Here is a 57,671-nt window from a genome sequence, read left to right on the forward strand (position 1 = left end):
TGGTGCCGGCTAATCAGGAGGTTTTGTTTATGGCTCACCGCTTGGAGGATCCGAGTCAGGTACATTTCCGATACAAGTTGGAAGCTGCTGCGGGCCTTGAGTTTAATGTTGAAGCCTACATGGGCGGTTGGAGCGAGTTGGTGGATCTACCGACGGATGTTCTGGGCGAATGGAGGTCTGCGGTAGCCCCGAACGAGTATTTGGAGGAATGGGGGTGGAAGCTGAAGGCTGGAAGCGAAGAGTGTGTGGTGTACTTAGATGCTCTTTCCACGGAGGAAGGTTTCCGTATCGTCAAAAGTGGCTGGGGAGCTGAGGTGACGGTGGAGCCGGTGCGTGAGCTGTATCAGGTAGGAGAGTACGTCACGGTCGCGGCGGTTCCAGACGACGATGGACTGGAGTTCTTGTATTGGGATGGATGGTTTCAGGACCTTGGAGCTGAGTGGTCTGGCGTGTTTACAGAGGGGGGAGAGCCGATCCCGTTTCTAGAAGCTGTGGCGGGGCGTCGTTTCGACTTTGGGGAGGTGCAGGCCTATCTTCCGGTTAAGACGCTGCTCGGGACTGAAATTTCAACGGATGGAGCGTTGCAGGGGGTGTCTGTGGCGTTTGTTGAGCCGCATGCTTCGGGAAAGATATTCTGGGATATTGAAGGACCCGGTCGGCTTCGCTTCGAATATGGGGGAGAGTTAAAGAGCGTTTATTTTGGACCAGGACATTACCGGCACTCCATTGAGATTTCAGAGGAAGGGGATCTTCGAGAGGTTTCCTTCGAGAAGGGGTATCGGATCCAAGTGAACACTATGGGGATGGGAGCTGTTGCGGGCGACTTCGCTTCGGGGGGAGTCGCTGGGATAGGGGACTTGCTGGAGTTGAGAGCGATCCCGGAAGACGGCTGGGAGTTTTTGGGCTGGAAAGGCATCGTCGAATCTAGCGAAGAGGAGATCGAGTTTGTAGTCCGATCGGCAGGAGAGTTGGTTGCTGAGTTTGGCAAGGTGGTAGAGTCACCGGTGTTGGAAGCCTTCCAGGTGGGGTCGCCAGATTGGGTGGTTAGTGGTTCTGGCGATGATGCGGTGATCGCAGCGAAAGGAAGCGTTGGTTCTGAGGAGAAGAGTGCGTTGGCGTGGAGAGTGAAGGGACCGGGCGTCTTTTCGTTTGATGCGAAATCGATGGCTGACTCGCTTCGCGTCTACGTGAACGGCAAGGACTTGAAGCATATCGAGAATTCGGATGCTCCGAAAAGCTATGCCTTCGAGCTGGACGGTTCGGCTCGTCTGATTGAGATATGGAATGACTATGCGAGGGAGATTGATATCGAGCTGAGCAATCTATCTTGGGAACCCGGATGGGAACTCAACGTGAGAGAGCCGTCCGGTGGCAGGATCGATGGATACGCGGTCGGGACACATCGTGTCCAGCAGGGCGAGAAGGTGAGTCTAACGGCTGTTCCAGAAGATGGATACGAATTTTTGCGTTGGGAGGGGGATGTCTCGGGGAATTCGAGAGAGTTGTCCTTTACGATGTACAGAGAGATGGAGGTTAAAGCTGTCTTTTCTAAGGACTTTTCCGGGCATTCCTTGGTCAGCCGGCAGGGCGGTGTAGGAGATTGGACGATCGAAGAGGGGATCGTTAAGTCTCCTGCGAGTCTTGAACCCGGCGAGAAGAGTTACCTCTTTGGCAGCGTGGTCGGGCCGGCTCGGATCCGTGTGATCGAACCAGCCCCGACAAATGGCAGAGCAACTTTTCGGGTTATCAACTCTGATATCGACTTGGCTCGGTCGCTTCCTCTTTCGGGCGGGGCAAACGCTTACATCCCAATTCCTGAGGGAACTCACGAGTTTCAGATCTCTATCGAACGTGCCATAGACGACTACTATTATCCGATGCAGTTTGAGCTACTCGCTGACTATCAGGTCAGGCTGAGCGCGTTGAATGGCTCTGTGAGCACGGAACCGGAGTTGGTGGCCGACGAGCCCTGGAACTCAAACAGCTTTCCGTATGTGCCTCACGGTACGGAGTTGAGCGTCACGGCTGTTGGGATTGAGGGAACTGTGTTCGACAAGTGGACGGGAACACTCAGTGGCGCAGGGGCAAGTGAGAGTATCGTTGTCGAATCGGCAGTCGTCTCGGAGGCGGCTTTCTTACCTAGTCAACTAGAGGTGGGCGGGATTCTCTGGACGATCGATAAGCCGGAGTCCGTCTATGTTGGGCCGAACTTCACGGATGCGATCGGGTTTAACAACGCTAACCCGGAAGTTGAGTTAAGCGCTGAGGTGGTGGGACCGGGAATTTTGTCGATTTCCAAACAGCATTTGCTTGGTTTAGAATACCGGCTTGGCGACTCGGGGCCGTTTGAGGTTTGGCCTGGGCATATCGATATCCTGGAGGGAGCTCATACGGTCACATTGCGTGCTCAAGTACCTGAATATGCAATCGTCGAGCTCGATCGTCATTGGCCTTGGAGTGGATTGTATCCAGTTCGCTACTATAGTGGGTACCCTGTGGTGCAGCTTAACTCCTCGCCCTACGGAGGAGATGTTAACTTGGAACCAAGCGGCTTTATCCATGAAGCGGGGACGGAGGTTGCTGTTTCTGTATTAGTTGACGAAGGGAATGTATTCAAAGGTTGGAGACCGCCGCACGATGCGAAAGGCAGTGCTTTCAACATAACGGTAGACGGCCCTTATGAGTTTGATCCGATCTTCGAAGCGGAACGTGAACAGGGGGGACTGACCTGGTTGTATGAAGGGCCTGTGCCAACGGCGGGAAAATGGGGATCTAATCCGTTTGAAGGCGTGTTTTTCTGGAACACGGATACCTTCGCAGAAGGCGAAGTGGCAAGAGCGACGACTAGCGTTGTTGGTCCTGGAGTCTTGTGGCTTGATGTCGATCCCGTGTATGGGGATATTGTTCTGGCGAGCGACTTTTTTGTGGATGGGGCGAAGGTTGAACTTGTCGAAACCTTAGGCCCACGTGATAAGGCAATGGGCGTTGTGCTGGAGGAGGGAGTCCATCAAGTCGCTCTTGAGGTGACGCCAGATGAGTCGTCGGGTTCTTCGATCAAGAGAGTGTACGTGCCAAACTTTCAGACCGAGTTTAGTGTGCAGGCTAGTTCCTACTCAGCTACGATCACAGGCGGAAACGGTACGGGGCTGTACGGGTTTGGCGAGATCGCGGAGTTTGAGGCTCCGGAAACCGATGATAACGGTCGGAGCTTTTACCGCTGGCGGACTCGAGATTATCCTGCGGTAATTGTATCCGAAGACCGGATGCTGAGACTTGAGGTCGAGCGGGAAGTGTCTCTGATCGCGGAGTACACTGACGAGGTGATTGAGCGGTTTGATGTGGGAACGCTTATTGGAGTCGGCGAAGGCGTGTCCCAAGTGAACTTGAAGGCTGGGCCTGATGGGGGGCGCGTTTATGAAATCGCGGATCAATCTTGGTTGCAGCTTACGGTTAGCGAGGATACTGTTGTGACGTTCAATGCGTTGTTCGAGGAGGGGAGCCCCGGAACGTTGTCGTATGGTGTTGGATACGGAGATCGAGTGCTCTTGGAAGACGAGTTGGGCTGGGTTCGTTGTAGCTTGTTTGTAGAGGGTGGCCGCACCTTGACGTTGAAGTCCTCTAGAAATTCTGTGGGTGGGTATATTTCGGATGTGAATGTCGCACCTGGATGGGGACCGTCGTATGCTGTGCCCCTTGCGCATGAAATGTCGTCCGAGCAACAGGGGGATGGAGGCGTCGAGCTGGAGATTGATCTTCAATCAGAGCCTTTGTTTTCTATGTGGACGATCGATGGTGAGCTGGTATCGGGAGACGCCACTCTCGCGGTTGCGCAGGGCTTCAACAAGGTGGTTCGTCCGACATTCCGCAGAGTTTTGGAAAGTGAGTTGGGGCGGATCATATTGAATCACGAGCGAGCTTGGAATCAAAGCTCGGATCTAGGGATCGACGAGGTGGACGAAGTGCTCGGCACGATCGTGCATCATTTCAGGTGGTCGGCCCGTCGGGTTGAAGGGGGACCTCTTGAGTCTGCGCTCACTCTGGAGGTTGAGGGACCCAAATTTATGGTCTTTGGGCGCGGTGTTCGAGAAGAGATTTTTTCGGTGTTTGTGGACGGCGAGCCTGCGCTTATTGTTGATCGTCCGTTGGAGAATTGGAAGGTCGGCGTACAGATACCGGAAGGGGCGAGCGAGGTGACGCTGCATGTTGATTGGTCGGGTGAAAATAAATACGGCGGATGGATCGATGGCTTCGAGTTTTTCGACGATGTTTTTGTGGCTGAAACCTCTAGTGAGTTTGGTCGCAGCATTCCTCAGCGAGGGGTGGGTTGGTACGATTTGGGTGAAGTGACCGAGTTTATTCCAATACCAAATGTTGGATACGTGTTTTCAGGTTGGCTACCTCCGTATGAGAACGAATCGATCGAGTTAAGTATCCGAGCTGGTATCGATCCTGAACCTATAGCCGTCTTCAGTGGCGATGGGATTTCTGAATACGAGGTCGATGGTAGAGTTTGGAGAGGTGCTGACATCGAGTACACAAAAGGCGCGATTGAGGACGGGGATGAAGCGAGCTATCGTCATACTTTCGAGTATGTGGGATCGGGCACGGGATCTATTTCGACCGGGATTGAGGGGCCGGCGGTTCTTTGGCTGGACGAGGAAGCTCTTGAGAATTTCTCCAAGTTCAGGTTGGACGGGAAGACCCTTTTAGAGTCGCTCACGATCGTAAAGGCGAGTAGCGGCGATGGTGTGCTGGTTGGCATTCCGTCCGGGAAGCACGTTTTCGAGATCGCGCTCAACAATTATTACAAGCGATTCGTCTTTGACGGAAGTCTTGAAGTCATTCCTGGGTACTTGCTCGAGGCTAAGGGTGTGGGCGGCGAGGTCGCTGTGACTCCGGATCGATCCATTTTTGCGCTAGGTGAAACCGTGCGTGTAGAAGGCGTCATCGAGGAGTGGCTTGGAGTGCCGGAGGGCGCGACGATGCTTGACGACGGCTATTCCTTAGAGGTCGATGACCATCTTTCGATTCGAGGTCTCGTTTGGGAGGAGCAAACGCTTTTCGGATTCCCATTCCAGAAAGCAAGCAATGGGGCTTGGATGTGGAAAGGCACCTACTATGAGTCGCCCTTATTTAATCAGAGCGGAGATGTGTACTTGAAACTAAGCGGGCTGGAGAACGGCTTGTTCGAGTACCAGTTTGATTTTTGGAGAAATTCGATTCCGGAGACGCTGGCCCCTCGAGTTTTGCTCAATGGAAATTCGATCCCGTATGTCCTAGATTGGTGGGGGAATGGTCGCTATCTGGAGGGAGCCCTTCCAATTTCCGGAGAATCGGATGAGGTGATATTCGAGATCGTAGATAATCGAATTTGGTCTCAATACGACTTGCAGGTCTACCTGCGTTCGCTGGTTCATAAGAGCGAGGAGGTGCCTGGATACCTCGAGGACTGGATACGTCGTGTCGGGTTTGTGCCGAACAAGTATTCAGTTTTCGATACGGTTAGAGATTACGATTTGGACGGAATTCCTAATTTTGTGGAGTACGATTTGGGATTTGATCCGCAGATTGTGACGTCGCCTCTTTCGATTGGGCCGCGATCTGATGGTGGGTTGTACGTATCTTTGGCGGGGCTGACTGAAGAGCAAAAGAGCAAGTATGTTCTACGTGCTATGCAAGGTGGTGTCGACGTAGACCCTGACACGGTCCTCGAGCCGATCGTTGTTTTCGAAAACTCTGAATACAGGAAGGTTCGTGAGTCTGTGGCGCGTGACGGTTCGCTAATGTTCTATTACGAGTACTTGGGTGAAATCCCGGATTTCGAAGCCTTGCTCGAGGAGATTGCTGAGTAGCTGACTCGGGCTGTCCTACTTGAAGAGATTTTTCAACGACTGAAGATCCGCTTGGGTAGGACGGTCGGGACTGCTGGTGGCTGGTGGCGTTTTAGGGCTGGATTTGGCAATGGGGGGAGCGCTTGCGGTGCGGCTCGCCGGGCCGTCGAGCCCTACCTCTGAGAAGGCTTTATCGAGTTTTTTGGGAGAAATGGGATAGGCGGTTCCGAGGTGTTGGGCGAAGAGGGAGACGGCGAACTCCTCGATCATGAATTTGAGGGATGTGTGGGTGTCCGTTGGGACAGCGGACGCTACCTGTTTTAGGCGTTGATGGTAGTGGTCGAGTTGGGCTTGGCGTTGGGCGTCGCGGCTTGGGTTTTGGGCGCGAGTCTCGGCTCGGCGTTGGAGAGCGTCGAGGTAGACTGGGATGCGAGGGAGAATGTGATTGGGCGTGTGACGTAGGAAGTCGGGAGGAAGAATGCGGTCGATATCTTCGCTGAAGTGTTTGGCGATGGTTGATTGGACGACGAGGGCTTGCCTCTTTTCGAGGATGGTTTTGAGCTGGTCGACTACTTTATAGAGAATGCCTTTGGAGCGTTCGTGGGCCTTTTCTCGGGCTGCAAGAATGGCTTCGGGATCGAGTGTCGTGAGATCGTGGGTACGGAGGGATTGGCGGATGTGTTCGTAGACGTCGTCCTTGAGGTCGGCTATGGGCCGGAAGGCGACTCCTGCGGGACCGACACGTTGGACGTCCTTTAGGTCAGACTTGATCCAGGCGAGTTCACGGCGGAGCTCGTGTTCGAGGAGGGCGGCGATGCCGGAGTCGTTAGCAGCTGTGGCGTCGGATGGGCTGGGGAAAAGGGAGAGGTGGAGGGTTGGCGGGGAAGATCTTAATGCTGGGTAGGCGAAGAGCGGGACGCCGTTGGGTTGTCCGATCTGGATGCGGGAGGATTCTGCATTGCGGTCCGCCCGGCGGTCGGACCCTACCCGTAGATCCGAAATTGAGGTGATTTCGCGTTCGTGTTTTTCGCGAGCGCGTTTCCAGAGTCCGCTAGTGTCGTTGGCTTTTTTCGCGCTTAGCTCGGCCTGCTTCTCTTCGATGCGTGTGTGGAGCGTTTTTGCGTCGCGGGCTTCGGCGATCTGTCGACCTTTCTTGTCATGGACTTCGACGCGGGCTCGAAGGTGGTCGGGGATGGCAGATTCGTCCCAGTCGCTGTTGTAGGTTTCGATCGAATACGAAACTTTGAGGTGATTTTGCAGTGAGGTGGTGAGGGCGTCGCCGGTTGGTCGAATCTCGGACGCTATTTTCTTGGCGGTTTCCGCTAGGGGGATCAGGCGTTGGCGTATTTGCTTGGGGAGAGCTTTGAGGAGGGCGTGGATTTTGGGCTCGAGGTGACCAGGGATCAGCCAGTCGAGTAATGCGTTGTTTATTGATTTGGCTTTGCTGTAGGGAAGCTTGAGGGTGACGCCGTCTTTCTTGTGCCCGTGCTTGTATTGGTATTCGATCGGGAGAGCGGAGTTGCCGAGCTGGACGGTTTCGGGGAAAAGGGAGAGGTCGACGGTTGATGCTTCGGATGCGGTGAGGTCGGACTCGCTCATGGCGAGGGAGGGTGGGGAGGATCCTGCAGTGCGGTCCGCCGGGCCGTCGGACCCTACCTTGGTAGTCCCGCCTTTTAGGAAGCGGTTTAGGTCGTGGATGGAAGCTACCTTGGTGAGGTGTTTTTGGTAGAATTGGAAGGCGGCTTCTTCGACTCCCATCCAGTGGGCTACTGAGATGACCGTCTGGGCGTTTTGGATACGGGAAATGAGTTTTCGGTTTTCTTCGAGGAAGGTCCAGTTGGCGGGGGCTTCGTAGTCCTCGTTGAGCAGGGCCTCGCGGATGAAGATTTCGGTTGCCTTGTCGGAATCGACTTTGAGGTAGCTGACTTGCTTGTTTTGGATCTCCAAACCGTGGATACGTGTGGATTCGCGGGCGACGACGCGGCCTTGGTCGGGAAGAAATTGAGGTTCGCTGTAGGATTGGGTGACTATGTGTCGGCCGGCTTGTAGGATCCAATCGGGATCGATCGCGGCGACGGTGCGGAGATAGAGTCGGTTGGTTTCGACGACTTCGCCGCAGAGGGTCCACTCGGGGGATTTTTTGCGTTTGGCTCCGGCCTCGGTGCCGGGCGTTTTTCTTTTGCCTGTTTTCTTGTCGCGAGGCTGGCGGATGAAGAGGGCTGAGCCCGGGAAAATGAGGGGCTTGCGATTGGCTGAGCAGCGGTAGAGGTTGGTATCTTCGCGTCGGCCAACATTGGTCAGTAGTCCGGTCAGGAGGCAGGCGTGAATCGAGTGATAGGCGACGCTGTCTCGTTCGAGGTCGGTGATGGGGGCGGTTGAGTAGCCTTTGGTTTTGCCGTCTTTCGACTTTGGTAGCGAACGCTCGAGTTGCTGATAGATGTCTCGCCACTCGCGGATGCGGAGGTAGTTGAGGAAGTGCTTTTTGCAGAATTTCCGGAGGCGGGATTGGGAGAGTTTTTCGAAATCGTCGTGGAGGGATTCCCAGATGTTGAGGAGGGTGAGGAAGTCGGATTGCTTGTGCTCGAATTGGGCGTGGGCTTGGCGGGCGGCGGCCTCTTTGTCCATGGGTCGCTCGCGTGGGTCCTGGATAGAGAGGGCTGCGGCGATGACGAGGATCTCGTGGGTGACGTGATGTCGATCTGCTTCGAGCAGCATGCGGCCGACCGTGGGGTCTGAGGGGAGGCGGGAGAGCTGGCGGCCGAGGTTTGTGAGGGTACGTGTGGATTGGGGGCGGTGTCCGCTGGGGACAGCGGACGCTACCTTTAGGGCGCCGAGTTCTTCGAGGAGCTGATAGCCGGCGGTGATGGCGGCGGGGGTGGGGGGATCGATGAAGGGGAAGGTTTCGACATCGCCGAGTTTGGAGGAGAGCATTCGGAGAATGACGTCGGCGAGGTTGGAACGTTGGATTTCTGGGATGGAATAGACGGGGCGGGATTGGTAATCTTTTTCCGAATACAGGCGGATGCAAATACCGTCGGCAACACGACCACAACGTCCGGAGCGCTGGTTGGCGGAGGACTGGGAGACTTTTACGATGGGGAGGCGTTTGGTGCGTCCGCGGGGATTGTAGCGGGAAATGCGTGCGAGGCCGGTGTCGATGACGAACCGGATCCCGGGGATGGTGAGCGACGTTTCGGCAATGTTGGTTGCGAGGATGAGTTTTCGCTTGGTGGAGGGAAGGAAGATACGTTGTTGGTCGGCGTTTGAGAGACGGCCGAAACAGGGGATGATTTCCATGCGTCTGCCGAACCGGGACTCGAGCAGGTCCATGGCATCGCGGATGTCTTTTTCGGTCGGGAGGAAGGCAAGGATGTCGCCTAGGCCGAATTCGTCTTGTATCCGTTGGGTGGATTCGGCGATACCTTCGAGGTAGGTGTAATCGCCTGTGTCCTCGAGTAGTTCGTCGAGGGGCGCGTAGATGATGTCGACGGGATAGACGCGGCCGGAGACTTCGATAATGGGGGCGTTGTCGAAGGCGGCGGAGAATTTGTCGGTATCGATGGTGGCCGACGTGATGATGATTTTGAGGTCGGGCCGACGGATTCGGAGTTGGTTGAGGTGGCCGAGAAGGAAATCGATATTGAGGGAGCGCTCGTGAGCCTCGTCGATGATGACTGCCTCGTAGTCGCTCATGAGGGGATCGGCGTGGATCTCGGTGAGCAGCATGCCGTCGGTCATGAATTTGACGCGGGTCTGCTTGCTGGTCTGGTCTGTGAAGCGAATCTTGGCTCCGACTTCGCGGCCGAAATCGACGTCGAGCTCTTCGGCGACGCGTTTGGCTACGGAGAGGGCGGCGACGCGGCGAGGCTGGGTGCAGGCGATGCGTTTGCCTTTGCGACCGAGTCCCGCATCGAGGCACATCTTGGGGATCTGGGTGGTTTTGCCGGATCCGGTCTCGCCGGTGAGGACGATGGTTTGGTGTGCTCGGATTGCGGATACGATCTCGTCTCGCCGCTGGGAAATTGGGAGTTCCGGCGGGTACTGGATGTTTGAGAAGGGATCGGGTTGTGTTGGTTTTTGGCCCACGAATGGTGAAGAGGGACGGGTGATCGGGTAGTGCTGTGTTTTGCCCGCGAATGTTTGATGCAGAAGAATCGCCAATGGCGATTCAGGGTGGGAAGCGTCTGAGGACGCTTAGGGTGATTGGGTTGTGCTTTTTTTGGCCCGCAGACTATTCAGATGGTCGTGGTTGGATTAGAGGGATGGATGGTGATTTTGGGATTTGGGATGGGTAGGTGGGGGAGGTGTAGTGGGGGGATGGTTTGTCGGGGGAGAGAATGAGGGTTTTTGATTTTGGATACGGATTGTCGCTTTGTTCGATGAAGTAGGTGCGTGAGCGGCTGAATTCTGATTGGAAGAAGCTGTTGGCGGCTCGGCGGATGGCGGTGGAGTGGAGTCGGCCTTGGGGGAGGTTGATCAGGATTACGGCTGGATGTTTCTGGGCGAAGGCGAGGGTGAGGAGGCGTTGGGCGTCGGGTAGCTCTTCTTTTTCGTGTACGATTAGGACGAGTGTGGCGGGGGATTGCAGCTGGTCGGCCAGTCGGGTTGGGGTATCGTCCAGGGAGGTTAAGGGCGTGGCGGAAAGGGATGAGCTAAAGAGGGTGAGATATGAGAGGGCGAGGAGGCGGAGCATGTTAGTGGTGCAAGCGTTTGGTTCGCTTACTTGACGCCTTTGAAGTCGAAGCCGAGGGAAGCTATCTTTTCCGCGATTTGGGCTTCCTGGTAGGAGTCTGTTTGGATGGTGGCGGAGCTGCTGTTCTTGTCGACGGATAGGACTTCGATTCCGTCCAGCGAGGAGAGTCCGTTGCGCACGGAGTTTTCGCAGCGGCTGCAATTCATGCCTTCGATGGAGAGAGTGACGGTATTCATTTGGTTTTTTTCTGAATTTGCTTGGGAGTTGCAGCAATCGGAGTCGCAGCAGCTCTGGGTCTGTTTGGAAGCGAATTTCTGGCGAAGGTGCGGAAAGACGAGCAAGAAGATGAGAATGATGCCTCCGAGGTGCTTCCACCAGTCGAGGTGTTCGTGGTGGGAGTGGGCGGAGGTTCCGAGGGTTCCGTCGTCCAAGAAGAAATGATAGAAGGCGGCGGCGATCCAGGTGGTGATGATGACTCCGGCGACGTAGATGAGGGTTGAGCGGCCGCCGAGGACTTTTCGCATGGTGGTGATGGTGGCGATGTTGGTGGCGGGGCCGGCGATGAGGAGGACGAGGGCGGCGCTAATGGGGAGGCCGCTGTGGACGAGGGCGAGGGCGAGCGGGATGGAGCCGGTGGAGCAGATGTAGAAGGGGACTGAGATGAGCGTGGCGAGGAGGATGGCGGAGATGGCGCCGCCGGGGAGGTTGGCCAGGAGGTCGGCTGGGGCGAGCGCGCTGATGATTCCGGCGAGGATGAAGCCGATGAGTAGGGCGGAGGCGAGGTCGCCTGGCATGGTGTAGAAACCGTACTTGAGGGAGTCGGAGAGGTTGGGGTTGGTAGGTGTTGAGGATTTGGGATTGGGGTTGGGGCTAAGATTAGGAGTAGGATCAGGATTAGGATTAGGATTAGGATTTTTTGGGGTGGTGGGGGTGAGGCGGTCGGTGGTGAGGCCGACGAGGATGCCGGAGAGGAAGGCGACGATGATTTTGTAGAGGGCGAAGACAGGGCCGAGCATGCCGTAGGTGGCGAGGAAGGAGTCGATCCCGGTCTGGGGGGTGGAGGTGAGGAAGGAGACGGTGGCTCCTTTGCTGGCTCCTTTTGAGTGGAGGCTCATGGTGACGGGGATGACGCCGCAGGAGCAGAGAGGCATGGGGACGCCGACCACGCTGCCCCAGATGACGGAGGAGAGGCTTTTTCGTCCCATGAGGCCCTCGATCCAGGTGGGCTTGAGGAATCGATGCAAGAGGGCGGAGATGGCGAGGCCGAGGATGAGGTAGACTCCCATCTCGGCGACCATGGCCCAGGTGTGGCTAGCGATTTTTGTGATCAGTCCCATTTGTTGCAGTGTCAGTAGGTGCTACGATTGAGGGCGGGGAATGGCGATGCGTTTTTTTTAGGTGGTGTTTAGGGGGGAGAGGGCTAAGGGGGTGGGGGGTGAAGTTTTGGGATAAGCTTTTTAGCGTGGATGTTCCGATGCGGCCTGGCTCGGTGGGGGTTCACTACGGCTGGGTGATCGCGGTGGCGGGGACTTTGGGGATGGTGGCGAGTGTGCCGGGGCAGACGATCGGGGTGAATGTGTTTAACGAGAAGCTGATCGAGGCTTTGGGGTTGTCGCGCACGGGGGTGAGTTCGGCGTACTTCGTGGGGACGGCGGCGAGCGGATTGCTGTTGCCGTATGCGGGCCAGCTCTTTGATCGCTGGGGGGCGCGGAAGATGATTGTGCTGGCGAGTTTGGCTTTGGCGATTTCGCTCGGATACATGAGTTGGGTGGATGGAGCGGCGGGGGCACTGGAGTCGGCGGCCTTTTCCGGCTATCCGGTTTTTTGGATACGGATCTCTTGCTTGGTTTTCGGTTTTTTCTTGATCCGCTTTTTTGGCCAGGGGCTTGTGATGATGACCTCTCGCAATATGATCGGGAAGTGGTGGGTGTCCCACCGGGGCAAGGTGTTTTCGATCGGTGGTATTGCGGTGACGGTTTGTTTCTCCCTCGCTCCGAAGGTGTTCGATGTGATGATCGAGTCGTGGGGATGGCGGGAGGCGTGGCAGATCATGGCTCTCTTGCTCGCTCCTGGTTTCTGTTTGGTGGCGTGGCTTTTGTATCGAGATAATCCTGACGAGTGCGGGGTGTCGGCTGACGGTGGACTGGAGGTGGATGATCGGAGGTCGGAGGATCCGGAATTTCGTATCGTGAAGGAGTTTACTCGGGAGGAGGCGGTGCGGAGCTATTCGTTTTGGGCGTTTAGCTCAGTGTTTGCTTTGCAGGCGTGCTACTTTACTGGATACGCTTTCCATGTCGTGGATGTGGCGGCTGATTTGGGGATGACGAAGGATGCGGTGCTGAACTTGTTTGTGCCGACCGCTTTTCTGAATGCTGTGGTGAGTCTGGTGGTGGGCTGGCTGAGCGACCGATGTCGTTTAAAGCATCTGCTGGTGGTGATGGCGGCGGGGAACGCGCTGGCGGCTCTTGGTTTGGCTTATTTGGGCGGACAGGCGTTGGTGCTGGCGATCGTGATCGGCTTCGGGGTGAGCGGTGGCTGTTTCGGGGCGATCAGCGGGGTGTTTATGCCGCGGTTTTTTGGGCTGAAGCACTTGGGCGCTATCAGTGGTTTGTTCGCTTCGATTCTAGTGGTGGGCAGCTCGGTGGGGCCGTTGCTGTTTAGTTTGGCGAAGCGTTTTACCGAGGGCTATGGCCCGGTGCATTGGCTTTCGGGCGTCGTGGCGTTGGCGCTTTTGCTGGGCGCGTTCAAGGCGGACAATCCGCAGAGAGCCCTGATGCGCTGAGGGTAGGCCTTTAGGCGTGCTCGGCGTCGTGGCTGGCGAGCGCGACGGGGAGTCGAGCTCGGGCGATGAGCCCTTTGGGGTAGGTTGGGGTGAGGTCGAGTTGGCCGCCTTTGAGGGCGAGTTTCGTCCGTATGTGAAAGAGGCCGATTTTGTTGAGTGGGGTCGAAATGGATACGAGGTTGCTCTCGAGGCCGATGCCGTCGTCTTCGACTTGCAGCACCCAGTCGTCTTCGTCTCGGAAGAGGGCGATGATGCACTCGCTGGCGTGGGCGTGTTTGACGACGTTGGTGAGGAGCTCGCGGAGTATTTCGAAGATGAGGTCCTTGTCTTGCTCTGCCTCGATGGCGCTGTCGTTGTCGTGGCTGAGGGTTACCGAGAGGTTGTGGGCTTTTTGGGTAATCTCGACCAAGCGTTCGGCGGCTCCTATGAAGCCGTCCTGCTGAAGGCTGGGCTCGGCGTAGTCGGATTTGTTTTCATCGGAGAAGTCGAAGGGGAAGGCGTCGTCGTTTGGTTCGGCTGGCTGGCGCTTGATGGACTTGAGCATCTTTTCCATGGTCTTGGACTTGTCGATGCCGAGGTTGTGTTCGGGGGCTGGCGTTGCTGCTGGCTTTCGCGCGGGAGCTGGCGGCGGTGGGGGCGCGGCGTTTTCTAGAGGTTCCTGTGTTGTTTGAGCAGGATCGGAACGTTTGGGCTTTTTCTGTTCTACGGGACGCGCGGGGGGCGGTGGCGTCGCGAGCAGAGGCGATGGCCCTTCGCTTTGGCCCACTTTTTTCATGAGGGCGTCCAGTTCCTTGCTTGCGGCTTCGATAGCTTCGTCCCTCAGGGTAAGCGCTTTTTGGATGGCCTGGTTCGCGGTGGCGATCTGGGCTTGGAGATCTTCCGCGCTTTGGCGTTGGTGTTTTATGAAGCCGTAGAGGCTAGGGTTGGCTCGTGGTCCGCCAGGTCGGTATTTGGCGGAGATGGAGACTGTGTGACCAGATTCGTTGCTGAAGTTGAGGCGGACGTTGTCGGCGAGTTCGCTTTGGTCTTCGATGGCCTCGTTGATCTGGCGCTTGAAGTGGTCTTGGTCGGCGGGATGCAGGAGTTCGATGAGGTCGTCTACGTGCGGGCAGCTTTGAGCGGTGTCGAGGCCGAGCTGCTGCAAGGCCCCTTCGCTGAGGGCGATGCGACCGGTCTCGGTGTCGAGCGACCAGGATCCGAGCTCGCCGAGATTGACGGCGAAGTTGAGCTCTTGGGCGAGGCGGAGCTTTTCTGCCTTGTCTCGTTTTCTCTCGAGGGTGCTTAGGGCGAGGTTCGCGACTAAAGTGGGGGAGAGGTCTTCCAGGCGACAGTGGGTGTCGATGCCCTTTGGCATCTGGAAACCTTCGGATTGGAGGAGGCGGCCGGAGACGAGACCGACGAGCGGGAGCTCTGGTGAGCTTTGGAGCAAGTGCTCGATAGCGGTGGCCGGGTCCTGAAAGTCGTCGATGCGGACGAAGGCGAGGTCGAATCCGCAGACTTGTAGCAAGTGGAGGGCGTCGTCCAGGTGGGCGCAGCGTTGGAGCTTGTAATCTTCTAGGGTGGAGCGCTTGAGATCCGCTCGCAAGGCAGCCGCGTCATCTTCGTCTCGAGATATGGAGAGAAGGAAGAGTGTCTCCGCTGCGGGCTGCGCGGCGGAGGATCGAGAATCGAATGACTGACTTGCTGACTTGCTTGGGTGGAGCGGCATTAAATTACGATACGGTCACTGAGTGGTGCAGTGCGTGAGCGCTTCGTGTGGCGTGCCCGGGTGGAGATTTTGTTTAGTTTGCTGGATAGGAGAAATTGTATTGTGTAGCTCAAAGGGAGGTGGGGAACCTCAGCAGGAGGGAATTTGTGGATATGGAGGCGGGCGTCTCGGTGTCCTTCCTGCGAATAGCAGCCGAGAGAGCCCGTTCCCAGAGGGAAACTGTAAAGTTATTCACAAGTTGTTTACAGGCCAAAGGTCAATCACCTTCTTTGTTTTGGGGCGACTTTTTGCGCGTTTGGGCGGGACCTGTATTCGAGGTTCACTGGCGCGGCGCGGGGGCGCATTTTGGGCAATTGGGCGGAGGGGTGAAAAAGCGGGGAAATGGCCCTTTGAATAAGGGAGTCTTTTGGAGCTCATCTGATTGACTGCTAGGCGGGGAGGGGCTTATTGCTGCTTTTCGTCAAATGCCTGAAGATTCATCTACTCAAAAAGCAGTTCGCGAGGAGCACATTCGCGATGCAGTCATCCGTCTCGCGGGAAATTCCCAGGACGGCATCCAATCCATTGGCGGGTTCTTGGCTCGTCTAGCTGGGAGAAGCGCTCAGGAGGTCATGACTTACATGACGATTCCGGCCACAATTTCTGGAGGTCCTTCGATTTTTCAGGTCCGTATGGGAACGGGTGAGGTGTTGTCGGCTGGGGACGAGGCGGATTTTCTCTTGGCCTTCTACCAGCATAGCTACGAGAACCACATCGGCTTTCTGAAGGAAGGCGGTGTCTTGCTTTACGATTCCGACCACGTGGAACCGGACGAGAACGATAATCGTTTCGTGAAGGTGGGGGTGCCGATTTCGGCCCTGACGGTTGAGGCTTTGGGGGGCTCGAGCCGGGAGAAGGGGAAGAACCTTTTCGCTCTTGGGCTGCTTGCCCGGATCTTCAAGCTCGATGTGGCGAAGCTGCGGGAGATTTTCAAGGAGCGCTTTGGCTCGAAGGCTGAGGACGTGTTGCGCAATGTGAACTTGGCTTTCGATGCGGGCTTCTCGTATCCGATCGATAACGTTTTGGATCGCTACTATAATTTCCAGCAGGAGGGCGAGTACGAGGGGCCGCAGCAGGTGACGATGGACGGCAACACGGCGCTCACGCTTGGCTTGATCGCAGGTGGGGTGCGGCATGGCGCGGGGTATCCGATCACGCCATGGTCGACGATCATGGAGATGCTTCGCCAACAGTTGCCGAAGTACAACGGCGTTTTCGTCCAGGCGGAGGACGAGCTCGCGGCGGCGGCGATGGCGATTGGTTTCAGCTATGCTGGACATCTCGCGGTGACGGGAAGTTCGGGGCCGGGAATTTCTTTGAAGATGGAGTCTCTCGGTTGGGCGACGATGGCGGAGATCCCGCTGGTGGTGGTGAACATCCAGCGTGGCGGCCCTAGCACGGGTCTGCCTACGAACGTGGAGCAGAGCGATTTGCTGCAGGCGATATATGGAAGCCATGGGGATTGCCCGCGTGTCGTGATTGCAGCTCAGAATGTGGAGGACTGTTTCTACTCGGCTCGCGAAGCCTGCGAGATCGCTCGCAAGTATAGCGTGCCTGTATTCGTTTTGTCTGACATGTCTTTGGCTTCTCGGATCGAGGCTTTTGACGAGCCGGATCTTGAGGCGTTGATGATCGAGCCGACGTTGGACACGGAGGATCGCTCGGCGGACTTTAAGCCGTATGATTTGGAGCGGATCACTCGACATGCTCCTCCGGGAGCTTGGATCGAGGGAGGCGTTTTCCCTCAGGTGACTGGCCTTGAGCACGACGAGTCGGGGCACCCGTCGGCAAATCCGCAGATGCACGCGAAGATGATGCGGAAGCGTCGCGAGAAGATCCAGAAACTGGCAGACGAGTTGCCTGCGTCTCAAATTTATGGTGACGAGGAAGGCGAAGTGCTAGTGGTAGGTTGGGGCTCAACTTGGGGGCCGATACGCGAGACGGTGATTCGCGAGCGCGATCGTGGCCGGCGCGTAGGGCATTTGCAAATACGTCATTTGAACCCGTTGCCGAACGATCTGGGCGAGATCTTTGCTCGTTTCGAAAAGATCCTGGTCGTGGAAATGAACGACGAGGGGCTCTATGGACAGGGGCAGTTAGCTACTTTGTTGCGGGCGCGCTATTGCAACCCGGCGATCCAGAGCCTCTGCAAGACCGATGGCCTGACCTTTAAGATCAAGGAGATCATGCGCGGCGTCGAGGCGGTGAGCCCGAGCCATGCGCCAAGCAAGTAATTTTAGGGAGACTCGATTGATATGAGCACAACTTCTACACCAGTAAAAGCAGAGCGTGGCGTGTTGACCAAGAAGGGATTGCAAGCGGATCATCCGACTTGGTGCCCTGGTTGCGGCGATTTCGCGGTTTTGGCCGCCTACTATAAAACGCTAGAGAAACTCGACTTGCCGCAGCAGAACATCGTGACCTTGGCGGGGATCGGTTGTTCGTCGCGTTTTCCTTATTTTGTGAATACACATGGGGGGCACTTCATCCATGGCCGTTCGCTACCGTTCGCTTCGGGGGTGAGCCTTGGTCGCGACGATTTGCATGTCTTCGTATTTGGCGGTGACGGCGACGGTTTTTCCATTGGCGGGAATCACCTCGATCACGCGGGCCGAAAGAACTTCAACCTCACTTACGTCATCATGGACAATTTCGTCTATGGTTTGACCAAGAAACAGACCTCGCCGACGTCGCCGCAGGGCTTTAAGTCGAAGACGGATCCTTGGGGCGCGTTTGACCGCCCGACCAATCCGATGCGTAAGATCCTCTCGAGCGGCGCGACGTTTGTAGCGCGCACGCATGCGACTCAGATCAAGCACATGATGGAGATGTACGAGCGGGCGGCGAAGCACGAAGGTTTTTCGGTGATCGAAGTGCTCAGCGAGTGCGTGGAGTTCAACAAGGGGAGTTTTGACGAGGCGATCCCGCGCAAGGGCGGTAAGTTCGAGATCATCGACGAGACCGAGCATGACGTGAGCGATATGCCTGCGGCGCTCGCTTTGGCGGAAGAGCAATGGCCGGGGCGTTTCGGTGTTTACTACGAGGCAAAGAACGAACCGACCAAGAACAAGCTGGAGCGGGACTTGATCGAAGCGTCACGCGAGAAGGTGGGCCACAAGTCCGACAAGGCGTTGCTGGCGCAGACTTTCGCCTCGATGCGTTAGCATTTATTGGGAGCGCTCTGTCTCGGGAAGGGGCGGGTCAGCTTCCGCAATCTTTGAAAACAAAAGGGCGCTCGAACATAGGTTCGAGCGCCTTTTGTAGTTAACCAACCAACTAAGATTCTAAAAATTGTTTTGTGGTGGGGTTGGATGTGCGGGCTTTTCGTCTTGGTGCCTCTTTATTCGGCGCGAAATGGGGATTCCCTAATCGCTAAATGCTCTAAAATGAGTGAATTACCGGGTTTTTGACACTTTGCCCTAGCTAAAACGAAGTAGGCCGGTCCTCCCGGACCGGCCACTAACATCAACTATAGGAAATTTGGAACTAACGATGTGCGGAATTTCTTCCCTGCGAGCCGTTCATCACGCGGCTTACAGTTTTTTTACACGTCTGGAGGTTTGTAGATTCGTTGTGTGGAGACAAGGGCAAAGCGTCCCGAGAGGTGGCTCCGGTATTGCCTTAGGGTGGAATTGCGAGGCGGCGGCAGAGGCGCGTTGACAAGAGCTTCAGGATGACGGTGAAATGAGATTTGTGACTAGGGGATTGAGGGTAATTCGGATTCGTTGGATCGGTGGCTGGGCAGGTGTGCTCGTTGCTGGAGTCTTCGTATTGTCGGGAGTGTTGAGGGTCGAGGCGCAGGAAGAGGCTCCCGAGGTGGATAAGGCTCTGGAAGCGGCGGCTGAGGCTGCTTTGGCTCGCGTGGAGGCGGATGCGGAAAAGCGTGGCGTGAGGGAGCGTCGCTCAGTGGCGGGGATGAAGGTTCGCGGGCGTCATAAGGTGGGGACTGAGGATCCGGTTTATCGCAGCGGAGTCCCGTATTTCGAGGAGTGGACGATTCGGGCGGGGGCGATGAAGTTGCGGGTGCCCGCTTATCTTGGTTGGCAGGCGGTAAAGCCGAACTCGGACTTCTATCTTGCTCAATCGAAGACGGGGCGGCAGGGGGAGTTGCTGGTGCTGCCGCTCATGTTTTCCGATTTCGTGCGGGCGACGCGTTCGAAGTACGTCAATTATTTCGGGTTGCTTTGGGTGCCGCAGGAAACGGCTTTTCAATCTTTGGGAAACAGCAGCTTTGCGGGGTTCAAAGCGGAGTTGCAGAACGACATGGTGGTGGATCGCAAGCGTTTGGTGGGGCGGGACGATTTTTGGGATTTCGAGGACTACATGGCGTTTCGAAAGGGGCGGGACGAGGATTTGGAGGAGTCTTTGGATGGCTACTGGCTGAAGGCTTTGGACGAGCCGGATCTGGTTTCGTACTTTGCGACTTCCGAGTTTGTTTTCGTATCCTCGCGAGGCGAGCAGAGGCAGCCGATGATCCAGACGATGACCTATGCTCTGGTGAGGGGGAAGCTGCTGCGTTTCGACTTTAAGCGGCTGCACTTCAGCGACGAGGATGCGGTGGAGCTGATCAAGTTCACCAAGGATTTCGTGGAGGACATGCGGATCGTGAACGGTTTGAGCGAGCGGAAGATTCGCTAGGTGCGTGTCTTTGGGCGACGATACGGGCTTGTTCAAGGATTTGGTTTGCCAGGGAGGTGGGCGGGCTGCACCGGTATTGGCATGAGCCTGAATCGCTACGAGCAACTGTTGCACGACTACATCGACTCTCTCCCTGAGGAGCGTCGTTTCTGGCAAGATCGGGTGCTTGAGATCGAGCGGGGCAACTCGCGGAGGGAAGCGGCTGCCTTGGCTTTGAATGCGGAGTTGTGGGAGTATTTCGAGGAGCGCTCGCGTCATGAGTCGGAATTTACGGATGTGGTGTCCGTGGGCGGCGGAAAGTTGAGCATGCTTAACTTGTCGGAATACCTGTTGCGGATGTGGGGGCCGGTTAAGCCGGCTAAGAAGGCAAAGCCTTCGGTTTAAGCGGGTTTCCTAGGTGATCCGGCCGTAAATGTGTCAGCGCGCGGCCTACAAATCCCTCAGCAAATTTGACGATTTGTACGAGTGGCGTTTGTTTGCTGGCCATCTCTGGACGATGTTGGTCGAATCGAGGTTTCCGCTCTCTCATTCATGTTACCCGAATCCCTAGAATCTCCTCTCGATAGAATGTACGATCATTGGGCCCGTATTGGTCTCAACGGACGTGTTTGCTCCTGTTCGGATCAGCTCCGTCGGCGAGTGTTAGCGGCTGGTGAGGATCTCGGTTCGCTGCAGGCCCGAGAGCTGTTTGGCTTGGGCGAGCAAGAGGGGGAGCTTTTTTATGCGGCTTGGGTGGCGGCGTTGCGGGGCAAGGCAAGCGTGTTGAGCTTGAGCCTGGCAACTCGGCAGGCTGAGAAGGCTAGCGTAAGCCTGATGCCGCAGTTTGATGAAGAAGGATTGGTCGCGGGAGTGGTTTTGGGAATCGAGTGCGAGGGAGGGCGAATGGCTGTTGGGCTCCGTCAGCCTTTGGAGTACAGCGAGCGTGGTGAGGACGCGTTGAGGGAATTGAGCCAATTGCGAGAGGATCTGGCGATGGCTCGAGAGCGCATGCAGGCATTGGAGGCGGAGAGCGGCGCGAAGTCCGAGTTTCTGGCAAGCGTGTCTCATGAGATCAGGACGCCGCTGAACGCCGTGCTCGGTTTTTGCGATTTGTTGGGCAAGACTGCGCTCGACGAAAAGCAGGAGGAGTTCGTGACGGCGATGAGCAAAAGCGGCCGGCACCTGATCGAATTGATCGGTCAAACTCTCGAGTTTTCCAGGATCGAGTCAGGAAACTTGGATCTCGAGAAGAAGCCATTGCGCCTGGACTCCGTGTTGGCGGAAGCGCAGGCGATGTTGGGGGATAAGGCGCTGGAGAACTCGATAGCGTTTTCTGTAGATTTAAGCGGTTTGGCTGATGAGATCGTTTTGGGGGACGCGACTCGTCTGAAGCAGATTTTGGTGAATTTGCTCGGGAATGCCTTTAAGTTCACTGGAGAGGGAAGCGTGAACTTGAGAGCGGAGACGAAGGACAGTTCGAAGGAAGGCTTTGCTTGTCTGAGAGTGAGTGTCGAGGATACGGGGAAGGGCATCGATCCGGATCAGGCCGCTGATCTGTTTGAGCCGTTTGTGCAGTCGGAATTGGGAGTTGGAAGTGAGTTTTGTGGCTCGGGGTTGGGTTTGGCGATTTGCAAACGCCTTTGCGAGGCCATGGATGGCGATGTGTGGCTAGAATCGACCGTGTTGGGCAAGGGGAGTGTATTTGCCTTTGAGATACAATTAGAGAGAGAGGGCGGGAAGACCGCTGTCTCCGAAGAACAAACCGGAGAGGAGTCGAAAATGGAAGTAGACGAGAGAAGAGTCCCAGCGGAAGAGACTGCACGTGTTAAAAGGACTGGAACAGGGCCGATCCGACTTCTTGTGGTAGACGACAATCCGAACAATCTTCTCATCACCTCGAAGCTGTCTCAACATCTTGGTTACCAAGCGGAAACCGTTAGCAACGGGATCGATGCTCTGGAGCGAATGAAGGACGGTGGCTACGATATCGTTTTGATGGACGTGCGTATGGCTCCGATCAACGGTATCGAGACCACTCGTAAAATTCGAGATGGAGAGGCTGGGGAGAGAAGCTCTGAAGCCTACATCATCGCCGTGACTGCTCATGCTCTGCAAGGAGATAAGGAAAAGTGCCTCGCTTCGGGAATGAACGACTACCTGTCGAAGCCGCTCACTTTGGATCGTCTGCAGGACAGCCTAAATCGAGCTCGCTCCGAGCTATCTCTCGATTGACAATCCTCTGTTGGCCTCGCAAGAGAGCTGGATGAATTTGCTTAGCAGCAAGGAAAAGTCAGAGCTCCGCGGGTACGCGCAACGCCTCAAGCCGGCGATTCACATCGGCAAGAAGGGATTGGCGGACTCGGTTGTCGTGGAATTGAAGAAAGCCTTCGAGAAGGACGAGCTTATCAAAGTGGCGTTCAAGGGCGACCGGGATGAGATAGCTGCGCAGAGCTCTCAAATTGAGACGTTGACGGAAAGCCAATGCGTGGGTGGGGTAGGCAAAAAGCGTAGCTTCTACCGAAAGATGGAAGAGCCCTCGGAGATCGAGGGCTAGAAGTTCATTTTCACGCCAGCGGAGTATTCGCGGAGCGAGACGCCGTAGCGAACGGGCCGGGAGAAATCGCCGATGTAGCTCTGCCGCGGAGAGGCGAGAAGGTTTTCGGCTTCGAAAAAGAGACGTGTGTTGCTTTGTACCTGGTAGGTCGCGGAGAAATCGAGCACGTCGCGTCCCTTTTCGTAGCGATCGCGCCATGATTGATCGTCTACGGACGTTAGGTAATCGTCTCTTTCCTTGAAAAGGAGCTGGGCGAATGTCTTGCCCTTGTCGTAAGTAGCGGAAACTTGGATACTGAAGTCCGAGTCGTGCACGGTGGGAAGGGAATCGTCGGGGCGATTTGGGTAGTCGCTCTCAGAATCGATGGAGGAGGCTTTGACGTTGATGCTGAATCCTTCCAGCGACTGTCCCCATTCTTGAAGACTTTGGTTCCAGATGATGTTCACGCCGGTTCGGGTAGCGCTGGGCCCGTTGCGATTGCGACCCAGTTCAAAACCGTCGAAGGTGCCTCCGTCGATGATCGTGTTTTCCCAATAGACGAGGTCCGAAATGTCACGATTGAAGAGTTCGAGGGAGAGGGTGCTGTTTGAGGACAGTTCGTAGTCAAGGGAGAAGTCGAGGTTGTCGAACAAGGTGGGCTCTAGGTCCGGACTGCCTTCTTCAATGGATTGATTTCCGTAGTTTATGCGTCGATACGGGACGACTGACCCGTAGCCCGGACGTTTGATCGACTTTGTCCAGGCTCCAATAAGGGTTGTGCGTTCGTTTAGGAAGTAGCGGAGATGGAAGGAGGGGAAGAAGTCGCTATAGGAGCGGTCTCCCGAACGTGGGACGGTTTCCAGATAGTCTCCTTCTTCGTCGATGACGACTTCGTTGGCTTGGTAGCTGATTTCGGTTTGTTCGACGCGTCCACCCACGATGCTGCGAAAGGCTCCCCACTCGGCGCTGAGCATCGCGTAGCCGGAGCTGACATCTTCGCTGACTTGAAAGCTGTTCCCATCCGACTTTTCGCGAGTGCGGCGGATATCGAGCGGGAATTCGGAGCGGTAGTCATTGTAGAAGGACCTGGAACGATCCGCATCCGGAACGATGCCGAGGTCGTAGGTGCGGTCGAAGTGGCGGGTCTGGCCTCCCGGAACGCCTACGTCTCCTACGTTGAAATCGCCGTCGAAGGAGCTGAAGAGCAGTGAATCTGAGCTTTGTTCTTTGTCGCGAGCTCTGTATTTCAAGCCGCTCTTGAAAAAGCCTCGGTAGTGTTCGGTTTGGAAGGTGCGTTTGAGGTTGAGCGTTGCGATCAGATCGTCCTGGTCGCTGTTCCAGCGTTCGTCGAGGAGTTCGTCGAAGTCGAAGTCGGCTGGGTTTTCGGTGTCTCCATTTACTTCAATGAAGCTTGGATCGTCCCAGCGGTAGCTGAGGTCGGCGTCGTTGTGATCGAACTCGATGATGAACCAGTTGGGCTCGAAGTAGCTGTTGGTTTCGATGGAGAGCTTTGCGTCGATATGGAGGCGATCTCCTTCGTAGACGGTGCCGAGTTGCCAAAACAGGTTTTCGGACTCGGCATCGAAATCGAGCAGCTCTCGCTCAACTTTTGCCCCGAGGCTTTGTCCGGAGTTTTCGGTTTGTTCGGTGTATTCGCCTTGGTCGAAGCGGTAGGCGACTCGGGGGCGATAGTCGTCGCGTTCTCTTTCAACGTAGTCGAGGCGGGCGAAGGTGTAGAGAGAGTCGCTGATGCGATAGTCGACTCGCGACTTGAATGAGATCTCTTGCCGTTCTCCGTGGTAGGTGTCGTAGCCGAGAACTTCGGGAGCGAAGAGGCCGGTTTCGGGATCCTGCTCCCAGTCGGTGAAAAGGTTTTCGTCGTAACTCTCGCTATGGTCGAGGGCGAGGGAGAGGCGGTAGCCGAAATCGCCTTGGGCGCGGCTGGTGGAGATGAGGAACTCTTCGCCCCAGGAATCTCCTTCTTCGTCGAAATCCAATTCCGCCTCCATTTTGGTGACGGAGTTTTCGAGGAGAAAGATGGGTTTCGATTCGACGTTGAGGGAGCCGCCTCTGGCGTCTGCGTCGAGGTCGGGAGTGATGGCGCGGAGGACTTCGAGGGAGTCCACCGCTTCTGAGGGCAATTCGGAAAGCGAGCCGTTCGCCTTCTCGCCGTCGATCGTTACGTTGTTGAACTTCAGGTCCGGACGGCGGCTGATCGCTTCGGAAACGTTGGAATCCTCGACGAGCTCCACTTTTTCGCGGTCGCTGATGATTGCCTCGGATTCGGCGGGCTCGGCCGGTTGCGTATCCTGCCCCGAGAGGAATGGGAGAAGGGGGGCGGTTAAAAGGAAGGTGGGGATGCGAAACGTGTACCTCATGGTAGTGGTTCGAGAGTTGGGGGAAGCGGTGGAGCGGGCCGAAGAAAAAGGCGATCCTACCTGCTGGTAAAATCAATGGCAAACGGGTTCTACACTTTGACGAATGCGGAAAACTGGACTTAGTACGCGGCCTATGAATTTGTTGCTCGCAGGAATTGAACCGACGGTACCCACGTCTGAGGCGGTGGCCTGGCGGTATCTTTCAGTCATCGGAGAAATGGAGTTTGAGGGGCACCATGTCGTTACTCTCCGTTTACCAGCGGTTTGGGACGATTGCTTCCTGCCGTTGAAGGATTGCTTGAGCCAAAAGTGGGACGCGGTTGTTTGCTTGGCGGATGCTGATAGCGAGTCGATCGAGGTGGAGCGGATCGCTATCAATGAAACGGATGTTTCCACCAAGGATCGAAGCGGTCGTCGTCCGAGAGGAAAGGTAATCGTTCCCGACGGGGAACCCGGTTACTGGAGTACTTTGCCGTACAGGGAGCTGGCGTTGCAGTTGACCAACGCGAAGCTGCAGGCGAGCGGCTCCCACAGCGCGGGAACGGGCTTAGCCAATTTCGTCTTTTACCGGATGATGCATGCCTTGAGCGTGTCGGAGCGTCGCTTGAGTGCTGGGCTCATCCATCTGCCGGAAAGACGTTTTGAGGAAGAGAAGGCGGAGCGGTTCGCGTCGGTCTTGGTTTCCTGTCTCGATGGCAATCGGGAACCGGAGGACAGCTTGAAGCTGAATCTTGATCGGATCCAGGCTCGTTCAGGTGTCCAGCCCCGTTCGCGTTAGAGGATTTCGAGCGCCATCATCGTCTGGTCGTCCGTTGCGGAGCGGCCATTTGCGAAATCGCTTACGAGGCCGAACGCTTTATTGGGAACGGAATCGATCCCTTCTTCCCAAATGTCGGGGACGGCGCTGAGTAGACGCTCCATGCCGAGCATGTCGCCTTTGGGGTTTTCTGCTTCGTAGAATCCGTCGGTGATGAAGAGAAGACGTGATGTATCCGAAAGTTGGATAAGGTTTTCCTCGTAGAGGTCGCTTGGGTCGATGCCGAGTGGCATGCCTTCAGCTTCGAGAAGCTTGGTTTCCTTGTTGTTCGAATCTAGCAGGATGGCGGGGCAGTGTCCTGCGCTCGCAAGTTTCAGAACTTTTTTGCCGTAGTCTAGGAATGCGGCCTGAGCGGTGATGAACATGTTGAGGTGTCCGAGCTCTTCGTGGATCTGCTTGTTGATCTTGGAGAGAAGCCATCCGGGGGTTTCGGCGAGGTTTAGGCGGGAGCGGATTGCGGTGCGGAAAATTGTCGCGAGCAAAGCGGCAGGGACTCCTTTGCCCATAACGTCTGCGATTACAACAAGAAGCCCCACGTCGCGAATTTCGATCGCGTCGATGTAGTCGCCCCCTACTGCCATCGCCGCAACGCATCTTCCCGTGGATCGACAGTATTTATTATTTGGGTACGAAGATGGGAGAAGGGATTGTTGGATTTCGGATGCAACTTCGAGCTGAGTCTGAGCCCGTTCATGTTCCTCGCGGTGTCGGAAGGTTTTTGCGCTCGTGTAAGCAAGCCCTAGGAACTGGCAGATAGTGCGGGCTAGGGGAAGAGCTGTTTCGAACAGTGTCTTCTGGTTGGCTTCCGTCGAGTGGATGGCAATGGTGCCGAGGCAGTCGCGCTGGTAGATGATTGGCAAGACTATGGCGCATCCAGAATTTTCGTACAGAGGGTCTGTCGGGTCGAGGTGAGAGCACCGCTCGACTACGAGTTCGTTTTCTGAAGCCATTACCGTCATGCAAGCGCAGGCTTGCTCTCGCCTAATCATGGCCGCGCGAATCTCGAGGGCTTCTCCTCCTTCGTGGTAGGCGTTTTCGAGGTTTCCGTCTGCGACGAGTGTCCAGACGTTTGCCTGGGTGATTTCGACGATGCCGCGCAGGCGTTGGATGCTCTTCTCGATGAAGCTTTCGATAGCCGGGCAGTTTGTGAGGTCGTTTGCCAAGCCGGCGATGATGTCTCTTTCGGAGTAGGCCAGATTGAGGTCGTTCGAGAGGTTCTGCAGCATGGTGAACATCTCTTCGGTTTTATCGAGGATGTCCGAACGCGAATGGGTGGCGAAGCTGAGTGTGACCTTGTGACCGTATTCGCTTTTCTCTTCTTTGAAGGATTCGGCGATGGATTGGATTATGAAGTAGCCGCGTCCCGATTCGGCTGTAGGGTCGTCCGGCAAGGTGGCTTCTCCCTCGTGCTCGTAACAAGGGCCGGGATCGTCGACTTCTAGCCAAAGCTTTTCGTCTTGCCAGGACCATTTGGCTCTCACGATTTTCGATGCGTCTTCCTCGCAGCCGTGCTCTACGGCGTTGTTTAAGCACTCGCAGATGGCTAGGTCGATTTGAGGCCAGAGGGTTTCGTCGAGGCAATTTCGTTGACAGAAAGCCTTGAGCAAAGCCGACACTTCAGCGACTCGCTCGAGTTCCGCTGGGAATTCGCAGTATCCAGTCTCGTAGTACGATATGGATTTAGAACTCATTGAATTGGTTTGAATACGAGCTTAACGAGCTTTGAACGAATCAGTTTGCTGATGCTTCTGTCGTTGCAAAGCGCTTGATAGGAAGCGTGTATCCACTCTGTGGGGTCTTGAGGACTGTGGCAATCGTGTACGTCGGAGAGAGCGATGACACCCGGACGTGTCTTGGCGAGACGGCGAGCCACGTCGATGTCGGCCGCGTCGGAAGACCAATCTACTGAACGGGGAAGAATGCCGACTAGGCGCATGCGGCCTTTGACGACTTCCTTGAGCCAGTGCCAGCGGCGTACGATCAAGCGACCGTTCTCGCCTGTCTTGAGGCGAAGAGCGCCTCCTTTGCCGTCGTGGGCCTCGAGTTCGCTCCAGTCGATTCGCGAAAGGGCGGCGATGGGGGAGACGATGCAGAAGAGGGCGAGCGCGGCGAGGCGTTCGAGGTAGCTCGGGCTGGCGAGCTTTTCGCTGATGTCTGAAAGGATGAAGGAGTCGGTGATGGCTACACGGCAGCCAAGTTTACTGTCCATGAGGAGACCGCCCTCGACGGCGACTTCTTCGAGTGAGGTGTTGGCTCCGACCATGGTACCAGGAAGGACGATCGAGCGTTGCACGATGGCGTTTTCGTCGATGATGGCGTTTTCGCCGATACAGGCGTAGGGGCCGACTTGAGCTCCTGCTGCGATTTCGCATTTGCCCTGTATCCAGAATGGAGCGACGAGCTTCGCATCCGGGTGGATGCGAACATGAGGCCCGACCCAGCCCCCGTCCGGATGTTTGACCTCGATTTTCAAGGTGTAGTCCTGCATGCCGTCGAGCCAGCGGCGGTTGAGGAGAAGCCATTGTTTTAGCAGGCCGGCTTCGCCTTCGATGGGGGAGGGGAGCTTGTTGCAGTTTGGAAGCCCGACGACTGGGATCGCGTGCTCGGGCGCGTTTTCATCGGAGGTTATGGGGACGACCTCGACTGGACGAGACCAGAAGTTTCCGTGGTCGAGGTAGTTGCGCAATTCGTTGGGTCGGTCGGCGGTGTAGATCGTGATATGCTCGATCTCTTCGTGCACCGCCTGATCCATCCAGTAGGAGATGAGCGGCTGGTTGCCGATGGGCCAAAGGGCGAAGGGGTGTTCGGATTGCCAGATAGTGTCGTAGGAGCTCCAGTCTGGGAGGAGCAGGTGCCAGGTCTTTTTCATGGGATTCGGCCTGTGGGGATCTTAGTAGGCGCCCTTGCCGAGAAGAACGGCGGGAACGGTTTTGAAGAGGAGCTTGATGTCGAGCCAGACGCTTTCTGAGCGGATGTACTCGACGTCGAGGCGGACTTGGCCGGCGAAGTCGATGTCGGCGCGTCCTGCGACTTGCCAGAAGCAGGTGAGTCCGGGTTTGGCGAGCAAGCGGGCGCGATCTTCTACGGTGTACATGACAACCTCACGAGGCACGCAGGGGCGCGGACCGACGATGGACATCTCGCCGAGGAAGACATTCCAGAATTGGGGAAGCTCGTCTACGGAGTACTTGCGGATGAAGCGTCCGATGCGGGTGATGCGCGGATCGTGTTTCATCTTGAACGTCACAGTGTCGGCTCCGTGTTCGTTTTGCTCGAGAAGCTGGTCTTTGATCTTATCCGCGTTTGTGACCATGGAGCGGAACTTCCACATGTAGAAGCGAGTGCCTCGATAGCCGACGCGCTCCTGTTTGAAGAAGATAGGGCCTCGGTCTTCGATTTTGATGAGGAGGGCGGTGGCGGCGTAGACGGGGGAGAGGGCGAGGAGGGCACAGGCGGAGGCGATGATATCGATGACTCGCTTCAGCCCGAGCGAGAAGCCGAGGACCATGGCCCAAGCGGCGCGTTTGGATTTCACGCGAAAGTTGAGGCGCGCCTTTCCGATAGGCGTCCCTGCTTTCGACCAGTAGTCGACGATCTCTTCGTCTTTAGGATGTGGGTTGGTCTGCATTTCTGGCTGTTCGTTTTTGTAAATCGGCCAGAAGTGCGGGGACAAAAGCGTTATCTTTCAGCGAATCCCATATGAATGAGGCATTTGCGCGTTGGGGAGCGACGAATTTGTCGAAGCTTGGGATTTGGTCGTGCTCCCAAAATTCGAGGATCCGATCGAGCTGGTAGCCTCGTTCGGAGAGGTCTCTGCGGATACGTCGGAGCAGACGGACGTCGCTCGGAGTGTGGACAAAGACGCTGAGATCGAAGCGTTTTGCGAGGGGGGCGTGTTGGAGGACGAAGAGGCCTTCGACGATGATCAGGGGGCGAGGCGAGATGAGGGTGGTTTCCGGCTCCCGTGAGAAGCTGGAGAAGTCGTATTGCGGGGCGTTTATGGGTTCTCCGGATGAGAGGGCGCGTAGGTGGGATTCGAGCAGGTCGAGCTCGAGGGCGTCCGGGTGGTCGAAGTCGGTAGCGGCCGCTTTTTCGGAAGGGAGGTGGCTGAGGTCGCGGTAGTACCAGTCCTGTTCGAGCAAGGCGGCGGATTGGGGGCCGAAGTGGGACTGCAGGTGTCGGGCAAGCCAGCTTTTGCCGGATCCGCTTCCGCCAGTGATGCCAATGAGGATTGGTTCGAGCATTGGGGCGGAGATTAGACTAAATCTGATTGTGAGCTCAAGAGAGCAGGATGTGCGTCGTTTAAAAGGTGGGGCTAACCCGGTCCCGAGCTACATCCTATTTCCAAACTATTCCCGCAACCATGAGCATTGTAATTGAAGGTCAGACTGTAGAAGGAACGCTTCGCGCTGAAGTTGGCGTGGCGCGTCTCGATGCCGCGTCTTCTCGCGACTTTAAGAAGGAAATCGACTCGATTTGGAGCGACGGCGTGACGGCTGTCGAATTCGATTTTTCGAAGGTAGACTTTATCGATAGCTCCGGTGTGGGCGCTTTGCTTGGCGTGTATAAGCGTCTGCCGCAAGGTTCGGCCAGCGTTCGTCTGCTAAAGGTCAAAGCTCCGGTGCAGTCCGTGATAGAGCTGCTTCGCTTGCATCGCATTTTCGAGATCGCCGCGTAGGCGTCTCTCTCAATCTTTTTCTGGATACGCGCGGGCTTTTGAGGCTGCGCGTATTTTTATTTGCTCGGAAAGAGTCGGGCCAGTAGCTCTACGCCCTTAAATGTTGGGGGGAGATTCGAAAGTCAGTTGGCCGGTCGAGCTGAAGACGACTTTGCGTTTGGCGGGGCCGATCGTGCTGGGAAACGTGGGGCAGATCCTGATCGGGGTGGTGGATACCTTGATGATCGGTCGGATCGGCGTGGCTCCTTTGGGAGCGGCCGCGTTCGTGAACAATGTCTATGTGATCCCTCTGGTGACTCTGATGGGCGTGTTGGCCGCGGTGACGATCCTGGTCTCGCAGGCGAAAGGGGCGAGCGATGAGCGGCAAGTCGGCAGGCACATCCGGCATGGCCTGGGCTTGAGTGTGTTTGTCTCGGTGGCGGCCTGCTTGCTCATGACGGGCAACGGCTTCTTTTTGGATCGCTACGGGCAGGAGGCGGAGGTGGTGGAGGCCGCTCGGATTTATTACTGGTTGATAACGGCTTCCTTGTTGCCGGCTCTTGTTTACCACTGCTTGAAGAGCGTGTGGGAGGGGCTGGGGTGGTCGAAGCCGCCGATGTTCGTTTTATTGAGCGGGATTGGTCTGAACATCGTGCTGAATTGGATTTTGATTTTCGGCGAGCTGGGAGCTCCGAAGCTGGGGCTGGTGGGAGCTGGGATCGCTACCTTGATCGCTCGTACGGCGGTGATGGTGGCGATGTTTGTCCTCACTTTGCGGGCGGGTCGGATGAAACGCTTTTTGCCACGGCGGTGGATGAGCGGTTTCGAGTTCGATTCGTTTAAGTCGATGCTGAAGCTGGGGTTGCCGATGGGGGCCCAGCATTTGTTCGAGGTGGGCGCGTTTGCGGGGGCGGGAATCATGATCGGCTGGTTGAGCAAGGAGGCTTTGGCCGCTCACCAGATCGCGATGTCGTGCGCTTCGATGTCATTCATGATTCCTCTCGGTGTTTCGATCTCTTGTGGCATTCGAGTGGGGGGAGCGTTTGGAGCGCAGCAGTTTAGGCGTATCCGGACCATCTATCTCTCGACCTTGGGATTCACCTTTTTCCAGACTCTCCTGGCGGCGCTCGTCTTCTTGCTAGGCGGGAGTTGGTTGGCCGAGCAATTCGTGGAAAACGTGGAAGTGGTGGGGATCGCAGCGTCGATTTTCATGGTGGCGGGGCTGTTTCAGATTTTTGATGGAGCCCAGGTGGTCAGCCTCGGAGCTTTAAGAGGGATGTCGGATGTGAATGTGCCCATGCTAATCACTTTTGTCGCCTATTGGGTGGTGGCTTTGCCGGTGGGCTATCTACTGGGGTTCAGTGCCGGCTTTGGGGCGGTCGGGGTTTGGATTGGGTTGGCGGTCGGCTTGCTGGCGGCGGCTTTGTCCCTGTTTGTCCGGCTAGAGAAAAAGCTGGTCGGTAGCCGTTGAGCGGCTGATCTCGATGCGGTGGTAATTCCCTATTCCAGCCCTCTCTCGTGCTAAGAGGGGAGAAGGGGTAAAGTACTGAGGGAAAATGCCGATGTGGAACGATTGTAGCGACACTCTCGTGAACTAAATGCCCATCGCACAACTCAGTACCGTTTTTCCCACAGAACGTCAGGATCTTTCTAACTGTTTTATGGTTAGGAGCTTGAACGACGTGTCGCCCCTTGCCCTATCCTCCCGATGAATCCTTCCCACCTATTCGAAGACGCGTTTTTCAAATCTCCCAAGCCGCAGCTGATTGTTGCGGGAGATGAGATCTCGTGCGGCAATCGCTCTGCGAGCAATCTGTTGCTCGGTAGTCCCGACTGGAAGTCGCTCGCTGGCGCTCCCTTGGGCACGTATTTTTGTGACCCTGAAAAAGGGACTCTGCTTGAGAACGGCACCGCCTTGCTCTCGCTACGCTCAACATCTGAGAACAAGCCAACTGCTTGCAATGTGGTGGCTACCAAGATCGATGAGTCTACCAGTCTTTGGAGTTTGGAGCCCGTTTGGCTCGAGGACTTCGAGAGCAATAGCTCGGCCTTGTCCCTTGAGCGTGCTCTCAATGCTACCTCGGATGCGGTTATTTGCGTGAGCGGAAAGAACTCTTGCGGAACCGATCGCAACTATGTGATCCGTTTTGCCAACCGAGCTGCGGAGCACTATCTGACGCAGGGGCGTAGAGATGTTACCGGACGTCAGCTAAAGACCGTTTTTTCGGCTTATGGAGAATTGGAGCTCGATGTCCGATTTGAGGAAGTCGCAAATGGGAAGCCTTCTGTTTTCCAGAAGTCGGTTTGCTTGGTCGAGGGGGTTAAGACTGAACTGGCTGCATCGATCTTCTTGTCTCAAGAAGGCGACTACATTGTCTGTCTTCGAGATGTGACGGAGGAGCTCAGGGTGCAGAACAAGCTTGAGAAGAGCACTAACGAGCTAGACCGCCTTTCAACCCAGATTCCAGGGGTATACTTCCATCTCGTGATGGACGAGAATGGGGAACCTAGCTTTCCTTACATCAGTGAGAAGGTGAAGGAACTCTTTGGCGTGAGCGCTAGCGATGTGATGGAGGATGCGTCCTCGGCGATCGGAGCGGTCTGTATCGAAGATATGGAGCGTGTGTATGAGTCGCTCGCGATTTCTAGCCAAGAGCTCACTCCACTCTATATCGAATATCGTATCAACACGCCGGATGGCCGCCAGAAGTGGGTCGCGACAAAGGCGATTCCTGAGAAGCGTTCTGGGGTTCGCGTTCTCTGGTATGGAATTTTTGAGGACATTACACTGCGAAAGGAATCCGAGGAGCGACTCCGCATGGTTTCTGCAGCTGTGGAGGCGTCCAGTGACTTCGTTTTGATGGTCAATCGCGAAGGCGAGGCCTTGTATCGAAACAACTCTTTCGTAAACATCGTCGGCTACCAGACTCTGGATGTGCTTAACGAGAAAGGCGGAGTGAAGTCGCTCTTCCACGAGAAGCATGTCTACGACAAGATCCTGCAGGAGACGCTTGAATACGGGCACTGGCAAGGAGATGTGCAGGTGATGACCGAGTCGGGCCGCCAGCTCGATATCTACTTCCGATCGGTTTCGGTTAAGGACGAGAAGGGCCGGGTGTCCGCGCTGGTCGTTACTGGTACAGATGTTACCCATAACAAGCGTCGCCAAAACTTGCTCAAGCGCTATAACTCGGTGTTGAAAGCGCAAAGTGAAGCTGCCACCGACGGTATCCTCGTTGTTAATGAGCGAGGGATTGTATCCAACTTTAACCGACGTTTCTGCAAGATCTGGGGACTCTCCACGAACTTGATGGATGTCGGTCGTCCGGAGAAAATCTGGAGTGTCGCTTCCAAGCAAGTGGGCGATGCGGATGCATTCTACGACCGGGCTATGATGATTTCGAAGGACGAGACGGAGACCTTTAAGGATGTTCTAGAGTTTCAGGACGGCCGTACCTTTGAGCGTACTTCGATTCCGATTTCATCACCGTTGGGTGAGTCCTATGGGCGTGTTTGGTTCTTCCACGAAGTTACCGAACAGAAGCGTTCTGAGGAGCGTCTGCGTGCTACCATGCGTGAGGCCGAGCAGGCCAACCAGGCGAAGAGTTATTTCCTCGCGAACATGTCGCATGAAATTCGTACCCCGATGAACGGTATCATCGGAATGACTGGTTTGCTTGCGGAAACGAGTTTGGAATCCGAACAGCAGGATTATGTGGATACGATTAGGGCGAGTAGTGAAGCTCTGCTCATCGTGATCAATGACATTTTGGACTTCTCGAAAATCGAATCGGGTAAGCTTGAGATCGAGAATATCATGTTCGATCTCCGTGACTGTATCGAAGAAGCCATCGATACTCTGGCGATTCAGGCGATGGAGAAGGGACTGGATATTTCTTATGTATTTGGAAAGGACATACCAGGCTCTCTTCTTGGCGATCCGACTCGTCTACGTCAGATCATCGTGAATCTGCTTGGAAATGCGGTGAAGTTTACAGACAAGGGAGGCGTCGTCGTCCGCGTCGAGCCGTTCCATGTCAAGGACGACGACGTGATCTTGCACTTTAAGGTGACGGATACGGGAATCGGAATTCCGGAAGATCGCATAGATCGTCTGTTCGGTTCTTTCAGTCAGGTCGATGCTTCTACCACACGTAAGTACGGTGGTACTGGTTTGGGGCTCGCGATCAGTAAGAATCTTGCCGAACTGATGGGTGGATCCATGTGGGTCGAAAGTTCCGATGGGGAAGGTTCGACTTTCCACTTTACGATTTCCTTCAATCGCGCGGCGTTTGCGTTCGATCTCGGCTCTTCGGCTTCGAATCCTTTGGCAGGGCGAAAGGCTCTCATCATCGATCATCATAAGTTCAGTTCCGAGTCTCTCAGAAGCCAGCTCGAGCTATTTGATGTGCAGGTCGCGTCTTGCGAATCGATTGAGACGCTTGAGGATATTGCTAGCGAGAAGATTAATTTCGACGTCGTATTCATCGAGTCAGGGCTCGCAGGTCTTGAGTATCAGGACTTGAGATCGAGAGTCCGCCGTTCTCTGAACAATGAGAATCTCCCGGTGATTTTCACGGGACTTCTTGGTGGTGTGCAGTTGGGAGAGAACGCTGACTCTTCGACCTTGTCCTTGCTCAAGCCCTACAAGCTCGAGACTGTCAAAACGCGGATGCTCGAGGCCAACGGGAAGGTGACTCCACGTGTGAAGCGAGTTGCTGCGGGTGGAGAAAAATTAGGGGAACAAAAGCCGCTTAGGATTCTGCTCGCGGAGGACAATGTCATCAATCAGAAGGTGGCGAAGCGTCTCTTCAAGAAGATGGGGTACGACATTGCGATCGCCCAGAACGGGCTAGAAGCCGTGAACATGATCGGCGAGAATGAATATGATCTCGTTTTCATGGATATCCAGATGCCAGAGATGGATGGTCTGGAGGCTACTCGAGAGATCATCAAGCGTTGGCCAGACAACCGTCCGCGGATCATTGCTCTTACGGCGAATGCGATGCGTGAGGACCGAGAGAATTGCTACTCTGCAGGAATGGATGGTTATCTGACCAAGCCGTTCAAGGCGGATGATCTCAAGGAAACCATCTCGCAAACCCATAAAAGGGTAACGGAGTCAAAAGCTAACGAGTCGATTGAGGTAGATCCGGAGTTTTAGGATTTGTGCTGATTTTTTAGATACGAGGTAGATTCGGTATTTTCTATCATAGAGCTGCTAGCATTGAGCTCATCTCAAAACACGCCTTAGCTCGAAGCTTCCAGCCCCTTGGCATATTCCTCGCAGGCATCCAACACTCGCATTACGTTGGCTCCCCAGAACTTTCTCAGGTCCTCTTCGGTGTAGCCACGTCTGAGCATCTCGATCGTGATGGGCATCATTTGGCCGATGTCCATGGACTCTTCCACTCCGCCGCCTCCATCGAAATCACCGCTTATGCCGATGTGGTCAACGCCCATGACTTTCACCATATGATCGATGTGGTCCACGACTGCTGATACACTAGAGAGTGGTTTGGGGTACTTTTTGTTGAGAGCGATATACTCTTCTAGCGAGGCCTTCTTCTCGCTTTCGTTGAGTTCTCGCCCACTCCGGTAGGTTTCGAACCACTTTTTGAATGCTGCCGAGCGTTCCTCGTTTTTGGGTACATCCATCATGTAGGCGCTAAACATGTTCATTTGCACAACGCCGCCCCGGTGAGCGATTTCTCTCAGCAGGGCATCGTTCAGGTTTCTTGGATGCGGGTAGCAGGCATAACAGCCGCTGTGAGAAGCGATTACGGGAGTAGCGGAGAGCTCAAGTATGTCCCACGCTGTCTTGTCTGAGGAATGCGATATGTCGACCATCATCCCGAGGCGATTGCACTCTTCGATGGCTGCTTTCCCGAGATCGGAGAGTCCCATGTGGAGATTGCCGTCGGGGTCGGTAGAGGAGTCTGCAAGGTCGTTGTTTTTGACGTGGGTTACGCCGAAGTAGCGAACGCCTTTGTCGTAGTACTCTTTCAGTAAGTCGATGTTGCGCCCAATTGTATAGCCATTCTCGATACCGATAAATACGACGTGCTTTCCTTGTTCACGGATCGAGTAAGCGTCTTGGGATGTGGTGGCGATACTCGCGATGTCAGCGTTTTTCGATACGGTGGTGTGGATGAGGTCGACTGTTTCGAATCCGCTATTTATCGCCTTGAGCCGACCCTCGTGGGTGAGGGGACCTTGTCCTTCGAATACGACAAAAAATCCGCCATCGATCCCGCCTTTCTTCATTCTGGGGAAATCGACCTGATTCGCATGATCCTGCCAGCTGTGCTCTTTTGAAATGTCGAATCCAGGTCGCTTGAGGACGAGCGGCACATCCATGTGCGTGTCGATCGTAAGGTTGTTCTGGTGAACTGAATTGGCGAGTTCCAAAAGTTGTTCCTCGGACCAATCATCTCTCGGCGTCCGATCGGGAGACTCGTTTCCTTGCAGCGGGACGAACAAGCAAGTCGAGAGTAACAGAGTAAGGAGGTAGCTTTTTCTAACGTTCATATTGATAAGTTTTTAGTTAGTATCCGACTGCGTGAGTGTCCGGACGACGCGGGTCGCCCGCACCGAAGAAGACTTCGTCTTGATAGGAAACGGAGTTGGTCGTCCCCATCGCTCGTCCCTCCTTCACTTCGTACCCTTTTTGCTCGAGGAGCTTGATGGTGTCTTTACTCAGTCCTCGTTCGATGAAAAGGGTGTCGGGAAGCCACTGATGATGTATCCGAGGAGCGGCGACAGCCTCCGATAGGTTCATGTCGTGCTCGAGAACGTTGAGGAGCACTTGTAGGGTCGCGGTTATGATTTGGCTCCCGCCGCGACTTCCGCTTAGTAGGAACGGCTTTCCATCCTTGAGAACAAGGGTAGGGGACATCGAACTCAGCATGCGCTTTTCCGATTCGATCGCGTTGAACTCTCCGCCCACCAGTCCGTAAGCGTTAGGCACTCCCGGTTTTGAAGAGAAGTCGTCCATCTCGTTGTTGAGGAAGAAGCCGGTTCCCGGGGGCATGATTTTCGAACCAAAGGAGAAGTTGACTGTGTAGGTATTCGCGACCGCGTTTCCGTCTTTGTCGATGACGGTGTAGTTTGTGGTGTCTAAGCCTTCGTGTATGGGCTCGCCAGGTAGAATCTCGACGCTGGGCGTCGCGGTCTCCGTGTTCATTTTCTCGCGAATCTCTGAAGCGTATTTTTTCGAGATCAACCACTCGGTCGGAACGGGATGAAAGTCGCTATCGCCCAGGTGTTTCGAGCGATCCGCATAGGCGTACTTCATTGCTTCCGCCATGTGATGAATGCTCGCGGCACTGTTGTGACCCATGCTTTTGAGATCGAAGGGTTCGAGAATGTTCAGAATTTGAATGATGTGAATGCCACCGGAACTTGGGGGAGGCATGGACACGATTTCGTATCCCTGGTACTCGCCACGTACTGGTTCTCTCACTACAGGCTCATAGTTGGCCAAATCCTCTTTCGTGATGATGCCTCCGTTCTTTTCCATGTCGGCGACGATCTTGTCCGCGATGTCACCTCGATAGAACGCGTCTATGCCTTGATCGGATATCAGCTTTAGGGTGGCCGCAAGTTCGGGGAGTTTTATCAAGTGTCCGGGGTGGAACGGCTGCCCGGCGCCATCATAGAAGACGGAGAGGGTTTGCGGCGAGTGTTTCTCGAGGCGAGCTTTGCCGGTTTTAAGGGATTGGTAGAGATCCTCGTTTATTGGGAATCCATTTTCAGCGAGATCAATGGCGGGTTCGAGAGCCTTCTGGAGTGTGATGGTCCCGAACTCCTCAAGAGCTTTAGCGAGCCCGGCTACGGTGCCAGGGACGCCTGCCGCCAGGTGACTGTAGCGAGAGAGTTCTTTATCCACTTCGCCTTTTTCGTCGAGAAAGAGATCTCGATGAGCCGCCTTTGGGGCTTTCTCTCGATAGTCGATGGCAACGGTTGTATCTGTATCCGCAGAGTGGATCAGCATGAAACCGCCTCCACCTAGATTACCGGCTTGCGGCGTTGTGACCGCCATCGCGAAGCCTAGGGTGACTGCCGCATCGATAGCGTTTCCCCCGTCTTTGAGAACTTGCAGGGCCGCTTCACTTGCCAGCTTTTCGCGGCTGGAAACCATCCCGTTCAGGCCAGATTCGGGATGGCTCGTGGATAGGCTGTTGTAGATTGGTGGTTCAGGGGCACTGTGCAGTGACCCGGCGAGGCATGCTGCGAGAAGCAGTGAGACTGTAGCGGTTCTAGACATTTTTCTTAGTTGTTGTGTGATGCATGCAGGGTAGCGCCGAGCTTTAGCCCGCGTCCGCGAAGTACGAGTCCTACAGCGGTGACGCGGGCTAAAGCACCGCGCTACGGGTTGTGAAATTCGACATTGCACTAGTTGAAAATATTGACGACTTGGGTCTCGCACATTTCGCAGAGGCCCCATTGGCCGAGCTCGCGACCAAGCCCGGATTGTTTGAAGCCGCCAAATGGGGCGGAGGCTGAGGCTCTGCGGTGTCCATTGACTCCCACTCTGCCGCATTCTAGCTGTGCGGCTATGTCGTATCCGATCTGTGGATTCGATGTCCAAACCGAAGCGGAAAGCCCATAGTTGGAGCGGTTGGCCCAAACGATTGCTTCCTCGATCGATCTATAGGATACAAGAGGGAGAATCGGGGAAAACTGCTCCTCCTCTACGAGAGGGTGATCGGGAGCGATGTACTTGACGAGTTTGGGTGAAATGAAGTTTCCGGTACTCCCACTTTCGTGAGGGTAGCTGAGTATGGCCGCTCCCGACTTGTAGGCTGAAGCGATATAGTCGTCAGATTTCTGTTTTGACGCTGCCGTTGTGAGTGGCCCTATCCGCACACCGTCCGCAAATCCATTGCCAACTTTGTAGTGGGCCATCTCGATCGATAGCGTTTCCGACAGCGATTCGTAGATCGTTTCGTGCACGTAGATGCGCTTGATGGCGCTGCAGACTTGCCCGGCGTTTCTCCACGAAGCATCTAGCAGCTCTCTGGCTATTTGCGTGGGATCGGAGTCAGGGAGAACGATGGCGGGATCGTTGCCGCCGAGCTCAAGGGTTACGGACTTTATCTCTTGGGAAGCTGCTGATAAGACAGCTCTCCCTGTGCCGGTCGAGCCCGTGACCGATAGTTTTCGGATTGCAGGGTGACGGGCGATCTGCGCTCCCAGTTCATCGAAACCTGATAGGGTGTTGAGGATTCCCGATGGCAAGGCTCGGTTGAGGGCTTTGCCGAGGAAGAGAGGTGATAGCGGCGCGTGTTGAGATGGCTTTAGGATGACGGCGTTGCCAGCGAGAAGGGCGGGGGCGAGTTTGACGGCGATGGTTCCGATTGGGAAGTTCCACGGCGTAATGAGTCCAACGATACCGAAGGGACGATTTAGAAGCAGTGTGCGTGTTTCCTCGCTCTGCGATAGCACTCGGCTAGGGATTTCCAGCTTTGAGTATTCCTCGAAGATGCTGGCTGCGTAGCTGACTTCGCTTATCGCCTCCTGGATAGGTTTGCCTTGCTCGCGCGTTATGAGGCGTGCGAGATCGTTGCGGTTGCGTTTGATCGTATTGGCGCAGGCCTGAAGAGCGAGGCGCCGGTTCCGTTCGGAGCTGGACCACTTGGCTTGCGCCTTTCGAGCTGAGGCGATGGCTTCCTCTAGCTCCGTTTCCCCGCAGAGAGGGGCAGAGGAAAACATTCGCCCCACTGCTGGGTCGATGACGTCGAAACGATCCGGACCGAGGCAGGCTTTCCCCCCGATCGTTGCCATGCTGAGAAGAGACTTCGCCATTGATTGCGAGGTTCCTTGGAAGAGTTGAAGATGCGTTTACGGGTCTAGTCCTTGATGGCAGCCGCTGCCTCAAGTTCAATCATGCCTCCTCCGACGATTGAGACCACAGGCAGGGTGGTTATCGCGGGAGGGTTGTCGGAGCCAAACGTTTCTTGGTAGAGGGCTTCCCATTCGGAAATTCTATTATCAAGAGTTTTGGTATCACCTTGTGCGATGTAGGCTCGGATATGAACGAGGTCACTCAAACTTCCCCCGGCTAGCTCGACTCGAGTCTTCAAGGCTTCAAGGGCTGAAGCCGCTTGCTCTTTCATGTCTCCTTCGACCGAGGGGATGCTACCAGCAAGGAAGACCATCCGGGCATCGGGGGCGATGGCAACTCCAGCCGAGGCGATCGGCTGGGAGTCGACCACTTTTCTGGTGGTGCCGCTTGCAGATTTCGCTAAGGTGAAGTCCCTGTCGCTATCGTTTGGATACGCAGCGTAGTACTCGATTGAGATGTTCTGCTTCCTGTAGTTGAACCCTGGAGTCGACATGACGGTGCGTGTCGGTCGGTTCGGGTTTTTGGAGTTGTTGAAGTACTTGTTGTATTCCTTGTTGAAGGCGGCGAAGCTTTTTCCGATCGAGTCTTTTCCTGGGTAAACGCAGGCACGGATGAAGAACACATCTTCGAAGCCGAGACCTGCTTCTTTGAGCTGGGCTCCCATCTGCTTGAAGAGCGAGGTGGACTGTTGCGCGATGTTGCCGAACATAAAAAATCCAGGAGGAGCATTTGGAATCATCGATTCCGGTCGGACGGAAGAGGACAAGAACATTCCTGTATCCGCCGCTGTCGCTTTGCCTGTGCTCATGGGCCATACTGGGCGGCCGTAGGACTTCCATTGCTCGCTCGTCTCGGTGCGACTTAAGCGAGTGTAGCGCTCATGATGCCGTGTCCCGACGACATGGGGGCCTCGCCCGTCCGGGAAGACAGCAGTGAATTCCACCTCTACGCGATAGTCGGAATGGAATAGACGAGAAATGCCAACTGTTGTTCGCGCTGGTTTATGAGGATTGGATACGGTGCCGAAGAATTGCTTGTAGGCTCGGTTCCAACCGTCGAAATCCGGTTCAGGGTCGGCTACGATGTAGGCTCGCACGTTGACCACATCGCGAAGGGTGAGACCCACTTCGGCGAGATCTGCGGTGAGTTGTGTAAGTACGCTAAAGGTTTGTTGGTAGGTGTCGCCGTAGCGATTTTCTACACTGTTTTTTGCGATCTCCTTCATGCGAGGGCTCGCGGTTACGCCCCATGTGAAGAAGTACTCCGATCCAGGCGCGACCTCAACTGCGTCAGCGTAGGGGAGTTCCGGGCGTTGATGGGTGATGATACGTTCGTTCATGTTCGCCCCAAGGTACCGCAAGCCGCCGTAAGCGGCTGCGGCGATGGAAAACATGATGAGGACGTAGCTTAGCTTGTGCTGAGGAAGTAGTCTCATCTCGGATACTAATTGTTCGGGTTAGTCCAGTGAGTAGGCCTCTTGACCGTGTTCTGAAATGTCTAGCCCTACATCTTCTTCTTCAGCGCTGACTCGAATGCCCATAATCAATTTGATAGCGAGGAAAACGATGAAGGAGAATGCGAAGGCGAAGAGGGCGTAGGACATGGAGCCGATGAGCTGCCACAAAAAAGGAGCTTCGCCAAAGATGCCTACTGCGAGGGTGCCCCAAGTGCCGCAGACGCCGTGAACTGAGGTGGCTCCCACAGGGTCATCGACCTTGATCTTTTCGAAGAACAGAATCGCGAAGACGACGAGTGCTCCCGATATTGCCCCGACAAGCAGCGCGGGGCCTGGCATCATGGAGTCTGCCCCGGCGGTGATGCCGACAAGTCCGGCGAGCACGCCGTTTAGCGCCATTGAAACGTCAGGCTTTTTCAATACGAGTTGCGTTGCGATCATGGCTGCGAGGCATCCACCCGCTCCAGCGAGAGCGGTATTGGTGACTACGAGTCCGATTTGTTCAGGGTGAGCACTAAGAACTGATCCGCCATTGAAACCGAACCAACCGAACCAGAGGAGAAATACGCCCACTGAAGCAAGGGGCATGCTGTGGCCGATGATTGGCTTCTTGGGTCCATCTGTGCCGTACTTGCCGCGTCTTGGCCCGAGCAGCAGCACGCAGGCGAGGGCAGCGAAGCCGCCGAAAGCATGGACGACTGAGGAACCAGCGAAGTCGTGGAATCCATTGCGGTCGAGCCAACCAGACCCCCACTCCCACGATCCAGCGATAGGGTAGGCGAGTCCGACGATCAATACGGTGAACACCATGAAGCTGCTCAACTTTACGCGTTCGGCCACGGCTCCGGATACGATTGTGGCGGCGGTGGCGGCGAACATGGCTTGGAAGATAAAGTCGGTCCACCATGTATAGTTGGCGTACTTGGCGCTCATGATGTCGAGGTAGTCGGCCGGATTTACATCGATCCAGAAGCCAAGAGACATGATTCCATTGAATTCAGTGCCTGGATACATCGTGCGAAATCCGACTAGAGCGTAGAGAATAAGACCCGAGCTGATCACAAACAAGTTTTTGAATATGATGTTGATCGTATTCTTCGAACGCGTGAGGCCTGACTCTAGGGTGGCGAATCCTAAGTGCATCATGAAGACTAGGACTGCGCAGACGACTAGCCACAAGTTGCCGATCGTAAAAAACGATTCTTCGGAGGTTATGGTATCGATGTATTCATCGTAGTTGCCCTCGGTGACACGGTGTTGAGCGAGCGATTCTTGAGCGCCAATGAAAGCGAAAGAGAAGGCTGCGATTAGTAGGGCGAAGCGGAGGATTCTTTGGAAATTAGCTGCGTTTTTCATCAGTGGATGCGTTTTGTTTCTCGAAGCTGATCAGATAGTCGACGAGTGCGGTTATGTCTTCGGCGGGAATCATGGCGCCCCAACCGGGCATGCCTTTTTCCATGATTCCGTTTCGGATAGTGAGTTCGATGCCCGAGCGGCCGGCCCCGTGATGCCATTTTGAATCGAAGAGATTGCTCGGAGAATCGATTCCGACGTCTTCAGGGCCGTGGCAACTGAGGCAAAACATGTCGTAGTTCTGCTTGCCCTTTTTAACGGACTCTGGATTGAGCTCGACGGGAGCAGGCGTTTCAGGGACGGGCGGAGCAGCAGGTTCTGGTTTGCTGAGCTCAAGCGAAACCTGAGCGGGCTGAGCCGGTGCGGCTGCCTGAGGCTTTGGTTCCGGATTCGCTGCTGCGAAAGAGAGAGCTAGGCTGGTGATGAAGCCTGCTGCCGATAGGGCGAAATAGTTGCTGGCCTTGTTCTGTAGCGTTTTCATGTTTCTGCCATAGTCCTTTCGTGGATACTCTTTACGGCAATGCGGGCTGCTTCAAAGGCTCCGGCTTGCCAGCCGCCTAGATGACTGGCCCAGCTGGCTGCTATGTATAGCTCGCCCTCTGGCCTGATAAGGAGTGGGTAGAAGGTCTTGATCATCGCTTGCGGGAAGTGGGCGAGACAGCCTTCGATGTGAGGTATGGAGGACCAATTGACCGAGAACGCGTTTTCGAATTCGGCCCGATACTGCGGGTGGATCTTTTCGCCGTTGGAGAGCGCGAACTCCAGACGTTCGGCTGGAGACATTTTTCCGAGTTGGTCGGACATTGGTCCGAAAACGTAGTATCCGCCCATGATGCCCTTCTTTTGCATGAATCCGGAAGATGGATACCACATTTCTGCGATCGGGAGGTTCGTCCAGGAGATGCCTCCATAGACGTATTCGTCTTCTTCCCAGAAGCGGCGTTTAAATTGAAGCCCGATTTTCGCCGAATTTTGGAAGGGGACGATATTGAGCGTATTCTTCAGCATCGGAGAGAAGTCCGACTGCATTTTTCTCAATATCGTGGGAGGAATGGTGCAAACGCAGTAGTCTCCGCTTATTTCCTTGTCGACTCCATCGATGGTGTAGACGACGCGCGCGCCAGGATTGGTACGACGAATTTCTTTCACCTGCGCTCCGTAGACGATCTTGTCTTTAACCTTTTCTGCGAGGGCGAATGGAATCTTGTCCATGCCGCCCTTGGGCGTGAACATTTGCGACTGGTATTGGTATTCGTTGGCTCGATGGAAGAGCTGGCCGAATCCTGATTGGAGCAACTCTGAGAATGAGTAGGGCGTGTCGAGTTCGCCTTCTTGCAAGCCTCCGCCAGGCCAAACCTTGTAGCCGCGACGAGCGTGTCCTGTGTACTGGTGCTGGGAGCCGCTGAGTCCGCCCTCGTAGTGGAGGAAGTCGAGCAGTGCTTCCTTGTCGCTACCGGTGAGCTCCGTATCAAGAGCTTCGTCGTCAGCAACTTTGGCGAGGAGCTCGTTGGTGTATCCTCGCAGGTCTGTCTTTACTTCACGGATACGAGCTTTCTTCCCGGCTAGAGGACCGATGTCGCCTTCTCCATAGTAAAATGCGTTTTCGTTCAAGTTGACGAAAGGTTCCACTTCGACGCCAAGCTCTCGGCAATAGTCCATGGTCACGTGCCATTGAGGAAAGCGGGAGGGGCCGGGGTTGAAGTAGAGGCCTTCGTCGAATTGGCAGGTTTGCGTGTGCCCGGTGGTTTCCGAAATCGTGTCTCCCTTGCGAAGCGTCATGCTCCGGCCGCCCGGTATGGGGCGAGGTTCGAGCACGACGCAGTCAAATCCGAGCTTTTGTAGTTCGTAGGCGGTTGTTAGGCCTGCGATACCAGCTCCTAGAATGAGGACGCGTTTCTTCGACTTGCTGCCGATGTGCGTGAGGCCTGAGATTTCCGCTCCATGGCCTGTGGCTTGAGTCATTAGTCCGAGCGCGGTCATCGTTGTGAAGGCACAACCGCCGTACGCCCCGACTTGCCGGATGAAGTTCCGGCGAGTGAGTTTCGCTTTGGTAGACATCTTTTTGTATAAAATAACGCGCTGAGCGCCTTTTGTTGGGCATTAGCAGAGCGTGTGCCTACTTGTCATAAAAATTCAGATACAGGTGAATCTTTAGGTTCCTATTAAAGAAATTTCTGACCTCGTTACATTATTATATATGGAATTTATCGAATGGAGTTTTAGGAGAAAAAAGTGACGAAATGACCGGCTCGGGCATAGCGTCTGCTAAGAGGTGCCAGGATTCGTACAAACGATTCTCTAACCAATAATACAAAAAGATGTCTACTAAACCGGTACCGAATAAGTCGGAGCGCCGCTCCACTTCGCTCGTCGCTACTCTCGTTGCAGCTGCGACCCTTTCACTCTCCCCTCAAGTGGCTTTCAGTCAGCACGAGGTCGATACTGATGAGGGATCGCAGGGCCCGATTCGAATTAGCGGAAATGAAAATGCCTTCGGGTACTCGCAGATGGCCATGATGGCCATCATGCAAGAGTTGCCTGATATTAACCGATACCAGTGGGAGGAAACCATGGCTCTGATCGAGGCGGTCGCCATGAAAGAGATGGTTCCTACTGAATATGTCGTGCCTACCGCTGGCTCTGGTCCAGTGCTGCAGATGGCCGCGATGGCTTATGCTGCCCCTGGAAAAAACGTGGTCACGGTTGAGCCGGGCTACACCCAGTTGGTGAGAACGTTCAACAATTTTGGCGGTGAAACCAAAATCGTGCCGCTTAACGACAAGTTGGAGTACGACCTCGATGCAGTTAAGGCCGCAATCGATGAGGATACCGTGATGGTCTACTTGTGTAATCCGAATAATCCGACTGGAACGGTTGTGAACCCTGATGCTTTGAAGACGTTCATCCGTGAACTTCCAGATGACATCGTGGCATTCGTGGACGAAGCGTACCTCGAATTGGCTGATGGCGGCTTGGATAAGCACAGCATGATTTCTTTGGTGAGAGAGGGCGAGAACATCATTCTTGCTCGTACTTTCTCGAAGGTGTATGGCATGGCCGGCTTGCGCGTTGGTTATGGTATCATGAAACCAGATACGAAGAAGCTTCTCGGAAAGTACCAGATGGGCGGACCGAACAAGTTGGGCTGTGTCGCGGCTGTCGCTTCGTTGCAGGACACTGCTTTCTTCGAGACAAGTGTTACGAACTATCGTTCTGTCCGCAAAATGGTGACGGACAAGCTCGATGAGCTCGGAATCGAGTACGCTTATCCACAAGGAAGCTTCGTCTTCATGAAAACTGGCATTCCGATCAAGGAATTTCAGGGCATGATGGAAGAGCGCAATATCATGGTGGGTCGCCCATTCCCGCCAATGCTCGACTGGTGCCGTGTCAGTATCGGCACCGAAGAAGAAATGAGCACATTTTTGACCGTCTTCGAAGATATCATGAAGACGCAAGGCAAGCTTTAGCCCTACTGGGGTTATTCAGGTAGTTATTGAACAGGTTATTCGCTGCTAGACCAGCAGCATAGGGACCGGTTTGAACCGTTGTGAGCATGCCTTTGGTTTTTGGGCGTCTGATTGCGGTTGGGACCGGTTCCTTCTTTTTTTTGAGGGGTGCATTTTATGGAAAGAAAACGAATCGAGAAGTCTCTAGGAGTGAGTCGTCGAGCTTGGTTAAGAGATGTGGGAATCTCAACCCTTGGCTTAGCTCTAGGTGGGTCGTTGCTCGGGCAAGCGAGCGGTCCTGCGGCCAAGCGATTAGAGCGGTATCCGGAGCTTAAGCACATCAATTTGGCGGGGAACGAAAACCCGTTTGGACCGTCCCAAAAAGTGAGCATGGCTATCATGCGGGAGGTAAAGAACAGCTGCCGCTACCCGTTTCGAGAGGAGGAAATCCTCAAGGAGAGGATTGCGGAGAAGGAAGGCTTGAAGCCGGAGAACGTGATTCTGGGCAATGGTTGTGACGAGATCCTTTCGCTGGCTGGTATCGCGTTTGGCGGTGATGGGAATACGGTTGTAGCCACTCGGCCGACTTATCTTCAACTGGCGGAGCAGGCAGAAAAGGCTGGCGGGCACGTCGAGTGGGTGGACCACTCTGTGTCGATGCATCACGACCTGGGCGCTATGATGGAGAGGTCTCGCAGGAAGTCGGCGAATCTGGTCTATATTTGCAATCCGGATACACCATCGGGAACGGTTTTGCCACCCGAAGAAATCAGGTCGTTTTGCGTCGAGGCGTGCAAGACGAGCACGGTTTTCTTGGATGAGGTGTATCTTGATTTGCTAGATGACTACGAGCAGCAGACTCAGGTGGATCTCATTCGGGAAGGGTATCCGCTTATTATAGGACGTTCGTTCTCGAAGATGCATGGGTTGGCGGGTCATCGCATCGGCTACGCAATTGCGAGCAAGGAGATCGTGCAGGAGATGGGGAAGCGGAAAATGTCGAGCCCTGGCTATTTGGGAGTGATTGCGGCATTGGCTAGCCTTGACGATCGCGACTTTCACGAGCAGTCGAAGCGCTTAATTGCAAAGGGCAGAGAGCGTTTCTGTTCGCAGCTAGACTCCTACGGCCTGAAGTATACGCCTTCTGTTGGAAACTTTGTCTTTCATCACACCGGAATCGAGGTACGAGAGTTCCAGAAGAGGATGAAGGCTCACGGCTTTTTGGTGGGGCGGCCTTTTCCGCCGTATGAGGATTGGTGTCGAATCAGTATTGGGACGCCAGCGGAGATGTCGGCCTACGAGGGGGCCATGGCAAAGGTATTCGGAGCCTGAGGGAAACGCTATTTTAGCCAAATAAGTGGAGGCCGCTTTCTTCGGAAGGCGGCTTTCTTGTTGGAGGCAGGATTGTCTAGAGCATTTTTCTTATGAATAGGCACGAGCAGGGCTGACTGGCCCAGTCAGCCGCAATGCAGGATCAAAGCTCCACGGCGGCCTGCGGCGAGGCCGCCCTACCTTCCGGTTTTAGGAAGAATACGCCATTTCAAAAGAAAAGCGCTCTGGATACGGGAATGCCCTCGTAGTTACGAGGGCATTACGCGGGTAAACCTTTAGTTTATGCTAATCATGAAGGGAATTCTCCTTCCATGCTGAAAAATAGAATTGATCTTATGAGATCAGTTCTATGAATTTTTGTTCAGGCTTTGGTACGGACAAAGTTACCTGTTTACTAGACATCTTCAGTTAGCATCGTACGTGCCAAAGCCGCGCTTTTTTATCGTCTTAAGCCCTTCGCGTAAATTTGAGGATTTTGAGCTGGGGTGATGAACCGAGGTGGAGGGGGCGAAAACCTCCCTAAAACGTGGTCCGAGGAAGATTAGGCCTGAAAGTAAGGTCAATATTCCGCATAGAAGTGTTATTTTGTGCAGATCTAGATGAAGCGCCAGGTAGCTCGCGACTGCATATCCGGTGGCCTTGCCGAGGTGGTTGCTGGTTTGTACCACGCTCATGCGCAGGCCTTTGTGCTCGGAAGGACCTAGGTTGTTGACTGCGAAGAGGAGGGGGGAGATTCGAAGGGCGACGGCCCCGAGGGTTAGCGAGAAGCAGGCGCCCGAAAGGGCTAGGCTGGGTGGGCTTATGGTGGCGACTCCGAATATCGCTGTATTGATGAAAAAGGATAGGGCTATTGTTTGTGAGGGAGACCAGTTGAGAGCTGTTCGTATTGGAGAAATGAGGACAATCGCTTGAAGCAAGCCTCCCAGCATGTGGATGGGGGCGAGCTCGTTTGGCTCGATCTTGGCTTTTTCTAGAAACCATAGGGTGAGGCTTATGTAAAATAGAGCGCTCGCTGTGAATCCAAGGTAAGAGCTGAGGGTGAGCAGAGCAAATCGCTTGTCAGCTAGGGTGCGGAGGGACTTTTTGAGGTAACTCGAAAGCGTTCCGCTTTGATAGTAGGCGCTGGGGTTGCGGCTGGGAAGATGGTAGCGAATCGCAAGCGTCAGGACGAGGGTAAGCGCTCCCAGTCCAGAGCAGAGCTGGAGATAGCTGAGCCATTGCAAAAGTGCGATGCCGAGGGGAATGCCTATGGATTGCCCAAGGGCGTGGCCGCTGAGCATCTTGCCGTTGGCTTTGAGTTGTTCGGATTTGGGCAGGCTATCGCTGAGAAGCGTAGAGGGAAGTCCAGTGAGCGCGCCTGTCGCCAAGCCGCCTAGAATTCGAAGAAGCAGGAGAGCGTTGAAGTCGGGAGCGAGGGCGTGCGAAAGCAGGCAGATGCTAAGCAATAGCAAGCCTGTGAGAAGTGTGACACGGCGTCCGAGTAAGTCTGAGAGCGTTCCCGAAAAAAGGGCGGATATTCCAGCGGCAACCGGAAAAGAGCCCAGCAGGAGCGCTAGTTGGTGATCATCGAAATTCTCGGTGAGAGCGTGGGATGGAACTCCGACTAAGGCGATCGCTGCTTGGGTCGAGTTGACGAGGTTGACGCAGAAGAGGCTTGCCCAAAGCGTACTGCGTTTTCCGTGTGGCATCAGGTTTTGTGCCGTCTCCCTTTTAGAGTGACCTGTTGAGGCTAAAGGTCGCGAACCAAGAGCTGTATTGGTTTCTCGATACGCGTAGTGGAGATCCTTCGTAGGAACGCTCTGGGTGATCGGTCAGGTTGGCGAAGTTTAGGCTAAGGGAGGTCTTCTGGTTTAAGCTGTAAGCGGAGCGGAATGAGAGGCCTACGACTGCCTTGCGGTATTCGTCCTGGTCGATTGAGCTTCCCAGGTCGTCCAGGGCCTTGCTTTGGTAGGTGAAGTCGACTGTGTTGCTGAGTTTTCCGATTGTTCCTGCAAGGCTCAGCTTGAGCAGGTGGTCGGAGCGTTCGGGAGTAGGCAGGTCGTCTTCAGGTCGCGATTGGACGTAGGCTTCGGAGTCCGACAACGTGTAGGCGACTGTGGTTGAGCTTCTGTCGAAGAAAAGGAATTCGGACGCGGTCTTCTTCCATTGTACTTCAATACCTTTGATTCGAGCGCTTTCACCGTTTTCTACGCGGCTGACGCGGTAGGTCGCAGGCGTTCCGTCTTCTAGTATCTCCTCGTCGGATACGGATCCATAGAAGAAGTTTTCAATGTCTATGAAGTACCCTTCGAGTGACAGGGTACCAAGCGTGTCGTGCTTGTGGGTCCAAGAGAGGCGGAGCTTGTCGATTTCTGTGGGAAGAAGCTCTGGGTTTCCCTCGGACACCGAACGTGTGGGAACGCTGATGCGGCGATAGTCGACAATGTTGAAGTATTGCGGGCGCATCAACAGTTGGAACCAAGCAGCTTTGAAGGTGTTTTTCTCGTCGGCTTCATAGCTTACTTCTGTGCTTGGGATGATGTTGTCGTAAGTGTTCTGGGAGTACAGGTCTTTAACGATCAAGAGGCTCCCGTCGTATGGGGTCTCGATGGTGTAGAGAAGTTCTCCTTCTTCTGGGTCATTGACCGCTTCGGGTATGACCACGCGTCCGCGTGTGGCGGTTTTGGTTTGTTCGAAGCGGGCTCCTGCTTCGACTGTCCATTTGCCCAGTTCTTGAGTTCCGAGAAGGTAGGCTGAGCTTACCTCTTCGTTGGCATCGTAGGATTGTGGGGCGTTTTCGACGGTGGTGCGGAACTCGTTGAAAACGAAGTGCTCAGGATTGCTGGTTAGAATATCCCGGCCCTTTTGTGGGTCGAGGCCGGTTGGTTGTGTGTAGAAGCCATCGAGAATGGTTATTTCCGGACCTTCGAACGCAATGTCGGAAAGGGCGAGCGGCGCGTCGGGCGATGGATCGTACACTTCCAGGTCTTGCCAGGCTTCTCTCTCTTTTTCGCGATGAAGGAGGCCCGTCTGTATCCAAAGCACCTTGTCGCCTAGAGTCACTGGTCTTTCCGCGTCTACTCTAAAGGCGATGTCTCGGTCGCGGGTGTAGGAGTTGTGAATGCGAAGGCTGGAGAAGCCTGCTTTGCTTTGATCGAGCAGATCGGTTTCTCCGAGTTGTGTGAACTTGGGTGTGTAGGGATCTTCAACCTCGTAGGCGACATCTAGTCCGGACTCGCGGAAGTTCCAATTGTGCCAGAGACGATCGAGATCCCACTTTTGAGTGTAGACTGCGTAGTCGACGGTCCAGGCGTCACCCGTATAGGTGCCTCCGAAGGTGTTGTGGTGTCGAGAGCGGTCGTTTTCCGTATCGCCGAAATACCTACGGCTTCGAGCGTTCGCGAAGGTGGCTTCCGTTGCGCTGTTGTCTTCGGAAATTACTTCGCTCCCGTCGTTCAGTTCAGCTGAGGCGAACTGGAGTTCAATACGGTTGCGGTAGGAGCTGTCGGTGTACTTTTGGTTCGAGCTTTTGAAGTAGAAGCTGTTTCGCTCATTGAGTTTATATCCGATTTGAGCTGTCGCCAGGGTGTTCTCGGTTAATATGTCGTCGTAGGAGATGCGAGGGCGATCGATGTAGTAGTTGCCGTCGTGAGCGCGTTTTTGCCAGACTGACTCGTAGTGCTCGATGAGGCGATCCGAACTCATGTTTCGGATTTGGAAGGCGGCGGCGAATCGGCCGTCCGTGTCGAAGGCCTTGGACCAATTTGCGCTGTAGCCGCTCTTTCCGATGCTCGATTGGTCGTTGAAGTTTAGATTGTAGCCGATCTGAAGGGAGTCGATTGGCTTGTCGATTGGGTTGCTTCTGGGAAAGTAGGCTCGGAAGTCTACACCTTCGCCGTCGGCGTCTGCCCCTGCCGCTGATCCGATGTCACCGAAAACCTGATACTCCGAAGCGATCGGGTTTCGCTTGATTAAAATTCTGCCTCTTTCGCGTGGGCTTGAATTTGTTTCATCCTTGGAGCTAGCCTGGGTCGCGGACGTTTGCGAATCGGGGCGAGGCTTGTTTGCGTTGGACTGCGAGAAGACGGGGCTTGTTGTCAGGCAACAACAAAGGACCGCTCCTGCAGCCGCATGAGTGGTGCGGTGGAAAAGCTTCATTTAGACATCTTTTTGTGGCGGACCTTATGGTCGCCAGGCCCGGGTGCGAGCAGGCTTTGCGCCATGCATTGTTGTTTTGTGCGGAAAAAGCGAGTGTGGTCACAATCGTGCAGCGAGGCGTTTTTGCGTCATGATCGAATTTGATCTTTAGCGTGAAATGTTCTCAAGGGAGCGTCGGGGAGTGGCCCTGGTTCGCTGCAACATTATTATATAAGGAGCTTAAATTCGGTATGGTAGTTGAAAATAAGATACGAGAAGCTCTTCTATCTGCGCTGATCTGACTTTGGGCGATTGTTGAAAAAACGACTCGATGTTTCACGAGAATTCACGATTTCGACATATTCGTGAGCGTGTACGTGTACTTGGCATCGATGATGCTCAAGGGGCCGTGGTTTTAAGTTAAACACAAACAAACCGTACAAAAAGATGTCTAATACAAATCCGCTAAATGCGGGCGTTAGCGCTGTGCGTTCACGTCCCACAGGCAGCGAGAGCGCTACAGGTGTAGCTCCTCTTGCTAAGATTGCCGTCGCCATGGCTCTCCTCGGAATCTCGGTTCCTGTCATGGCTCAGGAGTCTGGTTCCGGAATGGAGGTTTTCGAAACCTTTACCGCTGTTGGCCAAGGTGAAAGCCGTGCTAACAACTCTTTGAACTTGGAAGCGCTCGACATTGCGATGCCTGGCGCGACTCCAGAGAAGATGGTCGACAAGATCCCAGGTGTGAATGTTGCAACCAGTGACCCGTTTGGTTTCTACGAGTTTGCGAATGACATTCGTGTCCGTGCCTTCAGTATCGATAACCTTGGTGTAACGCTCGATGGAGTCCCAGTCGGTAACAGCAACCCGCGTTACGGCAGCCCGATCGGTCGTTTGGTCGATCCAGCTAACTTGACGACGATCAAGGTCTCTCAAGGCGCTGGCGATGTGACCACTCCTGCTTATCAAGCTCTTGGTGGATCGCTTCAGTACTTCACGAAGGACCCTTCCCGCGAGCAAGGCGCGATGGTGTCGGCTTCTTACGGTAGCTTCGACCACATCAGTCTCTTCGCTAAGTATGAGATCGGCGAATTTGCTCCCGGCCTCACTGGTTATGTGAGCGGATCCCACTTCGAGTTCACGCCTAAAGGTCTTGAAGGCTTGGGTAAGAACATGGGACGTCGCTATGAAGCGAAGTTCAAGTACGATGCTCCTTCCGAGAAGGTGGACGTGACTTATGCAGTTACTTACAACGATCGTGACGACTTCGACACGATGAGCATGAGCTACTCGGACTACACAGGTCTCGAGGCAGGCAACTATCTCGGAACGGGCACCGGCTACATCGAGTACACGCCTTGGACTCATCCTGGTCTGGGAACTTGGAACTACGGCGACTTCACTGATCGCGGACGTAATTTCGGTCCGATTGCATATCTCGACCAGACAGCTGGCCCTGGTGAGGGAACAAACGCGATCTACTACGACAAGTGGCGTAATGGACGTATGGATACTCTGCACCGTTTCAACTTCGACTTTGACTTGGACACAGGTAAGGACCTCTCGGTCGTGACCTACTACCAGGACAAGAGCAACTACGGTCTCTGGGGACGTGGTCAGTCTTATGCTCAAACGCAGGTGCGTGCAGCGTACATGAACGATCCGAGTCGTACGGACATCTGGGGTCAGATGTGGTACGATGCCGACGGCAATGCGATCAGCGAGTCTGGTGACATCGTAGATGAGTACGGATCAGATCACGCGATCGTCGCTCCAGGTACTCCGGTTTATGCCGATGGCGTTGACTTTGTGCCAGGTGTTCCAGGTCGTACTGCTCGTGACGAAGACTTCGGTGGTCACCGCTACGGTTTGTCAGCCACTTACACGTGGGAGACAGAAAACAACAAGCTGATCTTCGGTGGTTGGTACGAGTTCGACTATCATGGTACGGAGCGTCCTAACTACAATCTCGATGGAGGTAATATTCTCGGCGATTTCCGCTACGATCAATTCAACTTCACCAACTATACACGTTACATCGATCAAAGTGTAACACAGCTATGGATACAGGACACTTACTCCGCTATGGACGGCAAGTTGGACATCATCGCTGGTGTAAAGGCTCTGCAGCTTGATCGTGATGCCAATGGCTTCTTGTCCATCGGCGAGTGGCTTAAGAACGAAGAGACTTTCCGCTCTACTAAGTACGAGGATATGTTCCTGCCACAGTTCGGCTTGCTCTACTCGCTCAACGATAGCACCGAGCTCTTCTTCAACTATTCCGAGAACATGGCGACGCCAACTTCCGGTACGATCACCACTGCAGGTGATACCTTCAACCCTGACATCTTGAAGCCTGAGTATTCAGACAACTTCGATATTGGTCTTCGTGGCAACTTCAACGGCGGCAGCTACACGCTGCAGGCATACAGCATCAGCTACACAGACCGTATCCTCGCGTCTGCGGTACCGATCGATGACCCGAACGCGGGTGCAGCCGGCAACAGTGTTTACCAGAACGTCGGTGGTGTTGACTCTTGGGGTATCGAAGCGTCTGGAGATATCATGACTGGGATCGACGGTCTTAGCTTCAGCGGCTCGATTGCCCTGCAGGAAACAACCTTCCAGGAAGATCTTCTAGATTCCGTTGTATTCATCGGAGAAGGGGACGCAGCCCCGACTGCGGCAGAAGGCTACCGTGTAGCTCCAACCAGCAATCCGCTCGCCTACGAAATCTATGAGGATATCAGTGATAACGATCTCGGCAATACGCCGTTCCTCACTGCGAATTTCGATGCCATCTACCGTAAGGGTAACTTCCGCTACACGTTCGGAGGTAAGTACTACGACGATGTATACGTTAACACGCTTAACACTCAGCCGCTCGACTCTTACACGGTGTTCGACGGCAGCATAAGCTACTCGGGCAAGACTGACACGCCTCTCGAAGGCTGGAAGGCCTCGCTCAACGTTTACAACGTATTCGACCAGTACTTCTTCACCGCTGCGGGATACACGGATGAAGACGGAAGCGTCCGTGCTGACCGTGGCCGTCAGTTCACCCTGAAGATGGAGACCACCTTCTAGTCTTCGGTTTTAGTTTGTTCACCGAATTGATTTGATGACACGTGCCGCGGCAGATGGGTAGTCCGCCGCGGCCACTCCCAAACGATCTACCCAGCCCCTGAGGAGGGCTTAAGATTTACCATGCAAGGATTTTATAGAAACGCGCGAAGAGGGTTAGGCTCCTTGTGCGCGCTAACAGCAATCGGAATGTATCCGCTGCACGCAGACGCGGTTAAGGATACGCAGCACACTTTGAGCGAATGGATCGCTCTGGAAAAACAGATCTCGGAAGAGAAGTTCGAGTGGATCGAGCAAAAGGAGGTTCTGGAGAATTCCATCGAGTTCATGGAAACCGAAATCGCAAGTCTTGAGGAGATCATCAAGACTGCTGAGGAAACTGCTTCTGCGGGCGAGCGCAAGAGGGCCGAACTCGATGATGAAAAGGAAAAGCTAGATGCAGCGACGGACGACATCACTGCAGCGGTCGAGAGCTACGAGTCTACGATCAAGGAGCTTTCGCTCACCTGGCCCAACGTGTTCCGTGAGTCAGTCGAGACCTTCCTGAAGCGAATCCCTGACGAGGAGCAGAAGAAGACGACACCTGTAACGACTCGTCTTCAGAATGTTGTGGCGATCATGACGCAATTCGACAAGTTCCAGGGAATCGTCACTAAGGACACTGGAATCCAGGAAGTCGGAGGCGAGTCACGCGAGGTTACCACTCTCTATTTCGGATTCGCCTATGCGTACTACATTGATGGTACAGGGGAGTACGCGGGGTATGGATACCCATCCTCCGACAAAGGCTGGGAGTGGAAGACGGATGCGTCTCTCTCGGAAAGCGTTTCCCAGCTCGTCGCCGTTTACGACCGATCGATCGATGCCCATTTCCTAGGGCTGCCTGCCAAGATCGTGACTCCATAAGAACACTACAAGGAGGACTTTTTAGATGAAGAAACTTTCTACAATTGCTGCAGCGCTCGTATTCTCTGCGTTGCCATTGATGGGACAGAGCGCTCTTGATACTGCTGCTCAAAATGCTCAGGAGAAGCTCGATGCTTCCCTCGCTAAACTCTCCGAGTTGCGTGAGACAATCGGGACGGAGAAAATCCCGCTGACAAAAACGCGCGATTCACTTTTTGCCGAGTTGCGTGACTTGCGCCGCGAAGCGAACCGGGCCCAACGGATCAGCGACAATCAAAGCGCGGATCTCTCTAGCTACGAGGATTCGATTAAGTCTCAGGATGAGATGGTGGACTACTTGATCAATCTCAGTGCTGAGTTTGCTCGTATGTTCGGATCTCAACTTGATCCTTCCGAGTATACTTTTTACGGAGATAAGATTACGGATTCCGAGATCTCAGCAGAGGACCCGCATATCTCCCCGCTTGAGAAACTAGCTGCTCAAAAAGTTGTTATTGAAGCGGCTCTTGAGCGGATGGACGGACTCTCGGGTGGGGCAACTTATACCGGCAAGGCGATCAACACCGATGGACTGCTAGAGGATGGAACCTTTGTTCGGTTTGGTCCGATCACCTATTTCGCGAGTAAGTCGGGATCGGCCGGCCTCGTGGAGCAAGGGAATTCTGAAGAGCCATTGGTTCAGCCGATTTTGCAGGGAGAGTTCGACGCTGGGCTAGCCTCGCTCGCAGGTGGCCAGGAAGGTGTTCTTCCCATCGATGCTACGCTTGACAATGCGATGGCGATTGAGGCGACCAAGGAGAGTATCGCGGATCACGTCAAGAAAGGCGGAATCTGGGTGTATCCGATTCTTGGGTTCGCGTTTCTTTCTTTAACGGTTGCTGCGTTCAAGGCGTTTGAGCTCTCAACTTTGCCAAAGCCAAAGGAAGGTTTTCTTTCCGAGGTGCTTGCTAAGCTTGCTAACAAGGACAAGGAAGGGGCCGCTCATGCTGCGAACGCTGCTACTGGTCCGATGGGCAAAATGATCCAGCAAGGAGTCAAGTACAGCGAGCACGATCCGGAACTGGTCGAAGAGATTCTCTACGAGTCTATGGTTGATACTCAGCCGAAGGTCATGCGTTTGCTACCGTTTATTTCGGTTACAGCCGCGGTCGCACCTCTTCTCGGTCTGCTCGGTACAGTGACCGGTATGATTAATACCTTCAATCGTATCAAAATATTCGGTACGGGTGATGCGAAGTCACTCTCGGGTGGTATCTCTGAAGCCTTGATCACTACTGAGTTCGGTTTGATTGTAGCGATCCCAGCGCTGCTTCTCTATGCGATCCTCTCGCGTAAGGCGAAGAGCTACATCGCCCGCATGGAGAAGATGTCGATCAGCTTTATCAACGGTATCAAAACCATCGGTTAAAGGGATGGACTCTATCGTACAGGAAACCTTAGAGCTCTGGGTCGCTGGCGGATGGCTTATGATTCCGCTGGCTCTCCTAGGGGGCGTCATCTACTTCGCCATCTTCGAGCTCTACCTTCACATGAAGAAGAACTCCTTCTACAAGGTGGATCCCAATGAGCTTGGCCACTGGATCGACGTTCCCGCTGACGCTAAGGGGGATGTTGCTGAGATGATCGAGTTTACGCAGAAGGACATTGATGGGTTGGATGCGGCGAGAGCGCGTTTCGAAGAGTTGCGCGTTTCCCACCTGCCGACCCTCAGTCGACGTCTTACTTTCTGCAATATCCTAGTCGGAGCGGCTCCTTTGACGGGCTTGCTCGGGACTGTGATCGGAATGCTTGGAACCTTCTTTGGACTCTCTGTGAGTTCTGGAGGCAATACGATCGACCTGGTTGCAGGCGGTATTTCCGAGGCCCTGATCACGACCCAGACTGGACTCGTTCTGGCGATCCCAGCCTATGTGATGATTACGATGGTCAAGAAGCAGATAGGAGAGCTCGAGCAGTTCTTCACCCGTATGGAGATTCTGACCATCCTCAAACTAGAGAAAACAAATTTAGCAGCATAACGAATTATGAAGAAAAGACGTTCTTTAACGGAGGGCGAAGCGGAGAGCGATGAAA

General features: G+C 54.8%; 37 protein-coding genes (2 of these 37 running past the window's edge). 19 read left to right on the forward strand and 18 right to left on the reverse strand.

The features are described from left to right. On the forward strand, positions 1–5,852 hold the 3' portion of the coding sequence (locus JIN87_RS08615) for an InlB B-repeat-containing protein (RefSeq protein WP_200355143.1). It extends 208 nt beyond the left edge of the window; only the last 5,852 of its 6,060 coding nucleotides appear in the window; the start codon falls outside the window, past its left edge; its stop codon occupies positions 5,850–5,852. Positions 5,853–5,867: 15 nt separating this feature from the next. Here the strand turns inward: JIN87_RS08615 and hrpA are convergent, their stop codons facing one another. From hrpA to JIN87_RS08630, 3 genes are all read right to left on the reverse strand, one after another. Beyond that, positions 5,868–9,992 carry an ATP-dependent RNA helicase HrpA gene (hrpA, locus tag JIN87_RS08620; protein ID WP_200355144.1) on the reverse strand — a complete coding sequence of 1,375 codons (4,125 nt, stop codon included), beginning with the start codon at positions 9,990–9,992 and terminating at the stop codon, positions 5,868–5,870. Between the two features lie 70 nt (positions 9,993–10,062). Then, positions 10,063–10,524, reverse strand: coding sequence for a hypothetical protein (locus JIN87_RS08625; protein ID WP_200355145.1), 462 nt, complete (start codon positions 10,522–10,524; stop codon positions 10,063–10,065). A gap of 26 nt (positions 10,525–10,550) precedes the next feature. Continuing rightward, complete coding sequence (locus tag JIN87_RS08630; RefSeq protein WP_200355146.1) at positions 10,551–11,861, reverse strand: permease; 1,311 nt, start codon at positions 11,859–11,861, stop codon at positions 10,551–10,553. A 98-nt stretch (positions 11,862–11,959) separates the two neighbouring features. On the opposite strand from JIN87_RS08630, the gene JIN87_RS08635 reads away from it, so the two are divergent. Further along, on the forward strand, positions 11,960–13,306 hold the full coding sequence (locus JIN87_RS08635) for an MFS transporter (protein ID WP_200355147.1): 1,347 nt from the start codon (positions 11,960–11,962) through the stop codon (positions 13,304–13,306). Between the two features lie 10 nt (positions 13,307–13,316). Here JIN87_RS08635 and JIN87_RS08640 read toward each other — a convergent pair whose 3' ends face one another. Then, positions 13,317–15,014 carry a PAS domain-containing sensor histidine kinase gene (locus JIN87_RS08640; protein WP_200355148.1) on the reverse strand — a complete coding sequence of 566 codons (1,698 nt, stop codon included), beginning with the start codon at positions 15,012–15,014 and terminating at the stop codon, positions 13,317–13,319. 464 nt (positions 15,015–15,478) lie between these two features. Between JIN87_RS08640 and JIN87_RS08645 the strand changes: the two genes are divergently transcribed. The 6 genes from JIN87_RS08645 (at position 15,479) to JIN87_RS08670 (ending at position 22,224) form a co-directional block, all read left to right on the forward strand. Then, complete coding sequence (locus JIN87_RS08645) at positions 15,479–17,287, forward strand: 2-oxoacid:acceptor oxidoreductase subunit alpha (RefSeq protein WP_200355149.1); 1,809 nt, start codon at positions 15,479–15,481, stop codon at positions 17,285–17,287. Positions 17,288–17,308: 21 nt separating this feature from the next. After that, entirely contained in the window at positions 17,309–18,217 is a 909-nt protein-coding gene (locus tag JIN87_RS08650; RefSeq protein WP_200355150.1) for a thiamine pyrophosphate-dependent enzyme, read from the forward strand. A gap of 520 nt (positions 18,218–18,737) precedes the next feature. After that, complete coding sequence (locus tag JIN87_RS08655; RefSeq protein WP_200355151.1) at positions 18,738–19,691, forward strand: hypothetical protein; 954 nt, start codon at positions 18,738–18,740, stop codon at positions 19,689–19,691. Positions 19,692–19,772: 81 nt separating this feature from the next. Then, positions 19,773–20,075 carry a hypothetical protein gene (locus tag JIN87_RS08660; RefSeq protein WP_200355152.1) on the forward strand — a complete coding sequence of 101 codons (303 nt, stop codon included), beginning with the start codon at positions 19,773–19,775 and terminating at the stop codon, positions 20,073–20,075. Between the two features lie 147 nt (positions 20,076–20,222). Then, a complete protein-coding gene (locus tag JIN87_RS08665; RefSeq protein WP_200355153.1) occupies positions 20,223–21,902 on the forward strand; it encodes an ATP-binding protein in 1,680 nt (559 codons plus the stop codon). A 31-nt stretch (positions 21,903–21,933) separates the two neighbouring features. After that, positions 21,934–22,224 (forward strand): YhbY family RNA-binding protein, encoded by a 291-nt coding sequence (locus JIN87_RS08670; protein ID WP_200355154.1) that lies wholly within the window; start codon positions 21,934–21,936, stop codon positions 22,222–22,224. Here JIN87_RS08670 and JIN87_RS08675 read toward each other — a convergent pair. Continuing rightward, positions 22,221–24,581, reverse strand: a complete 2,361-nt coding sequence (locus JIN87_RS08675; protein WP_200355155.1) for a TonB-dependent receptor domain-containing protein — start codon at positions 24,579–24,581, stop codon at positions 22,221–22,223. The two genes, JIN87_RS08670 and JIN87_RS08675, sit on opposite strands and share 4 nt — an antisense overlap. A gap of 133 nt (positions 24,582–24,714) precedes the next feature. Between JIN87_RS08675 and JIN87_RS08680 the strand changes: the two genes are divergently transcribed. Further along, the gene (locus JIN87_RS08680) at positions 24,715–25,359 is read left to right on the forward strand and encodes a pyroglutamyl-peptidase I (protein WP_200355156.1); all 645 of its coding nucleotides are present in this window, start codon (positions 24,715–24,717) and stop codon (positions 25,357–25,359) included. Here the strand turns inward: JIN87_RS08680 and JIN87_RS08685 are convergent. Genes JIN87_RS08685 through udk form a run of 4 tightly spaced genes read right to left on the reverse strand, consistent with a single transcriptional unit; the run spans position 25,356 to position 29,642 of the window. Continuing rightward, positions 25,356–27,089, reverse strand: coding sequence for a SpoIIE family protein phosphatase (locus tag JIN87_RS08685; RefSeq protein WP_200355157.1), 1,734 nt, complete (start codon positions 27,087–27,089; stop codon positions 25,356–25,358). The two genes, JIN87_RS08680 and JIN87_RS08685, sit on opposite strands and share 4 nt — an antisense overlap. Next, positions 27,086–28,267: a hypothetical protein gene (locus JIN87_RS08690; protein WP_200355158.1), complete on the reverse strand. Its 1,182-nt coding sequence runs from the start codon at positions 28,265–28,267 to the stop codon at positions 27,086–27,088. The genes JIN87_RS08685 and JIN87_RS08690 overlap by 4 nt, the downstream gene beginning before the upstream one ends. Before the next feature lie 21 nt (positions 28,268–28,288). After that, positions 28,289–29,026 (reverse strand): sugar transferase, encoded by a 738-nt coding sequence (locus JIN87_RS08695; protein WP_200355159.1) that lies wholly within the window; start codon positions 29,024–29,026, stop codon positions 28,289–28,291. After that, a complete protein-coding gene (gene udk, locus JIN87_RS08700; protein WP_200355160.1) occupies positions 29,004–29,642 on the reverse strand; it encodes a uridine kinase in 639 nt (212 codons plus the stop codon). The genes JIN87_RS08695 and udk overlap by 23 nt, the downstream gene beginning before the upstream one ends. A gap of 119 nt (positions 29,643–29,761) precedes the next feature. Here udk and JIN87_RS08705 point away from each other — a divergent pair, with 119 nt between their 5' ends. The 3 genes from JIN87_RS08705 to JIN87_RS08715 all read left to right on the forward strand — a co-directional run bounded on the left by JIN87_RS08705 (position 29,762) and on the right by JIN87_RS08715 (position 35,219). Then, positions 29,762–30,076 carry an STAS domain-containing protein gene (locus JIN87_RS08705; RefSeq protein WP_200355161.1) on the forward strand — a complete coding sequence of 105 codons (315 nt, stop codon included), beginning with the start codon at positions 29,762–29,764 and terminating at the stop codon, positions 30,074–30,076. A gap of 100 nt (positions 30,077–30,176) precedes the next feature. Beyond that, on the forward strand, positions 30,177–31,526 hold the full coding sequence (locus JIN87_RS08710; protein ID WP_200355162.1) for an MATE family efflux transporter: 1,350 nt from the start codon (positions 30,177–30,179) through the stop codon (positions 31,524–31,526). Between the two features lie 237 nt (positions 31,527–31,763). Beyond that, positions 31,764–35,219 carry a response regulator gene (locus JIN87_RS08715; RefSeq protein WP_200355163.1) on the forward strand — a complete coding sequence of 1,152 codons (3,456 nt, stop codon included), beginning with the start codon at positions 31,764–31,766 and terminating at the stop codon, positions 35,217–35,219. Between the two features lie 86 nt (positions 35,220–35,305). On the opposite strand, the gene JIN87_RS08720 is transcribed toward JIN87_RS08715, so the two are convergent. The 7 genes from JIN87_RS08720 to JIN87_RS08750 all read right to left on the reverse strand — a co-directional run bounded on the left by JIN87_RS08720 (position 35,306) and on the right by JIN87_RS08750 (position 44,772). Continuing rightward, positions 35,306–36,586 carry a dipeptidase gene (locus JIN87_RS08720; RefSeq protein ID WP_200355164.1) on the reverse strand — a complete coding sequence of 427 codons (1,281 nt, stop codon included), beginning with the start codon at positions 36,584–36,586 and terminating at the stop codon, positions 35,306–35,308. A gap of 16 nt (positions 36,587–36,602) precedes the next feature. Continuing rightward, the gene (gene ggt / locus JIN87_RS08725; RefSeq protein ID WP_200355165.1) at positions 36,603–38,324 is read right to left on the reverse strand and encodes a gamma-glutamyltransferase; all 1,722 of its coding nucleotides are present in this window, start codon (positions 38,322–38,324) and stop codon (positions 36,603–36,605) included. A 128-nt stretch (positions 38,325–38,452) separates the two neighbouring features. Beyond that, on the reverse strand, positions 38,453–39,865 hold the full coding sequence (locus JIN87_RS08730; protein ID WP_200355166.1) for an aldehyde dehydrogenase family protein: 1,413 nt from the start codon (positions 39,863–39,865) through the stop codon (positions 38,453–38,455). A 44-nt stretch (positions 39,866–39,909) separates the two neighbouring features. Next, positions 39,910–41,340: a RidA family protein gene (locus JIN87_RS08735; RefSeq protein WP_200355167.1), complete on the reverse strand. Its 1,431-nt coding sequence runs from the start codon at positions 41,338–41,340 to the stop codon at positions 39,910–39,912. Positions 41,341–41,361: 21 nt separating this feature from the next. Next, positions 41,362–42,717, reverse strand: coding sequence for an ammonium transporter (locus tag JIN87_RS08740; protein ID WP_200355168.1), 1,356 nt, complete (start codon positions 42,715–42,717; stop codon positions 41,362–41,364). Continuing rightward, positions 42,701–43,195 (reverse strand): c-type cytochrome, encoded by a 495-nt coding sequence (locus JIN87_RS08745; protein WP_200355169.1) that lies wholly within the window; start codon positions 43,193–43,195, stop codon positions 42,701–42,703. Before JIN87_RS08745 ends, JIN87_RS08740 begins: the two co-directional genes overlap by 17 nt. Continuing rightward, entirely contained in the window at positions 43,192–44,772 is a 1,581-nt protein-coding gene (locus JIN87_RS08750; protein WP_200355170.1) for a flavin monoamine oxidase family protein, read from the reverse strand. The genes JIN87_RS08745 and JIN87_RS08750 overlap by 4 nt, the downstream gene beginning before the upstream one ends. A gap of 260 nt (positions 44,773–45,032) precedes the next feature. Here JIN87_RS08750 and JIN87_RS08755 point away from each other — a divergent pair, with 260 nt between their 5' ends. Continuing rightward, entirely contained in the window at positions 45,033–46,184 is a 1,152-nt protein-coding gene (locus JIN87_RS08755) for a pyridoxal phosphate-dependent aminotransferase (RefSeq protein ID WP_200355171.1), read from the forward strand. A 156-nt stretch (positions 46,185–46,340) separates the two neighbouring features. Next, on the forward strand, positions 46,341–47,495 hold the full coding sequence (locus JIN87_RS08760) for a pyridoxal phosphate-dependent aminotransferase (protein WP_200355172.1): 1,155 nt from the start codon (positions 46,341–46,343) through the stop codon (positions 47,493–47,495). A 404-nt stretch (positions 47,496–47,899) separates the two neighbouring features. On the opposite strand, the gene JIN87_RS08765 is transcribed toward JIN87_RS08760, so the two are convergent. Both JIN87_RS08765 and JIN87_RS08770 read right to left on the reverse strand, forming a co-directional pair. Continuing rightward, on the reverse strand, positions 47,900–49,183 hold the full coding sequence (locus tag JIN87_RS08765) for an MFS transporter (protein ID WP_200355173.1): 1,284 nt from the start codon (positions 49,181–49,183) through the stop codon (positions 47,900–47,902). Between the two features lie 22 nt (positions 49,184–49,205). After that, positions 49,206–51,632, reverse strand: a complete 2,427-nt coding sequence (locus JIN87_RS08770) for an outer membrane beta-barrel protein (RefSeq protein WP_200355174.1) — start codon at positions 51,630–51,632, stop codon at positions 49,206–49,208. A 426-nt stretch (positions 51,633–52,058) separates the two neighbouring features. On the opposite strand from JIN87_RS08770, the gene JIN87_RS08775 reads away from it, so the two are divergent. The 5 genes from JIN87_RS08775 to JIN87_RS08795 all read left to right on the forward strand — a co-directional run. Then, the gene (locus JIN87_RS08775) at positions 52,059–54,695 is read left to right on the forward strand and encodes a TonB-dependent receptor (protein WP_200355175.1); all 2,637 of its coding nucleotides are present in this window, start codon (positions 52,059–52,061) and stop codon (positions 54,693–54,695) included. Positions 54,696–54,815: 120 nt separating this feature from the next. Next, a complete protein-coding gene (locus JIN87_RS08780) occupies positions 54,816–55,598 on the forward strand; it encodes a DUF3450 family protein (protein WP_267909366.1) in 783 nt (260 codons plus the stop codon). Positions 55,599–55,623: 25 nt separating this feature from the next. Continuing rightward, positions 55,624–57,006, forward strand: coding sequence for a MotA/TolQ/ExbB proton channel family protein (locus tag JIN87_RS08785; RefSeq protein WP_200355177.1), 1,383 nt, complete (start codon positions 55,624–55,626; stop codon positions 57,004–57,006). 4 nt (positions 57,007–57,010) lie between these two features. Further along, on the forward strand, positions 57,011–57,616 hold the full coding sequence (locus JIN87_RS08790; protein WP_200355178.1) for a MotA/TolQ/ExbB proton channel family protein: 606 nt from the start codon (positions 57,011–57,013) through the stop codon (positions 57,614–57,616). A gap of 6 nt (positions 57,617–57,622) precedes the next feature. Then, positions 57,623–57,671, forward strand: partial view of an ExbD/TolR family protein gene (locus JIN87_RS08795; protein ID WP_200355179.1) — the beginning only. It continues 356 nt past the right edge of the window; 49 of the gene's 405 nt are visible here — the first part of the coding sequence; the start codon lies at positions 57,623–57,625; the stop codon falls past the right edge of the window.

Source organism: Pelagicoccus mobilis, from assembly GCF_016595505.1.
Taxonomy (GTDB): domain Bacteria; phylum Verrucomicrobiota; class Verrucomicrobiia; order Opitutales; family Opitutaceae; genus Pelagicoccus; species Pelagicoccus mobilis.

Bases quoted from the DNA above. Each gene is read 5' to 3' on its own strand.
- JIN87_RS08735 (WP_200355167.1), bottom strand. From the start codon at position 41,340: ATGAGACTACTTCCTCAGCACAAGCTAAGCTACGTCCTCATCATGTTT.
- JIN87_RS08750 (WP_200355170.1), bottom strand. From the start codon at position 44,772: ATGTCTACCAAAGCGAAACTCACTCGCCGGAACTTCATCCGGCAAGTC.
- JIN87_RS08650 (WP_200355150.1), top strand. From the start codon at position 17,309: ATGAGCACAACTTCTACACCAGTAAAAGCAGAGCGTGGCGTGTTGACC.
- JIN87_RS08705 (WP_200355161.1), top strand. From the start codon at position 29,762: ATGAGCATTGTAATTGAAGGTCAGACTGTAGAAGGAACGCTTCGCGCT.
- JIN87_RS08630 (WP_200355146.1), bottom strand. From the start codon at position 11,861: ATGGGACTGATCACAAAAATCGCTAGCCACACCTGGGCCATGGTCGCC.
- JIN87_RS08790 (WP_200355178.1), top strand. From the start codon at position 57,011: ATGGACTCTATCGTACAGGAAACCTTAGAGCTCTGGGTCGCTGGCGGA.
- JIN87_RS08710 (WP_200355162.1), top strand. From the start codon at position 30,177: ATGTTGGGGGGAGATTCGAAAGTCAGTTGGCCGGTCGAGCTGAAGACG.
- JIN87_RS08770 (WP_200355174.1), bottom strand. From the start codon at position 51,632: ATGAAGCTTTTCCACCGCACCACTCATGCGGCTGCAGGAGCGGTCCTT.
- JIN87_RS08765 (WP_200355173.1), bottom strand. From the start codon at position 49,183: ATGCCACACGGAAAACGCAGTACGCTTTGGGCAAGCCTCTTCTGCGTC.
- JIN87_RS08680 (WP_200355156.1), top strand. From the start codon at position 24,715: ATGAATTTGTTGCTCGCAGGAATTGAACCGACGGTACCCACGTCTGAG.
- JIN87_RS08640 (WP_200355148.1), bottom strand. From the start codon at position 15,014: ATGCCGCTCCACCCAAGCAAGTCAGCAAGTCAGTCATTCGATTCTCGA.
- JIN87_RS08760 (WP_200355172.1), top strand. From the start codon at position 46,341: ATGGAAAGAAAACGAATCGAGAAGTCTCTAGGAGTGAGTCGTCGAGCT.
- JIN87_RS08660 (WP_200355152.1), top strand. From the start codon at position 19,773: ATGAGCCTGAATCGCTACGAGCAACTGTTGCACGACTACATCGACTCT.
- JIN87_RS08720 (WP_200355164.1), bottom strand. From the start codon at position 36,586: ATGAACGTTAGAAAAAGCTACCTCCTTACTCTGTTACTCTCGACTTGC.
- JIN87_RS08785 (WP_200355177.1), top strand. From the start codon at position 55,624: ATGAAGAAACTTTCTACAATTGCTGCAGCGCTCGTATTCTCTGCGTTG.
- ggt (WP_200355165.1), bottom strand. From the start codon at position 38,324: ATGTCTAGAACCGCTACAGTCTCACTGCTTCTCGCAGCATGCCTCGCC.
- JIN87_RS08665 (WP_200355153.1), top strand. From the start codon at position 20,223: ATGTTACCCGAATCCCTAGAATCTCCTCTCGATAGAATGTACGATCAT.
- JIN87_RS08655 (WP_200355151.1), top strand. From the start codon at position 18,738: ATGAGATTTGTGACTAGGGGATTGAGGGTAATTCGGATTCGTTGGATC.
- JIN87_RS08730 (WP_200355166.1), bottom strand. From the start codon at position 39,865: ATGGCGAAGTCTCTTCTCAGCATGGCAACGATCGGGGGGAAAGCCTGC.
- JIN87_RS08775 (WP_200355175.1), top strand. From the start codon at position 52,059: ATGTCTAATACAAATCCGCTAAATGCGGGCGTTAGCGCTGTGCGTTCA.
- JIN87_RS08625 (WP_200355145.1), bottom strand. From the start codon at position 10,524: ATGCTCCGCCTCCTCGCCCTCTCATATCTCACCCTCTTTAGCTCATCC.
- JIN87_RS08745 (WP_200355169.1), bottom strand. From the start codon at position 43,195: ATGAAAACGCTACAGAACAAGGCCAGCAACTATTTCGCCCTATCGGCA.
- JIN87_RS08780 (WP_267909366.1), top strand. From the start codon at position 54,816: ATGCAAGGATTTTATAGAAACGCGCGAAGAGGGTTAGGCTCCTTGTGC.
- JIN87_RS08675 (WP_200355155.1), bottom strand. From the start codon at position 24,581: ATGAGGTACACGTTTCGCATCCCCACCTTCCTTTTAACCGCCCCCCTT.
- JIN87_RS08670 (WP_200355154.1), top strand. From the start codon at position 21,934: ATGAATTTGCTTAGCAGCAAGGAAAAGTCAGAGCTCCGCGGGTACGCG.
- udk (WP_200355160.1), bottom strand. From the start codon at position 29,642: ATGCTCGAACCAATCCTCATTGGCATCACTGGCGGAAGCGGATCCGGC.
- JIN87_RS08690 (WP_200355158.1), bottom strand. From the start codon at position 28,267: ATGAAAAAGACCTGGCACCTGCTCCTCCCAGACTGGAGCTCCTACGAC.
- JIN87_RS08685 (WP_200355157.1), bottom strand. From the start codon at position 27,089: ATGAGTTCTAAATCCATATCGTACTACGAGACTGGATACTGCGAATTC.
- JIN87_RS08645 (WP_200355149.1), top strand. From the start codon at position 15,479: ATGCCTGAAGATTCATCTACTCAAAAAGCAGTTCGCGAGGAGCACATT.
- JIN87_RS08695 (WP_200355159.1), bottom strand. From the start codon at position 29,026: ATGCAGACCAACCCACATCCTAAAGACGAAGAGATCGTCGACTACTGG.
- JIN87_RS08755 (WP_200355171.1), top strand. From the start codon at position 45,033: ATGTCTACTAAACCGGTACCGAATAAGTCGGAGCGCCGCTCCACTTCG.
- JIN87_RS08715 (WP_200355163.1), top strand. From the start codon at position 31,764: ATGAATCCTTCCCACCTATTCGAAGACGCGTTTTTCAAATCTCCCAAG.
- JIN87_RS08740 (WP_200355168.1), bottom strand. From the start codon at position 42,717: ATGAAAAACGCAGCTAATTTCCAAAGAATCCTCCGCTTCGCCCTACTA.